At 50.3% G+C, this 57671-nt stretch carries 43 protein-coding genes and 1 tRNA gene (2 of these 44 running past the window's edge); 22 read left to right on the top strand and 22 right to left on the bottom strand.

The annotated features are described in order from the left end of the window. A protein-coding gene (locus tag Enr17x_RS24565; protein ID WP_145312319.1) for an IS4 family transposase crosses the window boundary here: on the bottom strand, positions 1 to 1354 show its 5' portion. 125 nt of this gene lie to the left of the window's left edge; only the first 1354 of its 1479 coding nucleotides appear in the window; the start codon lies at positions 1352 to 1354; its stop codon lies beyond the left edge, outside the window. Between the two features lie 49 nt (positions 1355 to 1403). On the opposite strand from Enr17x_RS24565, the gene Enr17x_RS24560 reads away from it, so the two are divergent. Then, complete coding sequence (locus Enr17x_RS24560) at positions 1404 to 2174, top strand: hypothetical protein (RefSeq protein WP_145312316.1); 771 nt, start codon at positions 1404 to 1406, stop codon at positions 2172 to 2174. Between the two features lie 131 nt (positions 2175 to 2305). On the opposite strand, the gene Enr17x_RS24555 is transcribed toward Enr17x_RS24560, so the two are convergent. From Enr17x_RS24555 to Enr17x_RS24540, 4 genes are all read right to left on the bottom strand, one after another. Next, positions 2306 to 2755 carry a hypothetical protein gene (locus tag Enr17x_RS24555; RefSeq protein WP_145312314.1) on the bottom strand — a complete coding sequence of 150 codons (450 nt, stop codon included), beginning with the start codon at positions 2753 to 2755 and terminating at the stop codon, positions 2306 to 2308. 979 nt (positions 2756 to 3734) lie between these two features. Beyond that, a tRNA-Ser gene (locus Enr17x_RS24550) sits at positions 3735 to 3823 on the bottom strand. Positions 3824 to 4139: 316 nt separating this feature from the next. Then, positions 4140 to 4991, bottom strand: coding sequence for a dTDP-4-dehydrorhamnose reductase (rfbD, locus tag Enr17x_RS24545; protein ID WP_145312312.1), 852 nt, complete (start codon positions 4989 to 4991; stop codon positions 4140 to 4142). Between the two features lie 33 nt (positions 4992 to 5024). Beyond that, complete coding sequence (locus Enr17x_RS24540) at positions 5025 to 5519, bottom strand: GNAT family N-acetyltransferase (RefSeq protein ID WP_145312310.1); 495 nt, start codon at positions 5517 to 5519, stop codon at positions 5025 to 5027. A 165-nt stretch (positions 5520 to 5684) separates the two neighbouring features. Between Enr17x_RS24540 and Enr17x_RS24535 the strand changes: the two genes are divergently transcribed. From Enr17x_RS24535 to Enr17x_RS24525, 3 genes are all read left to right on the top strand, one after another. Continuing rightward, positions 5685 to 6254 (top strand): Uma2 family endonuclease, encoded by a 570-nt coding sequence (locus tag Enr17x_RS24535; protein ID WP_145312308.1) that lies wholly within the window; start codon positions 5685 to 5687, stop codon positions 6252 to 6254. Positions 6255 to 6375: 121 nt separating this feature from the next. Then, positions 6376 to 7776, top strand: a complete 1401-nt coding sequence (gene sthA, locus Enr17x_RS24530; protein WP_145312307.1) for a Si-specific NAD(P)(+) transhydrogenase — start codon at positions 6376 to 6378, stop codon at positions 7774 to 7776. 37 nt (positions 7777 to 7813) lie between these two features. Further along, positions 7814 to 9268 (top strand): sulfatase, encoded by a 1455-nt coding sequence (locus Enr17x_RS24525; protein WP_145312305.1) that lies wholly within the window; start codon positions 7814 to 7816, stop codon positions 9266 to 9268. 9 nt (positions 9269 to 9277) lie between these two features. On the opposite strand, the gene Enr17x_RS24520 is transcribed toward Enr17x_RS24525, so the two are convergent. Continuing rightward, the gene (locus tag Enr17x_RS24520) at positions 9278 to 13387 is read right to left on the bottom strand and encodes an SUMF1/EgtB/PvdO family nonheme iron enzyme (protein ID WP_145312303.1); all 4110 of its coding nucleotides are present in this window, start codon (positions 13385 to 13387) and stop codon (positions 9278 to 9280) included. A gap of 260 nt (positions 13388 to 13647) precedes the next feature. After that, positions 13648 to 15633 (bottom strand): redoxin domain-containing protein, encoded by a 1986-nt coding sequence (locus Enr17x_RS24515; RefSeq protein ID WP_145312301.1) that lies wholly within the window; start codon positions 15631 to 15633, stop codon positions 13648 to 13650. A 276-nt stretch (positions 15634 to 15909) separates the two neighbouring features. Between Enr17x_RS24515 and acpS the strand changes: the two genes are divergently transcribed. Next, positions 15910 to 16296: a holo-ACP synthase gene (acpS, locus tag Enr17x_RS24510; RefSeq protein WP_145312299.1), complete on the top strand. Its 387-nt coding sequence runs from the start codon at positions 15910 to 15912 to the stop codon at positions 16294 to 16296. Positions 16297 to 16332: 36 nt separating this feature from the next. On the opposite strand, the gene Enr17x_RS24505 is transcribed toward acpS, so the two are convergent. Both Enr17x_RS24505 and ftsH read right to left on the bottom strand, forming a co-directional pair. Then, positions 16333 to 16923, bottom strand: a complete 591-nt coding sequence (locus tag Enr17x_RS24505) for an LOG family protein (RefSeq protein ID WP_145312298.1) — start codon at positions 16921 to 16923, stop codon at positions 16333 to 16335. Next, the gene (gene ftsH, locus Enr17x_RS24500; RefSeq protein WP_145314150.1) at positions 16920 to 18977 is read right to left on the bottom strand and encodes an ATP-dependent zinc metalloprotease FtsH; all 2058 of its coding nucleotides are present in this window, start codon (positions 18975 to 18977) and stop codon (positions 16920 to 16922) included. The genes Enr17x_RS24505 and ftsH overlap by 4 nt, the downstream gene beginning before the upstream one ends. A 408-nt stretch (positions 18978 to 19385) precedes the next feature. Here ftsH and dxr point away from each other — a divergent pair, with 408 nt between their 5' ends. The 3 genes from dxr to Enr17x_RS24485 all read left to right on the top strand — a co-directional run bounded on the left by dxr (position 19386) and on the right by Enr17x_RS24485 (position 23100). Next, a complete protein-coding gene (gene dxr / locus Enr17x_RS24495) occupies positions 19386 to 20531 on the top strand; it encodes a 1-deoxy-D-xylulose-5-phosphate reductoisomerase (RefSeq protein WP_232100844.1) in 1146 nt (381 codons plus the stop codon). Next, positions 20522 to 22531 carry a site-2 protease family protein gene (locus tag Enr17x_RS24490; protein WP_198000774.1) on the top strand — a complete coding sequence of 670 codons (2010 nt, stop codon included), beginning with the start codon at positions 20522 to 20524 and terminating at the stop codon, positions 22529 to 22531. The genes dxr and Enr17x_RS24490 overlap by 10 nt, the downstream gene beginning before the upstream one ends. Before the next feature lie 131 nt (positions 22532 to 22662). Next, positions 22663 to 23100, top strand: a complete 438-nt coding sequence (locus Enr17x_RS24485) for a hypothetical protein (RefSeq protein WP_145312295.1) — start codon at positions 22663 to 22665, stop codon at positions 23098 to 23100. A gap of 18 nt (positions 23101 to 23118) precedes the next feature. Here the strand turns inward: Enr17x_RS24485 and Enr17x_RS24480 are convergent, their stop codons facing one another. Then, positions 23119 to 24636 (bottom strand): hypothetical protein, encoded by a 1518-nt coding sequence (locus Enr17x_RS24480; RefSeq protein WP_232100843.1) that lies wholly within the window; start codon positions 24634 to 24636, stop codon positions 23119 to 23121. Positions 24637 to 25379: 743 nt separating this feature from the next. Between Enr17x_RS24480 and Enr17x_RS24475 the strand changes: the two genes are divergently transcribed. From Enr17x_RS24475 to Enr17x_RS24425, 11 genes are all read left to right on the top strand, one after another. After that, positions 25380 to 26453: a prepilin peptidase gene (locus Enr17x_RS24475; protein WP_198000773.1), complete on the top strand. Its 1074-nt coding sequence runs from the start codon at positions 25380 to 25382 to the stop codon at positions 26451 to 26453. Next, complete coding sequence (locus Enr17x_RS24470; RefSeq protein ID WP_145312293.1) at positions 26428 to 27675, top strand: class I SAM-dependent methyltransferase; 1248 nt, start codon at positions 26428 to 26430, stop codon at positions 27673 to 27675. The genes Enr17x_RS24475 and Enr17x_RS24470 overlap by 26 nt, the downstream gene beginning before the upstream one ends. Continuing rightward, positions 27672 to 28544, top strand: a complete 873-nt coding sequence (locus Enr17x_RS24465; protein WP_145312292.1) for a hypothetical protein — start codon at positions 27672 to 27674, stop codon at positions 28542 to 28544. The genes Enr17x_RS24470 and Enr17x_RS24465 overlap by 4 nt, the downstream gene beginning before the upstream one ends. A 237-nt stretch (positions 28545 to 28781) precedes the next feature. Then, positions 28782 to 31874, top strand: a complete 3093-nt coding sequence (locus Enr17x_RS24460) for a DUF1553 domain-containing protein (protein WP_145312291.1) — start codon at positions 28782 to 28784, stop codon at positions 31872 to 31874. 58 nt (positions 31875 to 31932) lie between these two features. Then, positions 31933 to 33360, top strand: a complete 1428-nt coding sequence (locus tag Enr17x_RS24455; protein WP_145312290.1) for a DUF1501 domain-containing protein — start codon at positions 31933 to 31935, stop codon at positions 33358 to 33360. A gap of 187 nt (positions 33361 to 33547) precedes the next feature. Beyond that, positions 33548 to 35671: a flagellar biosynthesis protein FlhA gene (gene flhA / locus Enr17x_RS24450; RefSeq protein WP_232100842.1), complete on the top strand. Its 2124-nt coding sequence runs from the start codon at positions 33548 to 33550 to the stop codon at positions 35669 to 35671. 104 nt (positions 35672 to 35775) lie between these two features. Next, on the top strand, positions 35776 to 37242 hold the full coding sequence (gene flhF, locus Enr17x_RS24445; protein ID WP_145312289.1) for a flagellar biosynthesis protein FlhF: 1467 nt from the start codon (positions 35776 to 35778) through the stop codon (positions 37240 to 37242). Beyond that, the gene (locus tag Enr17x_RS24440) at positions 37215 to 38198 is read left to right on the top strand and encodes a P-loop NTPase (RefSeq protein WP_145312288.1); all 984 of its coding nucleotides are present in this window, start codon (positions 37215 to 37217) and stop codon (positions 38196 to 38198) included. The genes flhF and Enr17x_RS24440 overlap by 28 nt, the downstream gene beginning before the upstream one ends. A gap of 374 nt (positions 38199 to 38572) precedes the next feature. Then, the gene (locus Enr17x_RS24435; RefSeq protein WP_145312287.1) at positions 38573 to 38794 is read left to right on the top strand and encodes a hypothetical protein; all 222 of its coding nucleotides are present in this window, start codon (positions 38573 to 38575) and stop codon (positions 38792 to 38794) included. 77 nt (positions 38795 to 38871) lie between these two features. After that, the gene (locus tag Enr17x_RS24430; RefSeq protein WP_145220736.1) at positions 38872 to 39648 is read left to right on the top strand and encodes a FliA/WhiG family RNA polymerase sigma factor; all 777 of its coding nucleotides are present in this window, start codon (positions 38872 to 38874) and stop codon (positions 39646 to 39648) included. 466 nt (positions 39649 to 40114) lie between these two features. Continuing rightward, complete coding sequence (locus tag Enr17x_RS24425) at positions 40115 to 41317, top strand: BaiN/RdsA family NAD(P)/FAD-dependent oxidoreductase (protein WP_145312286.1); 1203 nt, start codon at positions 40115 to 40117, stop codon at positions 41315 to 41317. Between the two features lie 263 nt (positions 41318 to 41580). On the opposite strand, the gene Enr17x_RS24420 is transcribed toward Enr17x_RS24425, so the two are convergent. From Enr17x_RS24420 to Enr17x_RS24410, 3 genes are all read right to left on the bottom strand, one after another. After that, positions 41581 to 42534 carry a DNA/RNA non-specific endonuclease gene (locus Enr17x_RS24420; protein WP_145312285.1) on the bottom strand — a complete coding sequence of 318 codons (954 nt, stop codon included), beginning with the start codon at positions 42532 to 42534 and terminating at the stop codon, positions 41581 to 41583. Positions 42535 to 43347: 813 nt separating this feature from the next. Further along, complete coding sequence (locus Enr17x_RS24415; protein WP_145312284.1) at positions 43348 to 43902, bottom strand: hypothetical protein; 555 nt, start codon at positions 43900 to 43902, stop codon at positions 43348 to 43350. Between the two features lie 96 nt (positions 43903 to 43998). After that, positions 43999 to 44856, bottom strand: coding sequence for a hypothetical protein (locus tag Enr17x_RS24410; RefSeq protein ID WP_145312283.1), 858 nt, complete (start codon positions 44854 to 44856; stop codon positions 43999 to 44001). A gap of 2185 nt (positions 44857 to 47041) precedes the next feature. On the opposite strand from Enr17x_RS24410, the gene Enr17x_RS24405 reads away from it, so the two are divergent. Beyond that, positions 47042 to 48001, top strand: coding sequence for an AAA family ATPase (locus tag Enr17x_RS24405; RefSeq protein ID WP_232100841.1), 960 nt, complete (start codon positions 47042 to 47044; stop codon positions 47999 to 48001). After that, entirely contained in the window at positions 47998 to 49308 is a 1311-nt protein-coding gene (locus tag Enr17x_RS24400) for a DUF58 domain-containing protein (protein ID WP_145312281.1), read from the top strand. Before Enr17x_RS24405 ends, Enr17x_RS24400 begins: the two co-directional genes overlap by 4 nt. On the opposite strand, the gene Enr17x_RS24395 is transcribed toward Enr17x_RS24400, so the two are convergent. Next, entirely contained in the window at positions 49305 to 49805 is a 501-nt protein-coding gene (locus tag Enr17x_RS24395) for a YybH family protein (protein WP_145312280.1), read from the bottom strand. The genes Enr17x_RS24400 and Enr17x_RS24395 overlap by 4 nt on opposite strands. Before the next feature lie 400 nt (positions 49806 to 50205). On the opposite strand from Enr17x_RS24395, the gene Enr17x_RS24390 reads away from it, so the two are divergent. Further along, on the top strand, positions 50206 to 50781 hold the full coding sequence (locus tag Enr17x_RS24390) for an FHA domain-containing protein (RefSeq protein WP_145312279.1): 576 nt from the start codon (positions 50206 to 50208) through the stop codon (positions 50779 to 50781). 24 nt (positions 50782 to 50805) lie between these two features. Here the strand turns inward: Enr17x_RS24390 and Enr17x_RS24385 are convergent, their stop codons facing one another. From Enr17x_RS24385 to Enr17x_RS24350, 8 genes are all read right to left on the bottom strand, one after another. After that, positions 50806 to 52917: a YfhO family protein gene (locus tag Enr17x_RS24385; protein WP_145312278.1), complete on the bottom strand. Its 2112-nt coding sequence runs from the start codon at positions 52915 to 52917 to the stop codon at positions 50806 to 50808. Between the two features lie 98 nt (positions 52918 to 53015). Beyond that, positions 53016 to 54233, bottom strand: coding sequence for a beta/alpha barrel domain-containing protein (locus Enr17x_RS24380; RefSeq protein WP_145312277.1), 1218 nt, complete (start codon positions 54231 to 54233; stop codon positions 53016 to 53018). A gap of 75 nt (positions 54234 to 54308) precedes the next feature. Beyond that, positions 54309 to 55235 carry a malate dehydrogenase gene (locus tag Enr17x_RS24375; protein WP_145312276.1) on the bottom strand — a complete coding sequence of 309 codons (927 nt, stop codon included), beginning with the start codon at positions 55233 to 55235 and terminating at the stop codon, positions 54309 to 54311. Positions 55236 to 55297: 62 nt separating this feature from the next. Beyond that, positions 55298 to 56188: a class II aldolase/adducin family protein gene (locus tag Enr17x_RS24370; RefSeq protein ID WP_145312275.1), complete on the bottom strand. Its 891-nt coding sequence runs from the start codon at positions 56186 to 56188 to the stop codon at positions 55298 to 55300. 56 nt (positions 56189 to 56244) lie between these two features. Beyond that, a complete protein-coding gene (locus Enr17x_RS24365) occupies positions 56245 to 56526 on the bottom strand; it encodes a EutN/CcmL family microcompartment protein (RefSeq protein ID WP_145312274.1) in 282 nt (93 codons plus the stop codon). 22 nt (positions 56527 to 56548) lie between these two features. Then, entirely contained in the window at positions 56549 to 57223 is a 675-nt protein-coding gene (locus Enr17x_RS24360; protein WP_232100840.1) for a hypothetical protein, read from the bottom strand. A gap of 26 nt (positions 57224 to 57249) precedes the next feature. Continuing rightward, positions 57250 to 57510, bottom strand: a complete 261-nt coding sequence (locus tag Enr17x_RS24355) for a EutN/CcmL family microcompartment protein (RefSeq protein ID WP_145312272.1) — start codon at positions 57508 to 57510, stop codon at positions 57250 to 57252. A gap of 73 nt (positions 57511 to 57583) precedes the next feature. Continuing rightward, positions 57584 to 57671: the end of an aldehyde dehydrogenase EutE gene (locus Enr17x_RS24350; protein WP_145312271.1), read on the bottom strand. Its footprint extends 1343 nt past the window's final position; only the last 88 of its 1431 coding nucleotides appear in the window; its start codon lies beyond the right edge, outside the window; the stop codon is at positions 57584 to 57586.

Here is a 57671-nt window from a genome sequence, read left to right as displayed (position 1 = left end):
TGCTGGGGACCTGTTGTCCGAGTGCAACCAACTCATCCGTGAGCTTCGTGACGGCTCCCAACAACCAACTGGCAGCCAGCATCTGTTGCGTGGTGGCAAACGAGAGGGAACGCGGATCACGGTCTGTTGAGAGACTGCTTTGCAGCATTTTTAACCGAATCAGATTATACGCCAGCAGGCACGACCAGAGTTCGGTGAGCACCATGTCCGGAGACTTCGCACGCAGAATATCCATCCCCAGCGAACACTTGATGCTGCGAATATCCAGTTCGATCAGCCAGCGGCTCTGATACACGGCGGCGATCCAGCGCGCCGGGTATGCTTTCCGATCTGTGATGCTGGTGGCAATCGTAAACGTTTTGGCGCGATACCCCGGCTGACTGATCTGCACATCGACCAGACGCAGAGTGAGCGTCAGCGGTTGTTGCCAGAATTCCTGACGGGTCATCCAGGCAGGACGTTGCAATGGTCGTGACCAGGTCACCAGTCGCTCCCGTTTGCTCAGCCGCCGCGCGTTCTGGGGATGATCGTCACGCAGGTGATGATTCTTCATCAGAATCTGCACGCCCCGCGCACGGCACGCACTCACCAGCCAGTACGTGCAGTAATACGAGTCTGCCACCAGGGTATCTCCCGGTCGGAGTGCATCGCGCATTTGCCAGAACAGGGCCGTTTCGCCACTGCCTTTTCCGCTGTAAGGCCCGCTCACTAGATCCACCAGCAGTCCGGTTGTCATCGAGATCAGAGAAACGCAGCGTAGAACGGGGAACCCGAGCCCCGGTTTCTGAGTCGGGTTCTGTGGATAGGCACGCTGATTCTCAGGAGTATCGGCGGCCGTGATGGTGAAGCCGTCAACCAGCAGAATGCGACCGCCGGTGCTCCGTGATTTCACATCAGCGATGCTGGAAGGACTGAGGCGTGCCGCCGACTGCTCTCTGGTCTGGACACGATTCTGATCACAGGCCGCTTCCGCATCAGCGGCAATTTGTTGGACAATGTCTCGAATGACGATAAACGGGATTTTGAGTCGCGCCCGACAATAAGCACTGGTATTCGTACTGCAAACCCGTCGGCCCAGCGCGGCACACAGGCTGGCAACACGGATCACGGCCGCTTTACAGCTGCGTTGCTCGCCGGAAAAGAAGACCTGAGAAATTAAGGCCCAGAGCGTGATTGCGGGTGTGTAAACGTCATCCTCGCCGGAACCAAAATTGATTTCGTGTTCATCAAAGGTTTGTTGCCAGCGCTGGTCATCAATCACATCAGATAGCGGAAGCGAAGCATTTTGCATCATCGAACGTTTGAAAAGAGAAAATGATGCTGCATTCGAATGGGAAGCTGATATAAATGGCATAGAACCTTCCTTGGTCAAATGTTTTACCCACACCAACCCAAGGAAGGTCTTGCCAGAACGCAGCATAATGCCAGGAAAGGTTTTGCCAAACACAATTTCCAGCGAACTGGCAAAAAATCAGAAAATTAAAACCGTGACTGCGTCACCCGGGAGTCGTTGCGCAAACACAAACTCAAAAAACAGCGGCAGTGCCATTCGAGTCCTGACCCCTTTTAATGTCCATTATAAAGAGAGATTTATTATGACTATGTTTTTTAAGAAAAAATTCATAAAAATGCTGGCAATTCTTCTTGCTCCATTTTCCTGTCTGACTCTCGTGATTGTTTTAAATATGCTCAATCCGATGGCTTTGGCTTTTCTAATTGATTTCGATGTAGAGAATAAGACGGATGAATTAATATTTGTGACTCCAATCGGTTCAAAAGCACCAAATGGTGCGCGGCATCAACTGCCTTACTCAATTTCATCTTCATTTTATTTCCAAATACCTTCTGAAATTGATTATCCGATTGAAGCAGGAGTCTTAAAACGATTTATATACGATTATGATGATATTCAATTCTCAGAAATACTTGTCCGAAGAGCAGAGGAACGCTACCGAGTTCTCTCAATACCACCAAAGCTTCAGTCTGATGGATTTTATCCGCCCAAGAATAATCAAATCGAAATTAAAAAAATCGACGCACTCCCTTTTGCAAAAAAGCAACATTTACTTGCTTTAAAAGAAAATCGAATGACTACATGGACAATCGAAATCCTGGCCGCGATTGGTCTTTTATCACCCATCTTTTTTGTTATAGCCTCACAGATGAAGTCCTGATATTTTAAGTGACGGATGAATAAAGGGGGCCCCCCTTTTACTGTCCCACAGGGCGTTCGCCTGGTTGTTCGTGAGGTAAAAAGAACCGCGGCGAACGCCATGCGGCTGATTCAAAATGTAAGTATCTGACCTTAAATCTTACTCACTGAAACAAATTCAAATTCACCTAACTTTCTAAACACTTCCAAATTATCTAGTTTGTTGAACAAAGAAGTTTCGATGGTAGTCCCATCACTTATAGGTGACACAAGAATATAGTCATTGCGAAAACAAATTTTAATGGCAAATGGATTAAACTCTGACTTCTGAGTAATACATTCAATATCCAAAATATCCTCGGATACAATGTTGCCAAAAATGCTTTCATGAGTCGCATTAAAAACTTCGTTTTGCAGTGGGCTATCAATCTGATCTTTCATCCAACCTTCAATGCGTTGCAGAAATTTGCACCATTCGAAGATTTTGTCAAAACATGTTTCGGAAACGATCGGTGTCCAACAGTCATCTTTGTCGATTTGAATGTGAAATACACTTTTATGCTCATCAACGATCAAGCCAATTGAGATGTCAACATCTGACATTTTGGCCTCCCCAATTGGTGGCCAAACAACGATGAAAAGATGACTGACCTTCTTGCCAATCAATTTTTTGAAATTGTGGATCGCTATCATGGTTTTACTGCCTTTTGATACCAGGCATTTGACGTTTTCTCGATTACTGTATTGCAAAAAAACGGGCAATGCCGTTCACTCCTGCCCCCTTCAGAAGGATAAAGAGGGGCTGGACTCTATAATCAGAGAGGGTAAGTGCTCAGGCTCCGATAAATGAGATTTCATTCTATCATGAAATATCAGTGAAGTTATAGGACGGTTTCGGAAGCAGGGCTTTTACAGGTGAGATTGATTCACGCGTGGTGCAGTGTGTTCATCTGGGGTGGTGCCGGTGATGTCTGGTAGGATTCGATTGCCGGGGATTCATTCTGGTACACAGTTTTTGAAACGGCGGTTCGGGCCGTGCCGCTCACCTTTGGTAGTGAGAGCTGGTGCCATGGGAACTTTTCTTTGGTTCGAATTTCGCGAGGCGGGCGGCCACATAGGGCCGCACCCTACTTTGGGAGGACTTCATGTTTGTCAAAACGATCATTGCGAACGGCGTGGGTGGGTCAAGTCGGGCTTGCTTGTTTTCTCTGGGAACGTCATTTGATCCCCTGGGGTGGCTTTGTGAACTCTTGGGATTGCGGAATGAAGTTCTGCGATGGCGTTTGATAAATGAGGTGCATGGAAGCAGTGTTTGGGAAAATGTGGCTGAGGCAAGCGGATTTTATGGTGCTGGTTTTCGCAGTGGAGGAGGAATCTCAACTGAACCTGTGGTGCTCACTCGCGCGCGCGACGTTATATCCGCATGATCATGTTCGGGTTCCCCTGGGAGTCAAGTTAAATGTGATCAGCCTGGGGGGCAGATGTGTGGTGTGGTGCCGCCAGTGGTAGAGTTGCCGGCGCATAAAAAAGTCGTTGTAAACGCCCGAATGGGATGCGTTTACAACGACAATTCGTTTAAAAGCGGAGAGAACGGGATTCGAACCCGTGGAACCGTTTACACGGCTCACCGGTTTAGCAAACCGGCGCATTCGGCCTCTCTGCCATCTCTCCTGGCTTTATCGACCGTTGATGTAACGGGAGCGATAAGCACTCTTTATGCTATTTTTTTCACAGAATGTCAACGATTGAAGCCTTGAATCTAACAAGACTTCGGTAAATCGACACAACTGCAAAGGGGAGTGTATCAAACCAAAATCGGTGCTGCAATGGTTTGATCGGTCGGAAGTGGGAAAGCCAGCCAGTGAACGGGAAAAAACTGGCATCTCAGTGAAAATCGATAGATCCCGCAACGTGGGAGCGGTGTCGTCGCTAGATTCGTCTGTCGATATAAGTGATTGATTTCAGGATACTTATTGAGATTCGAATGTCACGATTCCAGATACGTTGCAAGAGCCTGCTTCCAGTGAGGGAGTGAGTAGCCGGTGACTTGTTCCAGTTTGGAACAGTCGAGCACACTATAACGCGGTCGCTCGGCGGCGGCGGGGTATTCTTCCGACGAAATGGGCTTTACCTGCACGTCGATCCCGGTCAAATCAAAGATCGTTTGTGCGAATTCGTACCAGGTGGTCTGTCCCCCATTGGTCGCATGATACAGGCCGAACTGGTTCGTGGTGATCAGCCGGGTGATTGCGGTCGAGAGGTCGCGTGTGGAAGTCGGCGTACAATGCTGATCATTGACAACAGAAAGTTCATCACGTTCTCTACCAAGCCGTAACATCGTTTCCACAAAATTTCCGTTTCCGGTTTTACCGGCCTTTCCATAGAGACCACACGTACGCACGATGAAATGTTGGGGGCAGATCGCCTGGACCAAACTCTCTCCTTCCAGTTTGCTGCGTCCATAGGCGTTAATCGGACCCGGTGCGTCGGTCTCCTTGTACGGGGAGCGTCGGTCGGCTTCCTGCCCAAACACGTAATCGGTACTGACATGCAGCAGCTTGATGTTCCGATGCCGGCAATAGTGCGCCAGGAACTCTGGTCCCGATGCATTGATGGCGAATGCGTTTTTCAGATCGGTTTCTGCGAGATCAACTTTGTTATAAGCGGCGGTGTTGATGATCAGTTCCGGAGCCCCTTCATCAAGGACGGAGAAGCTGTTGGGGTCTTCGATGGCGATCGACTGGTGAGTCAGGCCGGTGAGTCGATGGCTCGCTGCAGCGAGACTCGTCATCAGATCCTGTCCCAACTGCCCCTTTGATCCAATGATGGTGATTTGCATCGCGTTCTCTTCGTTGGTTCAAAAGATCTGGACTTACAGACTCTCTTCTGTATCAGAGGGGGACAGTGGTGCGACGAAGTGAACCTGTTTCACAATTTCTTTGAACCCCAATGAAGTATAAAGGTGGTTGCCAACTGCATTCTGTTCCAGAGTTTCGATTTTCGCAAGGGAAAGCTTGAGCTGACGAAAGTGGTCCAGTGCATATTCCAGCAGTTTGCGGCCCATGCCCTGCCCTCGGCATTCGGGAATAAATGCCATATTGGGGATATAGCCGATTCCCGCTTCCGGGTCGTGCCAGGTGGAGATATATCCCACAATTTTCTCTTCGACTTCCGCGATGAAAATTCCCTCTGGTTCACGTATGGCGTCGGCTTCCACATGCCGGGCTTTGCGCCATTTCCAGTCATGGTGATTGATGGTACCGAATTCACGTTCGATGCCTTCATCAATGGAGACGCCTTGAAAGGCTTCGACGGTGATTTCTTTCAGGGTATTCAAATCCTGTGGCTGATAGGGACGAATTTTCATGACAGTAAATCAAAGGAGATTGTTAAAGTGAAACTTCAGGTAAGACTGACGAGAGAGCGGCCTGTATGCTATGATGTTTGAAGGAAAATTGAAAGGTGATCAGGACTTGTCAGAAACCAGTCGCATTTTCTGAATAACATAAGCGTAATCTGATGGAAAAAGTGAATGCCCGAATCGCAAACCTATACTGCGGAACAATTTTTGGATGCCCGGATTGAGTTACCGGATGCAGGCCGCTGGACAGAACTGGAGCAGGGAAAAATTATTACTCTTGAGCCACCCGATGTTGAACATGGCACAATTGTATTGAATTTTTCGAAGGTACTGTCTGTCTATTTACACAAGGTCGATCAGGGATACGCCTGTTTCGATCTGGGATTGCTTGTGGAACGGAACCCGGATACGGTTCGTTTTCCTGCTGTCAGTCTCTTTAAAGGAGGGAAACGCTTTGAAGAGACCGATAAAGCGATTTCCGAACAAATACCGGCTGTGATCATCGAAGTGGCGTCGACGATTGACCGGCGACGATTGATGAAAACACATGTGACCGAGTATGTGAATTGGGGCGTCGAATTAATCTGGGTGATTGATCCTCAAGAGAAAGAAGTGCTCGAGTATCTGCCCGGTCAGGGGAGTCAGGTGATTGATATCAGCGGAAAAATCAATGGTGGTGAAGTACTACCTGACTTTTCGATGACAGTAGAAGACCTGTTTGCAGAACCGGTCTGGTGGTAAAGATCCTTGTCGGCTCTATTATTTTATTTCGTTTATTCAATTTAATTTAATCTATCGTTGTTGAAATCTGGCTGCTCGCCTCAGCGATATCTTAATACGAATTATCAAGGAAAGTTTCAGGATGTCAGAAGCACATTTTGATGTGGCTGTGATTGGGACCGGCCCCGGGGGTGAAGGGGCTGCGATGCAAGCCATCAAGCAGGGTAAATCGGTGATCTCCATCGAGAAATTCTATGAGATTGGCGGTAGCTGCACGCATAAAGGGACCATTCCCAGTAAGGCACTGCGGTATTCAATTCTGAGAATGTCCGAGATCAATAATTACATGCGCCAGATGGGACGCTCCGGAATGATTCTGGATCTGGAATTTCCGGAACTGCGAAAGACCGCCGCTTCGGTGATTCAAAAACAAGTCGGCATGCGGCGTACGTTTTATGAACGAAATGGTGTTGAGCTGGTTGAAGGAGAGGCGCGGTTTTTGGATCCGCATCGGATTCACATCGACACCCCCAATGGACTGACAGAAGAAGTGACATTCGATTATGCCGTGATTGCCACCGGGTCGCGTCCTTATCGACCCGATAACATTGATTTCAGCCATCCTCGGATTTTCTGTAGTGATACGATTCTGGATCTGAGTTTCACGCCGCGCTCGATCAGCGTTTATGGTGCCGGGGTGATTGGCTGTGAATATGCCTCCATGCTGCGGACGATGGGCATGAAAGTGAATCTGGTTAATACCCGCAGTTCCCTGCTCGATTTTCTGGATGATGAAATCAGTGATGCATTGAGTTATCATATGCGCGAGAGCGGTGTATTACTGCGGCACTGTGAGCATTATGAATCGATCGATGGCACCGACGACGGTGTGATCATCTCGCTTCAATCCGGGAAGAAACTGAAGACGGATATCCTGCTGTTTGCAGCGGGTCGCGCCGGGAACTCGGAAAATCTGGGTCTGGAGAACCTGGATATTCAACCCGATTCCCGTGGGCAGCTTGAGGTGAATGATGATTTCCAGACCTCGCAGCCGCATATTTATGCCGTGGGAGATATCATCGGTTATCCATCACTGGCGAGTGCCGCTTATGTGCAGGGACGCTACGCCGCCAGTCATCTGGATAACGGAGAATGCGAGCGGGCGTTGATTCGCGATATCCCGACGGGCATTTATACGAGTCCTGAAATCAGTTCTTTGGGTAAGACCGAACGGGAATTAACCGAAGCCAAAATTCCGTACGAAGTCGGGCATTCGATGTTCAAACATCTGGCCCGTGCGCAGATCATGAATCGTCCCGTCGGGATGCTGAAGCTGTTGTTTCATCGCGAGACGCTGGAAATTCTGGGGATTCATTGCTTTGGTCCGAATGCTTCGGAAATTATTCACATTGGTCAGGCAATTATGTCTCAGCCCGGCTCGGCGAATACGCTGCTGTATTTCATCAATACGACTTTCAATTATCCCACGATGGCAGAAGCCTATCGCGTGGCTGCGCTGAACGGGTATAATCGTCTGTTCTAGGGTTGTATTTCCAATCTATTTATCAGGGGAACAGGAAATGAGTCGCTCGCTCCTTTCGATCTTGTTGTTGGCGTTCATCGTATTTACTGGTGGAACGAGTTTATTCGCTGCGGAGACCAAGCAGCCGAATGTCCTGTTTATTGCCGTTGATGATTTAAACGACTGGATCAGTTGCCTGGGTGGGCATCCAGATTGTAAGACGCCCAACATCGATCGTCTGGCGTCGCGAGGCGTGTTGTTTTCGAACGCTCATTGTGCAGCACCGGCCTGTAATCCTTCGCGGGCTGCTTTGATGACGGGCATTCGCCCTTCGAATTCCGGCGTGTATTTGAATTCGCAACCCTGGCGACCCGTGATGCCCGATGTGGTGACGCTGCCTCAACATTTCAGCAAACACGGCTATCAGTCGGTGGGATCGGGAAAGATCTTTCACGGTCGTTATAACGATCCTGATTCGTGGGATGATTATCTGAAGCAGACCGGCGATCCGAAGCCGACGCCCGCAGTCTTGAACGATCCGCACAGTCGCGCCGGTACGATCATCTGGGGCGTGCTGGATGTGGAAGACCGGGAGATGAGTGATTATAAGATGGCCAACTACGCCATCAATTATCTGGGCCAGAAACATGAGAAACCCTTCTTCCTGGCGTGTGGCATTTATCGGCCGCACATGCCCTGGCAGGTGCCTCGTAAGTATTATGACATGTATCCGCTTGACAAAATTCAGTTACCCAAAGTGCTGGAAAATGATCTGGATGATATTCCCAAGGCGGGCGTGCGGATGGCAAGACCGCAAGGAGATCATGCGAAGATTCTGAAAACGGATAACTGGCGTTATTCGGTTCAAGCGTATCTGGCCAGTATCGCTTTTGCAGATGTGCAGGTGGGGCGCGTGCTGGATGCACTCGATGTCAGCCCGTATGCAGACAATACGATTGTGGTTTTGTGGGGCGATCATGGCTGGCACCTGGGTGAGAAACATCACTGGCGCAAGTTCTCGCTCTGGGAAGAAGCGACGCGGGCGCCGTTGATGATGGTTGTGCCTGGTATAACGAAAGCCGGTTCACGCTGTCAGCAGGCGGTCGATTTTATGAACATTTACCCGACGCTGTGTGAGCTGTGTACGCTGCCGATTGGAAAACATCTGGATGGCGTGAGTATGGTGCCTTTGATGAAAGACCCGGAGAAGACATGGGACCGCCCGGCGTTGACGACACACGGTCGATTGAATCATGCGGTTCGCAGTAACCAGTATCGCTTGATTCGCTATAAGGACGGCAGCGAGGAGTTGTATGACCATGCGAACGATCCGATGGAATGGAAGAATCTGGCGGACGATCCCAACTATAAGACGGTAAAGCGGCAACTCGCTCAGTGGTTCCCTGAAAAAAACGCCCCCGATGCACCGCACGATCAATCGCTTGGCAAGAAGAAAAAGAAGAATCAGCGCGGCGGTGGAAAACGGAACAAGAAAGCGAAAGCCGTGAAATAATCGGTTGATTTACGGTTCAATTTCCAGAACCACTCGAAACCCGACATTATGTGCGGACCTGGAGGGGGCAAGTTTCGAGCGGGAGGCGGCGCGGGCGTGCTGAGGAAAGAAAGACCAGCATCCCCCGCGCAGGACGCGGTCAGATCCGGTCTCTGGTCCCCGGGGGTCAGAGACGACTTTTCCCTTGAGGGTATTGTAGTACTCATCCCCCATCCAGTCACTGCACCATTCCATGACATTGCCGTGCATATCGTAAATCGACCAGAAATTGGGTTTGAAACTTCCTACCGGAGCAGTAAAGGCAAAGTTGTCCTCGGCTGAGATGCCTTTCAGATTTGCATAGTTGACTTGAAACTGCTGGTTGGCGGTTTTGTCCCAGATATTTCCAAACGGTGCCATCGCTTCCGGATCATTGCCGTAGTAAAACAGGCTGGTTGTTCCGGCCCGACATGTGTACTCCCATTCTGCTTCGGTCGGCAAGCGATATGTTGCTTTCTCTCGCTGGCTGAGCCATTTGCAAAAACTGACGGCATCGTTCCAGCTGACATTGACAACAGGGTGAAAATTACTTTTGGACCAGCCTGTTTTTGCCCAGTTAAAATCTGCGATCCCGGTTCTGAATTTTTGTGAATAATCGTCCCAGCCTGCACCTCCTCTGCCACTTCGTTCGAGATCTGTTTTATAACCGGTCATGTTGATAAATTGTTTAAAATCATCGATTGTGACCTCATGCATTCCCATGTAGAAAGGCTTTTCGATTTGAACTTCGTGCTGAGGACGCTCGTTTTCGAAATAGGATGGATTGGAGTCGAACTGTTGGGCGATTTCTGCTGCGGATTTGCCGCTGCCCATTATAAATTTTCCAGCAGGAATCAAGGCGAAGTGCATCTCCAGAGAATTAATGATTTTGACTTTTCTATCCAGCGTTTTTGCGATAGCGGTTTGCTGTATTTGTGCGGTCGAGTTTTGTGTCGATTGTTCTGCGAGTACCGGGGACGCCGGCTGAATGACTTCTCCCGGCATGACAATTCTGAACTTATGGACGCGTCCTGAACGGCAGCCGACAAGCAACGTTCTATTATCAGGACCAATGTCGATCTTATTCGCATAATCGTCGAAGTGATAAGTTGCAAGCAGCTTGCCTTTGAGCGGGTCCCACAGTCTGATTGTGTGATCCGGTGCATAAGAGGCTGCGAAAGTTCCATCGGGTGATATTGCCAGACATTGAATAATACTAGTATGCCCTTTAAGTGAGTGAACCCGCTTTCGATTAATGAGATCCCAAAACTGTATCGCACGTTGTTTGTCAACATAGGCGCTGGTCAAAGCGTATTTCCCGTCGTGAGATAATGCCAGACAACGTATCAAGCCGATCTGGTCCTGATAGGTGTGAAGCAGTTTTCCCGTTTCCAGATCCCAGACTTTTAATTCATTTTTACTTCCTGAGAACAGCTGTCTGTTATCTGCTGACACAGCCAGACAGGCAATTCTTTTTTCATGGCCTTCCAGAACGTGGATCTGTTTACGGTTGGCAAGATCCCAGACATAGATTTCATTCCATTTCGTCCGGTTATCTTGTGATTCCGTAATACCATATGAACCATCTGGCGAGACTGCTAAGTTAGAAAAGACTTGATCGGCGTTAAACTTATGGGTCATCGTGCCGGTCGTTAGATCCCAGCCCGTGAACAGTGAGCCAGAACCTGAGATCGCAAACCGTTGATCGGGTAAATAAGAGATCCAGGTATTGTGGTGTAATGTTTCTTTGAAGTTATTTTGTAATTCACCTTTTTGTAGATCCCACACCTTCAATTCGGTATCTGAGCCTGACAGGGCCTGTTTCCCGTCAGGTGAGATGGCCATGCCATTGACTGGTCTAAGATGAGTTTCCGGGAAAGGGACTGGATAATTATTTTCCAGGTTCCATAATTTCAGAGTCTTATCTAGCGAGCCTGAAATGAAATGTTTCCCATCGGGTAAAAAAATAACACTGTTGATTCGATCGGAATGTCCTTTGAACTTTCGGATTTGTTTTCCTGATACCAAGTCGTACAAGATCAGGCTGTTGGGATACATTCCGGCAATGACTTGCATTCTATCTTGAGAAACCGCAAGGCAGGTAAGACTTTCAATTCGGTCGCATTCGAGGTTCATAATCTGTCTACCGGTCGTAAGTTCCCAGACTTTAGGTTGACCACCGCCTGAAACGAGAATAGTAGCACTAGGTGTCACCGTAAATTCCCTGAATGAGCCATGGCCAGATTTAAGCTCTCGAATTCCTTTGCCGGTCTCAAAGTTACTCAGTATCAGGCTTTCATCAGACGAAGAGAGTATGGTCTTCCCGTCTTGTGAGATCACGACAGAAGTGACTCCCTGTTTGTGTCTGCTGTTGGTTCGAATCAGTTTCCCTGATTTCAGGTCCCAAAGCTTCAAGCTCTTGTCAGAATCTCCTGAAATGACATGTTTTCCATCGGGCGAAACTGCAAGGCAAGTAACGCTTTCAGGGTGTCCCTGGAGAGTGTGAATTAATTTTCCGGTTTCGAATTCCCAGACTTTGAGCGTTTTGTCATCTGAACCGGACACAATGTATTTACCATCGGGAGTGACCGCGACACAAGTTGTGCTATTGGTATGTCCTTTGAGGCTGCGTATCAATTCGCCGGTTGAAAGATCCCAGATTCTTAATAATTTGTCATTTTTCTCTGAAACAGCATATTGCCCATCGGGTGTAACTGCCAGGCAATTTCCGAATCCTGATGCTTTGTCGATCGTTCGGACCAATGGCCCACCCGCCTGATGGAAGGTAGGCCATTCGGATCGGATCTGAATTTTCTCATTTGGCAGTGTCTGGAAAACTGCCAGTTCAGGTTCCTGATGAGATTGGAGCCTTAGTTGTAATTGTTCGCGCAGGGCTTCGGGGTGATCGTGCAGAATATGCCGGGATAAATCGAGAGCGGATGCGACTGCTTGAACAGCAGGATCATTTACCTTCCGGTACTCAGCGATTAAATCGTCGAGATTCACTTCTGTGAGTCGTTGCTCAATCCATTGCGGGTTTAAGTATTCTGGTTCCGCCTGAACCGGTATTTTCAGAGTTTGAGTCAGTTCATTGGGGAAGTGATCCAGTTTGCGTTCCCAGGATTCGTTTTTTCTGGTCAATTTAACCAGAAACTTTCCGGTTTGCTGCTGCGGTGTCAGTTTGACTTTTAATTCTCCCTGACCGTTGGCATCCGTTATGAATGTTCCCAGTTTAATTCGTCCCTCTTTTTTGAGCCCCGGTTGATACAGCAGGTCAACCGTGACGTCCGGCAGTTGTTGTCCTGGTTTTTTGTTGAATGTATCTGCGCGCACTGTGAAGCGGCCTGCAAATTCTTCAGCCGGCGGAGGCAGCGGTGCGTCAGGTTTTGGGGGAGCGGGCTTGGGATCTTCTGGTTGTTTTAGCGGTTTTGGAACAGGCTTGTTCGCTTTGGCTACCAGTGCCGGATTTTGGGGAGTTTGTGGTTTTGGAGACTCGCTGGTTGCTGCTGGCGCTGGTGGTTGTTTAGCAACGCTGGTGGGTTGCGCGGAATCGGTTCCCATAAATTGCATGCCGAGCAGGATTGCGACCGCTAAAAAGACAGCAATTCCCACCGCCGCTGCTGGATAACTGATCTCGAATCCAGCCAGTTTGATTTTGGATGCCCGTTTTGATTTTTCCAATGTTGAAACAGCAGACTGTGAATCCACCTGGATTGGTCGGGGACTTTCCTGAGACGAGGGCGACGTTGGCGCTGCTGTTTTGGGTTGAGGGCTTGTCGATTGCGTGGGCGCTTCCGGGGCTGTCACCTCCGGGGGAGACATTCCCAGTTTGGCCTTCAGCTTTTTATCATATTTGGCTTTGTGAGGGGGAGACATCAGGTAAGCGGCAACTTTTTCGATGTCTTTCAGTAGCCTCTGCGACTTTTGTAATTCTTCGCCAAAGGCATTTTGCTGGATAAAGGCAATGGCGTTCTCGGCGGCAGCTTTGATGACTTCGGGATCTTCTTCAAACAACTCCAATCCCAGCAGGCGGTAGAAATGGGGAGGCTGATCTTGAGGCGGAATTCCAAGCCATCTTTGGTAGGGGTCAAACTTTGTCATTACTCGATTAATCGATAATACAGGTGGGGATTAAGAGCTGTTTCCATAGTTGAGTCTGGTGATGCGCGGCCTGACTGCGTTCGTACTATATTATGGCCGTTCAGATGCATGATCAATACAAATATATATTATTATTCATTTGGTCTACTGAAAGGGGAAAGCATGCCAGAAATGAAGGCAGAAAGAATAAAAGCCACTGTCAGAAGATTTCACTCGTCTGACAGTGGCTTTCGCTTGAAACGAAAATATACGAAGTACTGCTATTCTTTTTTCTTGCCGCGAGTTTTTTCGATCATGGTGGCGAGTTCGTCGACGGTGACGACTGCGTCCTTGTTCTGGTCGGCCTTGAAGAACAAGGGGAGTTCCGTCAGTGGTACTTCGGTCTGTTCCAGTTTGCCGTTCGCATTTTTATCACGACGGCGGACGAGTCGGAAGGCGACTGTTTTGAACTGGTTCTCTTCCTGCGCTTCTTCTATGGGGATCGCGACATTGAAGTAGCCGATCATCATTTCATGCCAGGTCTGATCACCCCAGGGGACGGCTTCGTTGGGGTTGGGGTTTGAAGGGTTGCTGTCAGAGTTATTGTAGTGCGCGACACAGTGAATGTAGTCGCCGATTTCGATGGGAATAGGTTTTTCGATCCCATAAGCTGTCTGCCAGTTGAAATCGAAGGCGGGGACATCAATTAGAATTTCGCCTGGCTTATCCGGCGTTTTTCTCAATTCGTAGCGGAACGATTTCCCCCGCACGTGCATATGCGGCATGTAGCTCAACAGTAGGCCTTTGCGATCATTGGGGGGCGAAGTCGCTTCGATTTTGAAGTTGTCGTCATTGGCGGCGATTTTAAACCGGCGGCGGACAAAGTCTTCGTTGATGACCTGCGCCGTTACGACCTGATGCGTCACCTTAGATTCCTCGGTGAAGACCAGGCCGAGTTTACTGCGATCCTGTTGTTCGGTGCCGATGGGGGTGTAATGCATCTGAAAGACCAGCTTGGAGCCGGCGGGAATTTTCTTGGCCATTCCCGGGTGCATCATGACTTCGCGTGAACCGGGAACGTAACCGACGAGGAATTGATCGCCTTCTCCGAAGACGCGAACCCGTTTTCCCTGAGGCGGGCGAGCGAAGACCAGAATATGATGCACGACGGCCCGGTTGCCGGGCAGTGCTTCGGCACCGGTGATCCACTTGTCCTCTTTGAAGCCGGGATCGACTGTGAAATACTGATACTTGACGCCTCGCTTACCGGCTTGTGCGGGAACGGTAAATGGTTTGTCATCCATATAGAAAACGGCGTCTGGTTTTTGAGGCAGCTTCCAGCCAGTGACAAATGTTTTCGGTGCGGGCAGATCTTTGGGATCTCCTTCCGGTGCGCCGTTTTCGACCCACTGGTAAATGAGTTCTTTTTCTGCTTTGGTCAGACTGCGGTCGTTGGCAAATTTGCCGTGGGCCGGGTCGGCGTGCCAGGGAGGCATGCGTTGATCGCGGACGACTTCGGCGATCGTTTCCGCCCAGCCAGCGACTTCCTGGTATTCAGTCAGTTCGAACGGTGCGATTTCTCCCTTTCGATGGCATTCGACGCAATGTTTTTGAAACAGGCGGGAGATCTGATTGGAATAGGTGATCGTGCTGTTGGGATCAGGCTCGCGGATGCGGCCGATGAAACAGCCAACCGGTTTTGTGGAAGCAACGCTGACTGGTTTCTGTGCGAGTAACTCTGTGATGGCGACTTTGAGATCTTCCCGGTTGGGTTCATCCCTGATGTAGCCAACGCCATATTGATCATCCACACGACCGTGGTAGCGGATTTTTCGTTCCTGGTCGAGAAGAAAGACTTCAGGAGTTCGTACAGCGCCGATTTGATCGGCGACATGATTGCCGGCATCTTTGAGGACTGGAAATTGAATATCATGTTTGCGTGCGTAAGCGGCGATCTCCGTCAGCGAGTCCTGCTGATTGGACATGACGGCATAAAAGGCAACGCCCTGCTCTGAAAATTCGTCTGATAATTTCTGGAGACGGCCGCCGTACAGTTTGGCCAGCGGGCATTCGGTTCCCAGAAAGGCGATGACCATCAACTTTTTGTCTTGCTGGTCATTCAGTTGCACGGTTTTCCCACGAAAATCTTTGAGGCTGAAATTCTCGATCTTTTTTCCGATGAGAGAATCCGTTGATGCAGCAAATACCGAAGAGGTAAACAGACAGACCGACAGGAATCCCGGGATTAGATAATAGAAGCGTTGCATTCGACCTTGAACTCCCCTCTCAACTCATATTTAATGATGGGCGCTGATTCTGTTTAAAACACCATTTCCTTATCGAACCCGGAATCGGGTTGAAGGTTGCGTCGCGTTTTTCAGAGTGGTTTGATTTCTTCGCAGAACAACCGAAATTGAACGGACGATTCTGCTCAAGCCGCTCTAGAGGTAAATACCCCGCCGGAATTGATTCTGTTTCAGAAATCAGAGAAAGATTTGAAATCGCCTTCATTATACATGCGATCAGAAGCAAGGTAAATATCAGTGATAGTCGGATTGGGAACAGATATCGTCGAGATCTCACGCATCGGTCAAATGATTGAGCGGCATGGAGATACGTTTCTGAATCGTGTGTTTACAGAGAGTGAAAACGAGTATTGCGGCTCTAAAAAGAACAAGGAGCAGCATTATGCCGGTCGCTGGGCCGCCAAGGAAGCGGTGATGAAGACGTTAGGAACCGGCTTTATCAAAGGAATCGGTTGGAAAGAAATCGAAGTCATCAATTTAAAAAGCGGTAAGCCGACTATTGTGATTTCCGGTGGAGTAGAGAGTTACGCCGGAGAAATGGGGATTGAAGAGATTCTGATTACCATATCTCACAGTCGCGAATTTGCGACAGCAACGGCGATCGCACTGGGCAACGCCGGGTAATCCGAGCACTGGAAGCCGTGGATTAAATCTGGCTGGTTAAATCTGATCGGGGTTCAGGATTTTTTCGATGGTCGGCAGTTCGTGCCGTTCGAGATGATCGAGCAATGTGGATGGGCTGTCGTCGGCGATGATCAGGTCCCGGTATTTGGGTTTGATGAATTCCGTTTCGATGCAATGTTCGACCATGTTCAACAGCGGATCGTAAAAGCCGGCTGTATTCAGCAAGCCGACCGGTTTGGAATAAATTCCCAGCTGCACCCAGGAGACGACTTCGAACAGTTCTTCCAATGTTCCAAAGCCGCCCGGCATGGCGATGAAGGCGTCGGAGCATTCCGACATTTTTGCTTTGCGGGTGTGCATATCTTCGACGACATACATTTCTTTGACGCCGGGGTGCACGAGTTCTCTCGTTGCCAGCTGTCGCGGAATGACGCCGATGACCTTTCCCCCGGATTCCAGTACCGCGTCGGCGATGATGCCCATCAATCCGACACTGCCACCTCCATACACGAGCGCGATGTTGCGTTGCGCCATGAGACGACCCAGTTCAATGGCAGACTGCTGGTACTGCTGATCGCTTCCCGCTTTGGAACCGCAAAAGACGCAGAGGCTTTTGAGTTTGCTCATGCTCCTGTTCCGTCAGCTGGCTGATCGTTATCGGCTGGAGGTTCTTCTTTTTCCTGATCGCTGGTTTTGCTTTCAGAAGTGCTTCCTTTAAAGGTGCCCGGTTTGATTTGCGGGCCCCGTTGATGCTCTTTCAGAATGGCCTGGAGTTGGTCCATGTCCATTACTTCGCATTCGAGCAAATCTCTGGTGAGATGTTCCAGCAGTTCGCGGCGTTCATCCAGCACTTCGTAAGCAATTTTTGAGCATTGATCGATGATCCGTCTGATTTCCAGATCGATTTCCCGCAATGTATTTTCGCTGTGAACCCCTTCACCCGAATTTTGTGAGTCGCCCAGGAATGGGGAACGTCTGGTTTCGCTGTAATGCACGCGGCCTAGTTTCTGACTCATACCGAATTCGGTGACCATGCGTCGTGCCAGGTCGGTGGCCCGCTGCAAGTCGTTCTGGGCACCGGTTGAGGTTTCCTGGTAAATGATTTCTTCGGCGGCGATACCACCCAGCAGTACGCAAATCCGGCTTTCCAGTTCACTTTGTGTGACCAGTTGCTTTTCTTCTTCAGGACGCTGCAGCGTGTAGCCGAGTGCACCTAAGCCACGGGGCACGATCGAAATTTTGTGCACAGGGTCGACATTGGGTAGCGAACAGGCCACCAGAGCGTGTCCGCATTCGTGATAGGCGACGCGGCTTTTTTCGTCTTCATGAATCAGTCGGGTCGATTTTTCCAGACCTGCGACGACGCGTTCAACGCCTTCTTCACATTCCAGCATGGAGACGGCGTCTTTATTATTTCGTGCGGCGAGCAGAGCTGCTTCGTTGATTAGATTGGCCAGATCCGCTCCCACGAAACCGGGGGTGATCTTGGCGATGTGTTGCAGGTTGACCGATTCGTCCATTTTGACTTTGGCGCTGTGCACTTTAAGAATCGCTTCTCGGCCGCGGACATCGGGACGGTCAACGAGTACGTGACGGTCGAATCGACCGGGACGCATTAACGCCGGGTCTAATGTTTCCGGACGGTTGGTGGCGCCCATCACAATCACGCTCTGATCGGAACCAAATCCGTCCATTTCCACCAGGAGTGCATTGAGTGTCTGTTCGCGCTCATCATGACCGCCGGGCATGCCGCTGCCTCGCGTCTTTCCGAGTGCGTCGAGTTCGTCGATGAAAATAATGGCCGGCGATCGCTGGGCCGCTTGCTGGAACATATCCCGCACGCGGGCAGCACCCACGCCGACAAACATTTCCACGAAGTCAGAACCAGATAGACCATAGAAGGGCACACCTGCTTCGCCGGCAACGGCCTTGGCGAGCATGGTTTTTCCGGTTCCCGGAGGACCGACGAGCAAAACCCCTTTGGGAATGCGGCCGCCGAGTGCCTGGTATTTGGCGGGTGTTTTCAAGAACTCCACGACTTCGCGGAGTTCTTCGACGGCTTCTTCGATGCCTGCGACATCACTGAAGGTGACTTCGATATCCTCTTGTGCGTACATCTTCCCTCGGCTGCGTCCGAATGACATAGGCGAGCCTGCGCCTCCCATGCGGCGGAAGAGGTAAATCACAAAAATCAACAGCACGATCGGGAAAAACAAAACGGCGATCAGCGATTCCCATTCAGAGGGGCGGCTTTCGGAATCAACCACGATATCTTTTGATTCCAGCTTCGATTGCAGTTGTGCGCGGGTTTCGGAGGGAATTCCCCAGACCGGGATGTAATATTTCTTGGTGGTTTCCGGCAAGGTGCCTTTTTCAGGAGATTCCGGTTTGGGCTGATCCTGAAAGACGATGTAGTCTGTGCCGAATTTCAGTTCGTGCACGTTGGTCTTGTTATATTTTCCGTCATTGAGACCTTTGACGAAATCGCCGAATTTGATTTTGTCGCCGCGTGTATTGTTCGAGAAAATTGATAGCGTGATGACCAGAATCAACCCGCCTACAATCAGGTACCAGAGCGCGTTGCTCTTGGGCCCCTTGGGTTCAGGACGTCGACCATCACCTTTGGGAGAGTTCTCAGGCGGTGAAGGACGTTCTTTTCGATTTGGTTGATTCGAATCCATGTTTGGCATGTGGAATAATCTTTTCAGAGGAGTGCGCTATGCTGACTGGTTCAGTCGAAGCCGTCAGGGTCCATAGGTTCATATGTTTGAGTCGTCGATCAAATCCGTTTTAGAGCAGAAGTGATTCCAGCAGAAGTATTTCATCTTAGCTTTATGGTTAATGTATGTCGTTTCAGCAAAGGGGTCAATCAAACGTTTCCCGAGAAATCCCCGTTCTGAATAAAAGGTGCCCGGAAAAGGACCTGCTACAGTGGGAATGCCTCTTGCCATGTTTAATTATTACGCCTAAAATGCGGATTCGTTGGTGGTTAGGGCAAAAAACTGAACCGAGGCATGTCTTTTTTCCGCTCTTAAGTGAATCGATAGCACAGTCAATTATACCGACTGAGGATGAGAAAACAGGGTCGAATGAAGCGAATAGCCGTTCTCGGGTCTACGGGTTCGATTGGTACCAGTACACTTGATGTGATTGCCGCCCATCCCCAGGAAATGCAACTCACTGCAATTACCGCACATAACAGCTGGGAACAGCTGGCGCAGCAGTCAAAGCAGTTTCATCCCCGCTGGTCTGTGTTGAGCAATGAAGGATTGAAATCGACCGCCAGCCCCGATGCGTTTTCTGATTCCACGGAACTGCTGTTTGGGGAAGATCAGATCGAACGCGTGGCGTCTTCTGAGGAAGTAGATATCGTCATTTGCGGAATTGTCGGGGCTGCCGGCTTGAAAGGAGCCTGGGCGGCGATAGAAGCGGGGAAAACGGTCGGCATTGCCAATAAAGAGACATTAGTCGTTGCAGGGCCACTAATTATGGATCTGGCGGCGAAAAACAATGCGATCTTATTGCCTGTCGACAGTGAACACAATGCAATCTTTCAGGCGCTGCAGGCGGGGCATCCCCAGGAAGTAAAACGTGTGATTTTAACAGCCAGCGGAGGTCCCTTTCGGGGTGCGACACTTTCAGAACTGAAAGATGTTACGCCCGAAAGTGCATTGGCCCATCCGACGTGGGAGATGGGCCCCAAAATTACCATCGATTCTGCCACGATGATGAACAAGGCGCTCGAGATTATTGAAGCCAAATGGCTGTTTAACCTGTCTGCAGATCAAATTTCGGTGGTCGTTCATCCGCAGTCCATTGTGCATTCGATGGTGGAATTTGTGGATGGATCGGTGGTGGCACAGCTCTCGCCTCCCGATATGAGGCTTCCCATTCAGTACGCACTTACGTATCCTGATAGGATAGCGGGCCTGAATACTCCGATGGACTGGAGTCGGTCTTTTGAATTAACCTTTGAACCACCTGACCTGGAAGCGTTCCCTGCGTTGCGACTTGGATTTGAAGTTGCCGAAAAGGGGGGGACGTGCGGTGCGGTATTAAATGCGGCGAATGAAGCCGCCGTTGAGCGATTTTTGGCAGGGGAATTTCGTTTTTGTGATATCGCGACCTCCTGTCAACAAGTATTAGAATCACATCAATTCGATCCTGACCCTGATCTGGAAGAACTGTTTCTTCTGGATGGCTGGGCTCGCAAGGAGATAAAAAAGTGGAAGTAGTGTTGTCCGGTCTATTGTTAGGAACCCTCGTTGGCAAAATTACCAACATCGCCCTGGTTGCATTAGGGCTGGGGCTGGTAATTTTCTTTCACGAACTGGGGCACTTCGCTGTTGCCAAGTGGTGTGATGTGAAAGTCGAACGGTTCAGTATTGGTTTCGGGCCGATCATTTACAGCTTCAAATATGGTGAGACCGAGTATGCGCTCTCGATCATTCCCTTTGGTGGCTACGTCAAAATGCTGGGGCAGGATGATGTCGATCCCAGCCAGCTGACCAGTGAAGAAATTGCCCTCGATCCCCGTTCGTATTCTGCGAAGCCCGTGTATCAGAGAATGGGAATCATTTCGGCGGGAGTGATCATGAATATCATCACCGGGATGTTGTTCTTCGCCCTCGCGTTTCGTATGGGAGTCGCCTCGATGCCCAGCGTGGTCGGGGCAGCAATTCCGGGAATGCCTGCCTGGCAAGCGGGAATTCAGCCTGGTGATGTGATCGAAAAAATTGACGGCGAAAAAGCCTCTTCCTATATGGATATCATTCGCAGCAGTGCTTTCAGTGATGGTGATATCACAATGGAAGGCACACATCTGAATGGTGAAACATTTGAAGTCACCATTACGCCTGATCGTACGGGCACGCGGCCGCAAATTGGTCTGATTCCCGCTAACAGTTTGAAGATTCCAACCTATCAGGATCCGGGAGCCAGTGTGACCAGCAAAGGCTCAGCAGCTGCGAAAGCCGAACCGAGTTTCCTGCAGGGAGACACGTTTCGAACCATCGATGGGAAACCGATCGCAAATTATGCAGAGCTGCAACGTGCGTTTGCTTCCAAAAGCAATCAGACAGTAAAGGCCGGAGTCAATCGAAAGGGAACGCCGGCTACGGAAATCGTAGAAATCACGGTGGGAAATAATCCCTTTCACAGCCTGGGGCTCTGGATGGATATTGGTCAGATAGAATCCATCCAGGATGGTTCTCCCGCGGCCCGCGCTGGTTTGAAAGTCGGCGACAAGATTACGCATATTGATGGGAAAGATGTCGGGAAAGCGTTGAATCCCTTGCGTTTGCCTAATTATTTTTCAGACAAAGCAGGCGAAACCGTTGCGATGGTTGTCAAACGTCAGCAAGATGCAGCGAATCCGACGGAAGTCAATCTGAATGTGGTTCCGCTGGACAATCCCGCGTGGTTGGAACATCCCATTTATGCGAATACACCATTATCGGTAGGTTCACTGGGGATTGCGTTCCACGTAATTCCCACTGTGCTCAAAGTGGAAGAGGGAAGCCCGGCTGCCAAAGCGGGAATTAAACCGGATGAGCGGATAAAAAAAATCAAGATCATGCTGCCGGAAAATCAAACTTCAGCAGACTGGAACGGGATGCCGGAAGTCAGCTATGAATTTGATGACAAAAATGTGAACTGGGCCAATGCGTTCTGGGAAATCCAGGCGCGTCCAGGCTGGCCTGTGGAATTGACCGTCAGTAATAAACGTCAATTGCGCGAGGTCAAAATGACTCCCTGGGTCAATCCGAATCAGGAACCGGGAGAACAATGGTCTCTTCCGATACGGGGCATCAAAATGGAAATGTTGCGGGAAACTCAACAGGCTCAAGATATGGGACAGGCGCTGGGAATGGGAGTCGCCTACACAACGAACTCCGCGAAAGATATTTATCTGACGTTGAAAAGCCTCGTCACGGGCCGTGTTTCTCCCCTGGAATTAAGTGGGCCGGTGAAGATTGCTTCCGTAGCTTATGAAGTGGCGCATCAGGGGTATTCCGAACTGTTATTATTCCTCGGTTTTCTGAGTGTGAATCTGGCCGTGTTGAACTTCCTGCCGATTCCGGTGCTGGACGGCGGCCACATGGTCTTTCTCTGCTGGGAAGGAATCACACGAAAGCGACCCAACGAACAGGTTCTCGCTGCTGCCACTTATGTCGGCATGATTTTTGTTTTGGGTTTGATGCTCTTCGTGTTGTATCTGGACATTTTCCTGTAAGCGAACCGAAAATTTATTTTGATGTACGGAAAGAAATTTGTTATCCTGAGATGAGACTCAGCATTTCCTGTTTGTTCCAAGAACAGCAAGTCATATCTCAAATCAGGTGCAGTACATCGGAGAACTCATAGATGACAGCAGGTCGATCCCCTCATGGTTCGGGAGATCAGGCGGCGGCCTGGTTAGCCACAGTATTCACACTGGTGGGGGGATTGTTCGCCTGTGTGTTCGTGGTCGTCAGTAGCGGAGAACCACCGGGCAGACCGATGATCATCGCGATTGGCGTGATCACGGTGCTGCTGCTAGTGCTCTGGCTGTTACGCGATAAGCCGCCCGAAGCGCATCAGGATTCGCTTCGTTTGTGGCACTGGTGGAAAAAGAAAGACGCCGAGACTTGCGAATACAAGCCTCGGCCTCGAAAACGTTCCAGTCATGTTAACTATGGAAATAATCAACCGCCAACGCTGGAGTCAATCCGTGAGACGGTTGATGACCAGCGGACCTGGGTGCCATCCATTCGGAATATTCAGGAAACGAATGGGGATTCCACTGATTCCCAGGGTGAATAAGCGTCTGGTCTCTCTGTCTTAGCGGAAACGTGAGAACCGGCGACGGCGTGACTGTCGTGGTGGCTGCTGGTTAGACTGATTGCTGTTGCGGTATTGTGACTGGTACTGATTATTGTATTGAGTCGCATTCTGCTGTTGTTGCAGAAATCGCTTTGAGTAACCAACGATCGGTTCTGACGGTTCTGGTTCATCAAAGTCTCTGTTCTTTGCCAGTTCCTCAAGCTCGTCAGCGTAGGTCGGACGAGTCCGCTCACGGTAGATGACCAGAGAGTCGATGGCATGATACATGCCGCCCGGTTCCAGAGGCTGGGTCTTGTATTGAATCAGGTCATTGGCAATCCGGGCAACGGCACTTCTGACCCAGGGCTCGTTCAAACGCTTTTGTGGCAAGGCTTCCATAATGAATTCGAGCGTGTGTCCGGTTGTTGATACCCGTTTGTTGACATCGCTGGCATATTCAGGGCCTTCAAAATATTTAGACGAGAATGAACCGTCACGATTCTGCATCGAACGGGCATACTCGATGTATTGACGCACTCGCATGCTCGCTTCCAGCCAGGTGCCACGAAGATGTTTCTGATCTTTCGCGTAGCTGTTGACCGCACTGGCTAATGCGAACAGACCATGTGTGCCTCCGCAGGCTGACTTGGTGGGTTCTGACTGCATCTGGACTTGAACCAGTTTTTCGATGCTCCACTCTTCACTTCGGTTGCTGGTCCATTCGGTATCCCAAGGTAAGTAGCGTGAGAATGCCCAGAGAGTCCAGGTGATTTCTTCTTCAGTATTCACTTCTGCTTTGGCATTACGAATCATGTCGGCGATGGTGATGATCTTTTCGCCCGTGTTGAATTTATGATCAAGGGGAATGCCGGCCATTCCGTAAAAGGCGAGAAATTGATTGGGGTGACCTTCAAAGGCATAGGGCTCGGTGAAGGGATGTCCTTTTCCGCCGTTATCTGTCGTAATAAACCAGGGACGGCCGCGAAAGCTGGGACCGGTTGAAACCCAGTCGATGGCGCGAATCCGTTTGTCATTCTGATACAGAGCATATTCCCAGCGGAGGGCCAGAATGCCATGAGCGATCTGCCAGGGAGTATGTACGTTGGTGCGTAACATTCTGCGATGTGACACTTCGATGGCATCGTCGACCAGTTTATCGAGTGGGTCGACAATTTTGGGAACTTCCGGTGCTTTTGGCTTTTCCATGGAAGGAGTTGTTTTTTTCGCGATCCCCGGGAACGGTTTTGGTTCGGGGACTGCGTCTGTTTTTGATTTCTTGTCGGTTTTGTCGTCTGCGACGAGCTTTGGTTTTTGCGCTTCGACACTGAGGTCGGGTTTGCGGGCAACCAGTGGTTCGTCCACTTCTGTATTAGTCGTGGTGACCTGTCGTATTTTTGACGGCTGATCGCTGATTTCCGGAACGAGCAATCGGGGCCCTGGTGCTGCGTGAACATCACAGGCAGTCTGCAGGACGGTTGTGAATACGATTAATGTTGAACATTTAATCCAAAGGTGGGGCGTCATCCTTGAATTCATTTCTGTATTCTTTCCAATATCGACAAGTTGTATTTTGAGTATTGCAGGAAACGACATTGAGCGTTTGAGCTTCCTGCAAGAATCTGGATGGTCACTCTGTGTTCAGTAGGAAGTAAGAAGCCTCCCCCCTCAAGATGGAGAACGGATTCCACATCTGATCAGGTTTCGATTTATGACTCCATTGAATCTGGCTGCTACTTACTTCTGAGAGACTCTTTCGCATACGAGTAGATGGATATTTGAGAGACTTGTTTCGTATCCGAAGGAGTTGAGGTCCTCATATTCTTAATATTGAGATGTATGAATTATCGGTAGATCTAATTGATTGTGTTGACCGGGGATTCGGAGAAAGCTGCAACTCGTCGCACTTTGAGAAAAGGGGGGTACCAGTTACGTAAGATGGTACATGTATTTTTGTTTGTCATAAAAAACTGATGTTTCGAATTCGTCTGATTGGAATTGTACTCGGCATTTTTCGGGACTGCCGGAATGGGGGAATTGTGCAAATTGTCGAAATCCATTACTTTTTGATGAAGTGAATAGCGCGTTTTTAATGACTGGCGCGTCCGGATGACCCTTTTTCAATTGTGAAGACATCGTGGGTCGATCAGGTAACAAGAACTCAGTATTGTGAAACAGATGAAACAATAGATCGACGCTGTACCATGCATCCGATGTTAGTGTATTCCTCAAGTATCAACTTGTGGGTCCTGGAGGTTTTTACTGCAGTCTGGTGCTTCGTGATGGGATCAGTGATTGGCAGCTTCTTGAATGTGGTCATCTATCGCATGCCGCTGGGGTTGAATATTTCCAAACCCAAATCGCGATGTCCGATCTGTGAGACTCCCATTCGAACACGTGATAATCTGCCGATTGTAGGCTGGATTCTGCTGCGGGGAAAATGCCGGACTTGCCAGGCGCCGATCTCCGTGCGGTATCCGATCGTGGAAGCGATCGTCGGTTGTTTTTTTCTATTAATGTATTTCTCGCTCGTCTATTCGGGTGGACGGTTTCTGCCTTACCGGATTCCGAACAAGTTCTGGGGGGCTTACCAGATTCTGGAAGGGCATACCTGGGACCTGATTGCCCTTGGTCTCTATTATAATTATCTGTTCATTGTGGTACTGGCAGGCGCTTATATTCACTTTGATCAACAGAAGATTCCCCTGAGATTGCTGATGTGGTGCTTTCTGATTGGTTTTTCGACAGGAGTCTTTCTGCCGGAACTCCACCCGGTACCCGCGATGGTCACGGTGGCATCGGAGCCATCTGCCACCGACGGCATTCTCAGTGAATTGCGTTACCATGGTTCACTTCATTGGGGCTTTCAGAGTACCACTTTGATTACGCTCTGGTGGGGATTATTTTACGGAGGAATTGTGGGCTTTCTGTATAGTTGGCCGCTGGTGGTTCAAAAAGAAAAACAGAGTATGCTGTTTCAATCGGGAACGAGCTGCCTGCTCATTCTGACAGGTTTGTACTTAGGCTGGCAGCAGGTTGTGACCGTCGGTTTCCTGTCAGCATTTTTACTGGCCTGTTATGAATTTGTCCGTCGCAACAGGAGTGTGGATCATCAGCCGATCCCCGCATCTGCTTTTATTGTCCTCGTCTTAGCACTACAACTGTTACTGGGAAGATATTTAACGCTGTTGCCGGGCGAGACGTCGATCACCATGTATCTGCTCGTCGTCGGTTGTCAGATTATTGTGATTCCAATACTGACCGGTCTGGCACAGTCGATCTATCGCAAACGAGAAACGCAAAGCCTTTTACAGGATCCGATTTCAGTTGATGAAACCTCAACCCTCACAGAATGAATCCACATTACCTGTTGAGGTCGCACAGGCACTCAATCAAGGAACTTGTATTCAGTTGGTTTTGAGTAAGCCAGTTGAAAAGCGCACGTTTGCCTGGAAAAAGGTGACGTTGCGGCCTGTGAGTATCAAAGACAAACTTCATTTTCAAGCAGCACTTTCCCAAGGCCAGCAGGAAGTTCATGAGAATCTGCAGCCCGATGAGGCCGTTCAGCGCGTTACAGAGCTCTGGGCGGATCAGTTTCGGGAAGGCTATCTATATACACAGGAAGCCGATTTTCATTTTCAAAAAACAAAACAGGGAACCGTCCGTCTGAAAAAGCAGGCTCCCAGCAAAGCCAGACCTCTCCAGGCTGAACCGCATAACCGCAGCAAGCAGTACCTGATTCCAGAAGGGACTCCCTGTGCGTTTCTTGAAGCGATCGGCGTGATGTCGTCTGCCGGCAAGGTGAAGTCGGCACAGTATCGCAAGTTTCGTCAAATCAACCGTTACCTGGAGTTCATAAACGACATTGTTTCCGGTTTGCCAGCGACAGGGGAACTGCGGATTGTCGATTTCGGGTGTGGTAAAAGTTATCTCACATTCGCGACGCACTATTTCTTTACTGAAGTGCTGCAGCGCGAAGTGCAGATTACCGGACTCGATCTGAAGCGAACCGTGGTTGAGCATTGTCAAAGTATCGCCGACCGGTTGCAGTGCCGGGGGCTTTCGTTTCAGACCGGAGATATTTCTCAGTTTGATGCGTCGACTATAAAATGTGACCTTTCGATTTCACTGCATGCCTGTGATACCGCTACCGATGCGGCTTTGGCGTCTGCGATTCAATCAGAGGCGTCGGTGATTATGGCGGTTCCCTGTTGTCAGCACGAAATTTTTCAGCAGATCACCAGTCAACCGCTGGCAGGATTGCTGCAACATGGGATTCTAAAAGAAAAAACAGCAGCTTTGGTGACCGATGCCTTACGGGCACTGGTGTTGGAAATTTGCGGATATCGCGCACAAGTTATAGAATTCATCGATACGGAGCATACGCCGAAAAATTTATTGATCAAAGCGGTAAAACGGCAGTCAGCATTAAATTCGAGTGATTTTCGCGAGATCGTGCAGCAGTATGAATCACTCAAGAGTCAATTTGGAATTCAATCGTTTTACCTGGAACGCGCATTGGGGGCAGGGTTTCAGGAATTGTGTGACGCGTCACAGCAAAATGGAGTCGACGAATGATGCCGGATGAGCTGGAATATAAAACGCGCAATCTCAAACGAATCCACCCCGGGTTTGGTCTGGTTGTTTTTATCACGCTGGTTTCCGGTTTGTTGATCTATAAGATTCAAAGCCGGGATTCTCAAGGTCTGAAGTCAGAACCGCAGTCCACTCAAACAGTCAGTCACAATCCGAACGCACTTCCAGAAACAGAGAACGCGAGACATCATTCTGAAGAGAGTCTTCCTGATCGAGAGATCCCGGATACATCGTTATCACAGGCAACACCGCAGACTGAAATTGTGATGACACAAACGGCAAATCGGCAACCGTTGCTGCCTGATGTCGGCACGCTCAAAAAAGGTGAGCTGGAATCGACGAGTTGGCAAAATCCGTTTTACCGCTTGCTCTGGAAAAATAAAGGCTGGCAGTTTACCGATGAGGGAATGGTTTCTACACCCCAGCAGATTTCGGCAGCGACGTTTGTGCGGCCTTATCAGAAAATCAGTGTCAGTTTTGCCGTGGAAGTGGAACAGAATCTTCCCGCGTTTGAATTGCAGCTCTTGACCAGAGATCCTGAACATCTGGAAAAAGTTTTGGTGACGAGTTCGGTTCACTTTCAACAGGATTCGGTTAGTGTGTCTGCAGAGTTGAATGAGGCAACGAAAGAGCTGAAACGTACCAAACTGCATCTGGAAAAGAGTCCCAAGTCGAAACGGATTCGCATTCGTTTCGTGGGCACGGGGAATCGATTTGTGATCAGTGTCGGTCGACGCCGCGTGCTGACCTGTACGCAGCCTGCCCAGCAATCGGGGAAAGAATGTTATCTGAGTTTTCTGGCGGAGGCAGATCCCGTCAAGATTACGGCGTTACGGATTGAAGGCGAGTAAGCTGTTCACGTACAAACAACTTCTGAAAGCTGTTAATCAATCGGTTTTCCCGCTGTACATGCAACAAAAACTTGCAATCTGCTGATTCTGCTGGTACGCTGATCATTAATCTCTTTAAATAACGCGCGACCTTCCATGCTTCTCCAGCAAACCGGCTTTCTGCATCGTAAACCAGGGTGGGAACGAGCTTGATCTCTGATCACAGAAACGCGGTTTAATAATGATTCAGGTTTACCAATGCGGAATTTGTTAAGACATGTGACAACCGCTGTTTTCATCCTGCTTGTATTCGTGCAGATCGGATGGGCTGCCGAGAAACCAGCACAGGTCGATTTTGAAAAACAGATCCGCCCTTTGCTGAAGCAGCACTGCTACGACTGTCACTCTCAAGACGCCGAAGAGTCGGGACTGCGGCTGGACTATGGTGCGAACATTCTCAAAGGGGGAGACCGGGGTCCGGCGGTGATTCCCGGTAAGAGTGCCGAGAGTCCTCTGTTTCTGAGTCTGTCGGGACAGGGAAAAATTCCCCGGATGCCTCACGAGCAGGAGCCGTTAAAGCCGGCCGAAATTTTGTTGATTCAACAATGGATCGATCAGGGCGGCCAAATTCCTGAAGCGGAACGAACACTGAAAGCGACGCAGAAACAATCGGACCATTGGTCATTCCAACCAATCCAGCGGCCGAAAGTGCCTGAGGTCAAACAGCAGGCGTGGGTCAGGAATCCGATCGACGCTTTTATTCTGAGTCGGTTAGAGCAGAACAAACTCAAACCCTCTGCAGAAGCCGATCGCAGCACATTGATTCGTCGTTTAAGCCTCGATTTAACAGGGCTGACTCCTTCTGTAGAAGAGGTGCAGCAATTCCTGGCAGATACGAAACCGGGGGCCTATGAGCGGCTCGTTGATCGGCTGCTGGCGTCTCCCCATTATGGTGAGCGTTGGGCGCGGCACTGGCTGGATGTGGCTCGCTACGCTGACTCCAACGGTTTCACCATCGATGGCCCGCGTTCGATCTGGAAATACCGGGACTGGGTGATCGACGCCATCAATGCGAACATGCCCTTTGATCAATTTGTGAAAGAACAGCTGGCGGGCGACTTATTGCCGAACCCGACGACCGAACAATTAATCGCGACCGGCTTTCATCGGAATACCTTGATCAACCAGGAAGGGGGCACGAACCCGGAACAGTTTCGTGTCGAAGCAGTCGTCGATCGGGTGAATACAACGGGGGCCGCATTCCTGGGACTGACAGTCGGCTGTGCGCAATGCCACAAGCATAAATACGATCCGATTACGCAGCGGGACTTCTATCAACTGTATGCGATCTTCAACAGTACGGCTGATATCAACAGTGCGCCCCCTACCTTAGCACTGCCGACCGATGAACAAAAAGCGAAGCAGGCCGATCTGAAACAAGAGATTACAAAGATCCAGAAACAACTGGCAGAACGCAAAAAACAACTGGAACCGAAATTTCAGACGTGGCAACTGGATCTGAAGCAGGCTCTGAAAGATTCCGAGAAGCAATGGACGATTCTGAAATCAGAGACTGCGAAATCCGAGAATGGAGCGACGATCACGGTATTGGAAGATGATTCACTGCTGGTCGGTGGCAAGATTCCCAACAACGATATCTATGTCGTCGAAACGGCGGCGGTTCCCTCGGGAATAACGGGAGTGCGGCTGGAAGTACTCACTCATGAGAGCCTTCCGAAAATGGGTCCCGGCTGGGCCGGCAATGGGAACTTTGTCTTGGATGAAGTCGCTGTTGAAGTCGCTCGAAAGACAAAACAGGGCTGGTCGAAGTTTGCACCGGTGAAGTTGGCGAAAGCGACCGCCGACCATTCGCAAGTGAAGTTTCCCGCTCAAAACCTGGTCGACGGTGATTTGAAAACCGGGTGGGCGATCAACGTGAAAAAAGGCAAGATGAATGTGAATCGCCATGCGATACTGCATTTAAACGAAGCGCTCAGCTCTGACGGGCCACAGAAGTTGCGAGTGACATTAACCCAGACTCGTGATTCCAGATACAATGTCGGTCGTTTCCGTTTCGCGACGACGACCGTTAGCCCTGGCGTGTTGAATTTTGATACAGAGCTCCTTGCTCAGCTAAAACAACCGGAAGAAAAATGGGATGCAAAACTTAAGGCGAAGATAGCCGATGAGTTTCATAAGTCGGATGCAAAATGGTCGAAACTGAACCAGCGGTTGACAAAGCAGAAAGCAGAACAGACGAAATTGAATAAAGCCATCGTGACCACGATGGTCATGAAGGAGCTGCCAAAACCACGCGAAACGTTTATTCTTCTACGTGGTAATTTTCTGGCACCCGGCGCGCCTGTCAGTCCCGGAGTTCCTGATGTCTTACCGCCGATGCCCGAAGGTGTAAAGACGCCGACGCGCCTGGATTTTGCCAACTGGTTGACCAGCCCTGAACAACCACTGACGGCCCGGGTGACCGTCAATCGTTACTGGCAACGTTTCTTTGGGAAAGGGCTCGTCGAGACAGAAAACGATTTCGGCACACAGGGAACAGAACCCACGCATCCCGAATTGCTGGACTGGTTGGCGGCAGAGTTTATACACAATGGCTGGGACATGAAACAACTGCATCGGTTGATTGTGACCTCAGCCGCCTATCGTCAGTCGTCGGACTTTGACCCTGCCAATCAATCACAGGACCCGCGCAATCTGCTGCTCTCCCGACAGAATCGGTTTCGACTGGAAGCGGAATCGATCCGGGATGTGTTTCTTGCCAGCAGCGGTCTGTTGACGCGAAAGATTGGCGGCCCGAGCGTTTATCCGCCTCAACCTGAGGGGATTTATGTTCTGACACAAAACAAAAAAGCCTGGCCAGAAGAGAAAGGCGAAGATCGATACCGCCGCGGCATGTATACGTATTTCTGGCGTTCGAGTCCGTATCCGATGTTGCCGACCTTCGATGCCCCCAACAGTAATACCACGTGCACTCGCCGCGTTCGTTCGAATACCCCCCTGCAGGCGTTAACACTGGCCAACGATCATTCTCTATTTGAATTGATTCAGGGGTTTGCCGTGCGAATTCTCACAGACGGCCCCGACTATGATGAAGGTCGAATGAGACAGGCATTCCAGATTTGTCTGTCCCGGTCTCCCTCTGATCATGAGCTGGATGTGCTGACCCGTTACTTAAACGAACAGCGGGCGCATTTTAAGGAATCACCGAAAGAAGCGGCTCAGGTGGCTTCAGATAAGATACCCAAAGAAATCGATGTCGCGGAAGCCGCCAGTTGGACGGCGGTCGCCCGTGTCTTGATGAATCTGGATGAATTTATTACACGCGAATAACACATTTTCTCATGCTGGATATTGTGTTTGAACAACATGGCATTCAAGGAGACAGCGGATGAGTTTTGACGACCTCGTATTACGCGAACAGACACGACGCCACTTTTTTGAGAATTGTGCCGTGGGAGCCGGTGCAATGGGGTTGGCTGCGTTGCTGCAGAATGAGCAACGGGCACAAGCGGGGCCTGCTGCGCTGGGGAAAACGCATCATCCCCCCAAAGCCAAAAATGTGATCTATCTGTTCATGGCGGGAGGGCCGAGCCAGCTGGAACTGTTTGACTTCAAACCCAAACTCCAGGAACTGGAAGGCAAAGTCATTCCCGAATCGTATGTCGAAGGCAAGCAGTTTGCCTTTCTGAAAAAAGACGCCAAGCTGCTGGGCACGCGCCGCAAATTCAAAAAGCATGGCGCTGCGGGAACGGAACTCTCGGATGCGATTCCGCATCTGGCGAGTGTGGCCGATGATATTACGGTTCTGAAAAGTATGAAAACGGATGTGTTCAATCATGGACCGGCCAAGCTGTTTATGAATACGGGCACGCAGCAGTTCGGGCGTCCCAGTATGGGGGCCTGGGTGACTTATGGGATTGGCAGTGAATCACAAAATCTGCCCGGCTTTGTCGTGCTGCAGTCGGGGCCCCGCGGCCCGCGAGGCGGGGCACCACTTTGGGGCAGCGGATTTCTGCCGACGACGTATCAGGGCGTTCCTTTTCTTAACGGCGCTGATCCCATCTTGAATTTGTCGAGCCCAAAGGGAATTGATCAGAAACGTCAGTCAGAATTTATCGATACCGTGAACGAACTCAATGCGCTGCGGCTGGAGAAAACAAGAGACCCGGAAATTTCGACACGCATTTCCGCTTACGAAATGGCGTATCGCATGCAGTCCAGCGCCCCCGAGTTGATGGATCTGTCCGGCGAGACCAAAGAGACTCTCGATTTGTATGGCGTCGACCCGGCCAAGCCCTCTTATGCTCGTAACTGTTTGCTGGCACGCAGGTTAATCGAAAAAGGTTGCCGCTTTGTCCAATTGTATCACACTGACTGGGACCATCACGGCAACAAAGGGACCGACCTGGGCGAATCACTGGATGCTCGTTGTCTCGAAACCGATCAAGCCTCAGCAGCGCTGGTCAAAGATTTGAAACAACGCGGGCTGTTAGATGATACGCTGGTGATCTGGGGAGGCGAATTCGGACGGACTCCTCAAGGAGAACCCCGCGATCTGATCGGCCGCGATCATCATATCGATGCGTTCACAATGTGGGTCGCTGGTGGCGGTTCCAAACCCGGTGTCACAATAGGAGAGACTGACGAGTTGGGATATTACTCGGTCGAAGATACGGTTCACGTCCGCGACTTTCATGCGACTGTGTTACATCTGCTCGGCATTGATCATCATGAGCTTTCCTATTTTTACCAGGGTCTCGATTTCCGCTTAACGGGTGTGGAAGAAGCCCATCTGGTTCAGAAAATGCTGGCTTAAAACAGGGGTCTCGGCTGATACTGAAAAAAACTTGAACGAAATATTAAGAAATCCTCTGGACAGAATTTGAAGATTTCATTATCACTCGCCTCTCTCTCATCCATCTCAAAATCAAATCAAATCACTTCCTTACTGTTCTGTAATTCCTACACACTAATCCAATTTACTGTTTATCACGGAGGCATGGATGCCACCGGAGTCTAACACCGGTCTATCCGGATCGATGATGCGCCATACCGGGCTGATTTTCCCACTAGTCATAGTGAGCTCAGTTCTGGTAATCATTGCGCCGTTGCCTCCGTTCGTGATGGACTTCCTGTTGTCCTGCAATATTACCGTTTCCGTCGTCATTCTGATGACCACCATTTATGTCACACGCCCGCTGGAGTTCAGCGTATTCCCTGCGATTTTATTGGGAACCACACTGGCACGGCTGGTGCTCAACGTGGCTTCCACCCGTTTGATTTTAACCCGTGGTGCAGCCGACGGAACAGCTGCTGCCGGGGGCGTGATTGAAGCCTTCGGTCAGTTTGTTGCCGGCGGTCAATTGGTCGTCGGCCTGATTATCTTCGTGATTCTGGTCACGATTCAGTTCATGGTGATCACCAAAGGTGCGACCCGGATCAGTGAAGTGGCCGCCCGTTTTGCACTCGATAGTATGCCCGGTAAGCAGATGGCAATCGACGCCGACTTGAATGCCGGTTTGATCAGTTCGGAAGAAGCGAAAGAACGTCGTAAAGAAGTCACCGAACAAGCCGACTTCTATGGCTCGATGGATGGTGCCAGTAAGTTCGTTCGCGGCGATTCCATTGCCAGTATTATCATCACGTTGATCAACGTCGTCGGTGGTCTGTACGTCGGAATGGTCGATCATGGCATGGAACTCGGCAAAGCGGCAACCGTGTTTACCACACTCACGATCGGAGATGGTCTGGTCACACAGGTTCCCGGCTTCCTGATTTCACTGGCAGCCGGCTTGATTGTGACGCGAACTTCAGTCGACAGTAACCTGCCTCGTGATGTGGTCAAGCAATTCTCCGGTCACCCGGAAGCCTTGTTCCTGGCTTCGACGTTTCTGTTTGCTCTGGCGTTTACCGGCTTACCCGCGGGACCGATGCTGGCATTGGCAGTGGGATGTGCGATTACAGGAACCCTGAGAAGAAAAGGCCAACAGGCAGCGGAAGTGGTCAAACAAAAAGAAGAAACACAACAGCAGGAACAGCCCCGTCCCGAACCCAAGCCCGAAGATCATCTGTTTGTTGATCCGCTGGAGTTGGAGCTGGGCGTCGGACTACTGCGTATGGCAGACCCGGCGACCGGCGGCGATTTATTAGATCGGGTCACACGCATCCGACACAAAATTGCCCAGGAATTGGGCATCATTCTGCCGAAGGTACGCATCAGAGATAACATTCGGCTGGGACAACGCGACTATCAGATTAAAATTCGCGATGTGGCTGTCGCCTGGGGTGCAATTTATCCCGACGGGTTACTGGCCATTGATACGGGGGCTACCAGCGGCGACATCCCTGGAATCGATACCGTCGAACCGGCCTTTGGTCGGCCCGCGAAATGGATTGAACTGGGACAGAAAGAACGCGCCGAGCTGATGGGCTTCAATGTGGTGGAACCTTCAGCCGTGGTGATTACCCATCTGACCGAAGTCGTTCGCGAACACAGCAGCGAATTACTGACCCGCGAGCAGGTGCATGCCCTCATCGAAAACCTCAAGGAATCGTCTCCCAAAGTGGTCGAAGAACTGATTCCCGATGTGCTGAAAATATCACAAGTGCAGCACGTACTTTCGAATTTACTGCGTGAACGTGTGCCGATTCGCGATCTGGAAACCATTTTACAGTCACTCGGCGATTATGCAGATCGCACCAAAGAACCCATGATTTTAACGGAATATGTCCGCAATGGTTTGGCCCGTAGCATCTGCCAGCAATATCGCGACAGCAAACGCCTGTTAAGAGTCGTCACCCTGGATCCCGAACTCGAAGATGTGCTGATGTCGGGCATTGATTACAACGAACATGGGCTGGTTATCAAACTGGCTCCCCAGACCGGTGAACTGATCACGCAGGCAATTGCCAATCAGATTGAGCCGCTGGTCGCTTCAGGCGGGCATCCGATTGTGATCTGCAATCCGCAAATCAGAGCCGGCTTGAAACAGATTACCTCCCCCTTATTACCACGACTGGTGGTATTGAGCTTAAACGAAATCACTCGCGATACGGACGTCGAAGCAGTCGGCCAGATTTCGGCCGGTCATTTGAATCCGGAAGCAATGGCGGCGAGGGCAGCATGAGAAACACAGATACAAAACAAAAGACAAAGACGCTTCAAGACTGAAGCTTGAATGAACAGATACAACAATACAAACGGAAACGTGAAATAGAGGAAACGTGAAACATGTCAGATGTTCGCACTTTCAAAGCCGCATCGATGCAGGAAGCACTGAACCTGGTCCGCCAGGAAATGGGCAGTGACGCCGTCATCCTGCAGACCAAGCAGGTTCCCGGCCGTAAAGGTCTCTTGCCCTGGTCCAAGCCAAAAGAAGAATTCGAAATCACAGCCGGCCTGGATATCAAAACACGTACCCCGGCCGCCGTCCAGACACCAGCGCGTCCCGCGTCCACTCTGCGGCATCGTGCTTCTAATTTGCAGCCAACGAATGCGAATGCCTATGCGGAATCGGATGCACCTGCGGCTCCCGCCCGGCAAAGTGCCGCCCCTCCCCGACGAGCTGATTTACCAGAGCGCCAGCCCGAGTACTCCGCTGCACCGGCTCCTCCACGAGTTCGGAGTCGTTTTGATCAAAGAGCATCTGAGAGCATTCCGCGACAGAGTTCACCAGAGCAGAAATCCTATGACCCGACGGAAGAGTTCGCAGAAAAACTTAACGCGATTCAAGAAATGCTGGAATCTTTAGATCGCCGCACCCGGTCACAACGATCCACGGATGTCCCGACCGAGTTGTTCCAGATTTATACAAGCCTGATTGATGCCGAAGTCGATGAATCCATCGCGCATGAACTGATTTCAAAACTCAAAGAAAATGCGACTCCCGAACAACTCAAAGACGCGAATGCCAGCAAAGCACTGCTGGCGGCGTTAATCGAATCTCAACTCTCCTGTACCACGCCGATTCGGGCGGTTCCCGGTCAACGTAAAGTGGTCGCTCTCGTCGGACCGACCGGAGTAGGAAAAACTACCACGATTGCCAAACTGGCTGCGAACTTCCGCTTACGCGATAACGTGAAAATGGGGCTGGTCACCGTCGACACGTATCGTATTGCCGCCGTCGAACAGTTACGCACGTATGCGGAAATTATTGATTTGCCTATGAAAGTGGTGAGCACTCCCCGCGAGATGCAGCAGGCGTTAGATGAAATGGTGGGCCTGGATCTGATTCTCGTCGATACCGCGGGCCGCAGTCCTAGTGATGATTTGAAAATTCAGGAACTCGAACAATTGTTTCAGGAAGTTCCCATTGATGAAGTTTCTCTGGTCATGAGTATGACCTCCAGTGTGAAAAGTCTGGAAGCAATCGCCAAACGATTTCAGGTTGCTCGACCCACGTCGATGATTCTGACCAAGCTGGACGAAGCGCCCGTGATGGGCAGCCTCTTGACCTTAAGTCAGAATGTTCAATTACCCGTCCGGTATCTGACGACCGGACAGGATGTTCCCGATGATATCGAGCCGGCGAATGCCACCCGGATGGCGCTTGATTTTGGGAGAAGATCAACTGCGTTAAAGCTGAGACGGATCGGACTTAATTATCAGGAATTCAAAAGTTACTCACAGGCGTTTTGTTCCAAACGAAATTTAGAGAAAAGGGAAGCCAGATGGCTCCAGTTGTCAATGAAATCTTAGTGAATCAGGCGGAAGTCATTTCGACTGATTCAACGACTGAGAATCTTCAGCCGTCACTCGCATCGCGAGGAGACCAGGCCAAGGTTCTGCGTGGTTTGATGGAACAACGACAGCCGGGAATCATTGAGAAAGACAAGTCCACACGCTGCCGGACACTCGCGGTCTGCAGTGGTAAAGGGGGCGTGGGAAAATCGGTCATCTCTTTGAATCTGGCGTTGGCACTGGCACAGTCCGGAGCATCGGTTTGCCTGATGGACGTGAATCTGGCGCTCGGAAATATCGATTTACTGAGTCGTTTAAACGGCTATTGGAACCTGTCACACGTTGTCAGTGGTGCCCGTTCGCTGAAAGAAATTCAGTTACAGGGACCATTGGGAGTCAACGTGGTGACCGGCGCCAGCGGCTTGACCGATTTAGCAGACTGCTCGGAAGCGGTTCGCAAAGATGTGCTGGGGCAGATGCAGGAACTGGAAGCCACACACGATTATCTGATTTTAGATAACGGAACCGGCATTCATCGCAGTATCCGGCAGTTTGTGACGACGGCCGACGATGTGTTGATTGTGACGACTCCCGAACCAACGGCGATTGCCGACGCCTATGCGACGATTAAATCACTATCGGCAATTCAGACATTAGAAATACAGACACTGGTCAATCAATGCACTTCAACAGACCAGGGAGAAAACGTATTTCAGCAACTCAAGAAAACAACAGAATTATTTTTACATACCGGCTTAAGTCAGGCTGGTCAGATTCCGCATGATATGCATGTCGTTCAGTCAGTTTATGACCGGGAACCTTTTGTATTAAGTCACCCGGATTGTCCCGCGTCGGAGGCAATTTATAAACTGGCCGATCATCTGATTGACCTGAATAAAGTCAAAGAACCGAAACACAAACAAGAGTCTTACTTTCCGCGGCTTTGGAAGCGCTTGCTTGGTGAAGCCGCATAACACTCAGGAAATACGGTAAGAAATCACAGGAAATTCTCTCTCTCATCTCTCTCTATTCCTGTTCTTACCCACTTTTGAGTCACGTCACTTTACGAAACCCTTAACAACTGATTTTTAACTGGGCGTGCAGACATTCGTCTGTGTTGTCGCGGTTCAACTACTGGTAAATGCTGAGGTTAAAGCAATACCAGAGGATCGCGTTACGCATGCAGGAACGATGAAATGTTAGGTTTTAACGATTAATTAAATTGTAGGAGAAAGGTTAAATTTTCTGGAGCAGGACGCCGATATAAAAAGATAGACGAGCGAAGGTCCCTTCGGAGTGAAGTGAAATTCATTCCGGACATTTTTCAAACTCTATCCGGGAATATTCTGTGGCCCTGCATTATGCATTTCGATTATCGCTAATCGCTTTTGCGACTGAATCAGTACGAGGGATTCTCTCTCATACTGATTTCATTGGCGCGACTCAATCCGCATTAGTAGCTGCAGTCATATTTTTTGGTCTCGGTCTGGTGCTCGGGGAAGTTGCCACTCGACTGGTTGAAGAATCAGCGCGAGCAAGTTTTGAAAAATGGAAAAATAATCTTGATTAATTATATAACGTTTTAGCAGTCATACTTTTCATCTCTAACCCATTTGAAACGGCTGTATGTTGATCACGGAGGAGTAAATGGCCATCAAAGCCAGTGAAGAAATCGCAGAAATCTGGAAGGTATTCAAGCAGGATCAATCCAACCAGGCTTTGCGTAACAAGCTCATAGAGCAATACGTTCCCCTGGTTCGTTATAATGCAGAACGGGTGTGGGCCAAACTACCCGAAGGCGTGGATTTGAACGACCTGATTTCAGCTGGTGTGTTCGGTCTGATGGATGCCATTAATGCATTCGATCTGGAACGGGGCGTCAAGTTTGAAACCTATTGCGTGCCCCGTATTCGTGGTGCCATGCTGGACGAACTGCGTACGATGGACTGGGTGCCGCGTCTGGTTCGCAGCAAAGCCAGTAAGCTGGAAGCCGCCCGCAAAGCAGCCGAAGCAGAACACGGCAGACCTCCAGCAGACGAAGAAATTGCCCGCAAAATGCAATTGTCGCGCAAAGAGTTTGATAAACTCAAAAACGAAGCCAACGCCGTCGGGCTGGTCAGTCTGAATAAGAAGTGGTACGAAACGGATAGTTACAAAGACGTCCGGGAAGTCGATATTCTGGAAGACGCCAAAGGCGAAGATCCGACCAAGAGCATCCAGAAGCGGGATCTGATGCGACTGGTCACCAAAGGCCTGAACCGCAACGAGCGTCTGATTATCATTTTGTACTATTACGAAGAACTGACGATGAAAGAGATCGGCACCACCCTGGGCCTCTCCGAATCACGCGTCAGCCAGATGCACTCCAGCATCGTCAACCGTTTGAAAGAGCAGTTAGGTCGACGACGTCCCGAATTCGCTTAAGCAAGCCTGCTCCATAAAAAGACAACCAAAAACGGCCTCCCACCATCGGGAGGCCTTTTTTTGTGGGATGGATGAAGTCGTGTTTCTTTATCCGTTTGAAACGTGATATTACAGTTCACAGAATCAGCTCTGTAATATCAAACCGCGTAGTCGATAGGGTGACCTCGCCCTGGTTTTCTGAACAATGACCGCAGAAACAGACACAAGCCGCAAGGCGTTAGCCCCAATTAACGTCTTAGGTATGGGCCATTCGAATTGAGAAGCGCGACCCGGGTAAGGGATGTCTGTTCCGTATCACACGTCCCGCAAAACAACGATTCAACATGAAAGCCCGAAACAGCAAAGCCGCACGAGTGAAATCGGCGGGTTGAACTGCTAGACTCACTCTCTTCAGTTAATGGGTATGACCAGTTGTCGTTGGTCAAAAAGTGAGCGATTTCACCCGGTTGAGTAGAGGCGAGGAACATTGAAAGTCATTGTGATCGGTGGCGGTGCAGCGGGATTCTTCGGGGCGATCGCGGCTGCGGAAAACGGTCACGAGGTGACGATTCTCGAAGCCGCCTCTTCCGTCCTGGCGAAAGTCCGCATCTCGGGCGGCGGTCGCTGCAACGTAACGCACAGCTGCTTTGAGCCGCGCGACCTGGTCAACAGTTATCCCCGAGGCGGGAAAGCGCTGCGTGGTCCCTTCACCCGGTTTCAACCGTCCGACACGATCGCGTGGTTTGAGTCGCGGGGCGTCCGCACCAAAACTGAAGCCGACGGCCGCATGTTTCCCACCACCGATGATTCCGCCACCATTGTCAATTGTCTGCAAACAGCGGCGGAGGACGCGGGCGTGGAGATTCGTCTGCGGGCCAACGTCGCCGGGATTCAGAAAAGCGACTCAAGCTTCAACGTCACTTTGCAAACAGGTGAATCCATTCACGCAGACCGAATTCTCCTGGCGACCGGCGGCAGTCGTGCCGGTTTCGAATTGACGAGTAGCCTCGGACATCAAATCGTTCCGCCAGTGCCCTCGTTGTTCACGTTCAAAGTGAATGATTCACGGATCAAAGACTTGCCGGGCGTGGCAGTGGAACAGGTGGAGTGTCAGTTAGTCACCAGCACGAAGACGTTCAGTCAATCAGGGCCGATCCTCGTGACGCATTGGGGCCTCAGTGGACCGGCGGTGTTGAAACTCTCCGCGTGGGCGGCCCGGGAACTCTTCGATGCCAATTACAACGCCCTGCTCCGCATCAACTGGCTGGCGGGATCCAGTGCTGACCAGGTGCGCGAACAACTGAATTCCTTCAAGATCTCGCAGGCGAAGAAGACCATCGACTCGGCCTGTCCCTGGCAGTTACCCAAACGGTTATGGAAATCACTCGTCGATCACCGTCTCGGCCCGCAATCGGTGCGCTGGGCCGAACTCTCCAAAAAGGGATCGCAGGCCCTCGTCAAAGAACTGACGGCCGGTGAATTCCAGGTCACGGGCAAAGGAGTTTTCAAAGAAGAATTCGTGACCTGCGGCGGCGTCGACCTGAACGAAGTCGATTTCCGCACGATGGAGAGCCGCGTCTGCCCGGGCCTCTATTTTGCCGGCGAAATCCTGAACATCGATGGTATCACAGGCGGCTTCAACTTCCAAAACGCCTGGACCACAGCCTGGATCGCCGGCAATGCGATGTAAGGAAAAAAAGAAGAGGACCAGCCGATAGGACTATCGGTCCCACACTATAGAACTATAAAAACGAGCGACCACTAGCCGCAGGGCGTTAACCCCGGTAATTAAACGGTAGCAGGAAAAAACTAACTTTCATTCTGATGAAACCGATCGGCTTTCCTGTAATCAACAATAGTCGTTATGGGGCATGATGTGTTCTTCGGAGATTTCGGCTGGTAGGTAACGAAGTGCCTGTTCAGATCCGTCTTTACCAATCAACACTAACTCATTTAAAGCACAATATCCCGCTTCGACGTGATCGCCGCAGTTCCAGGTGATGTGGCCTCAATCAATAGATCCTCGTCAAGCCCCGGAATGGTAACTGACGAGCTGCTGAGAGGCATAACCATATGCCTCCGTACTATTTCACGTGACCGCGAGATTGACCTGGCGCGCTGAGGCGTCTGGCGGTGGAATAACAGAGGATCGAATCGTCTCAATGCTGGGAAAGTCAGTCCTGTCAGCACTTCGATGGTGGTCAATCGCACCTGCTCAAGTACTGGCGCAAAAGGCAGCGGTTCTTCACTGTCATAATCGCGTTGCCACACAAGAAAACCAGCCGAACGCATCGTACCAGTCAACTCGATGGAAATCACTTTCCAGAATCCAGCAGGAATGCGGATTGGGTCTTCCTCGGGGCCGTTTTTGTGTTCTGGATCGTCCTCGGTAAACACGGGTCCGGTAAAAACACAGGCGCGAGGGCCGTCATTTTCGACCCGTTCCAGCATCCAGTCTTCGATTTTACCCCAAGCATCATCGTGCAAGTTTTCGTGTTGAGGGGCAATGTTTGACCACAAGTCGCTCTCGCGTTCGGCAATCCGAGCTTCCGCTTCGTCACCCCAGGACAGACTTTTGCGTCGCGCCAAATGGCCCTGATCCCAGGGATTAGGACCAAATCCGTGATCCTCGCTCTCGCGATAGCCACGGTTGCGATCAACTTGCAGCGACTTGGGTTGAATTATCGGATCGTTCTTGAAATTGCGACGAGTATACTGGGCCGACGGCAGCGTGGTGCCATCAATGTTGTGAGCCGAAACAAACGCGAAACCACGTTCCTCGTTAAACAACAGCGAATGGCGCGAGTGGTGAATGTAGTCTCCTTCAAACGCCAATGCCATCACCCGTTCGTTAGGAGTGGGAAGAGAAATGACATGACCGGCAATAAACTCGGGATCGTAGGGCATAAACGCCTCCAAGTGTGGATGTCCAGTTAAACCAGGCGGAGTTGTTACGGGTTGACCTCAGATTCCTTCTGAATTGCCGCTCCAGTTCAAGCTATTGTTAGCTGGACTTTCCTCGTCTCGTTGATTTCAGTTAACGGTAATGACAGGTGTATCAACTTTATCAAATGTAAATTGGACGTCGTTCCTTTCCTCTTTTATCGCTACAAGGATTTCGATTCGATCTTATTTTTTCTTACGAGACTGTTCACGCGATAGCTCTGTCTAACTAACTTTGAATGAACCTGCACGGATTCGTATTGATGCGACGCTGATATGAAAAAAACGCTGACATCAATGATTTATATTTCGTTATAGTGCCAGCGTGATGTCAATGATAATTGGAGTAAATAACTTTTCAAAGTACAAAACCTTTGATCATAAACAATTCCAGTAAGTCGTTGCTGAGAAGGTGAAAGTGAAAAGCCGGAACTGACCGATGGCGTGAGAATTTCCGTTAGGGGCATGCATGGATGATTAGGGCCGAGCCCCCACGGTAATATTCCAGCCGGGAAAGGCCGACAGCGCCGTGACCTGCTCCTCGATCTCTTCAGGACGAATACCGATTTTATTTGCAGCCTCTTCGATCTGTTCGCGCGGTATAGGAAAAAGTGGATCACGATATGGAAAAAATCCTACAGCGATTATTCTTAATCTACCCTCTTTTATTTTACCGAGTAGAGAGTCACCTATTACTCGGTGACGACGAGAGATCGTCTATTTGTAAACCCGATCTTCGCCGCTTTCGTTCATATGTTTATTGGCAGTTGCTTGGAGTCAGTTGTCCTTACGTAAGTAGATATCTACGGCTCCAGCGTTGTCACTGTAGTTACCGTTGGTATCATTGACCCAGACGGTTACAGGCAACGTATTTGACGGCAAGTTAATCACAGTGGGGCTACTCGAACTTGTCGAATTGACATTCCAATAGCTATTTCCTTGGTAGATAACGACGCCGAATTTATGCGCATTGGGAAATCTCCACCCGCTGCCGCCCGCTCCTCCATCGCCTTGTACGTTCCTGATTTTTCGACCACCGCGAGCGAACCACCAAGAAACATCCCGGGCGTATACACTGATCTTTGTGGTACCGTTTGTGCCGTTCAATGTTGTCGGTATGTTGACACCACAGTTATTATACCAACCGAAGCCAGCGGTTTTCGCGGTACGGTCTTCGGGTTCCTGTGCATCAGTGGGGATGCCACCGGGAAGTGACTCAATGTAACCGTCTGGTGCAGTGTTTTTTTTTGCGACGTCCTCTGCTTTCTTGTCTTGTGCAGTAGAGATCGAAGTGAGGCAAAGGATTGTAGCAAGTACAGCGTAACGTGACATTGTAGTCTCCTTGAGTGAGAAGCATTAACGGCTAAGGACCAGGGTAATCGGGCGAGCGCGAGCACCTGCTCCGATTCACGCAACGGTTAGGCAAATTCATCGAATGCGGGTCTCTGATGGAATGCAGTGGTAAAACCCACAAAAGATGTTGTATGGACCGCGGTCACATGTCCGAGGATCAGAGATTGTGCGGCCGGAATTGTCTCGATTAGTAGCGGGAGTGCCACCGGGCTTATGGGACCACATCGTATTATTGTCGCGGCGATACCAGTGATAATCGAGGAATCCTGGTGTCGTCGACACGACAAGAGCGATGATGTGGCCTTGAGCAGGTGTTATATCAGGATTTGAAATTGGCCGCTGCCCGTCACGTTGTGAAGCAGCACCAGTTCCTGAGCAGCTCGGAGGGTATGGTCCTTCTTGTCCACTGCCACGCCCAGGCTGCGCGAACGTATTTGTGATTTTGTCGTTTGAATAGTTGTAGCAGTTGTTGTTTCGACGAATGAATGGGTCATTATTCCATTTGCCAGGATCGTAAGGCGGAACGGCGAACAATTCGATATCACGAAGTGTGTTTGCCGCTCCGCCTTTCACGTTTTTTTGAATTTCCTGTTGAATATATGTCACTTCTTCGCCGTCGAGTTGTAGTCCAGCGGTGCCGACCAAGAACTCTTCAATTTCACTGTTCCCATCGACGAAGTTCTGGGCATCTGTTTGATCTGTTTCAAGCACGCCATCGAATACTCTCGCGATTGAAAGTGGCGTGGATTCAGCTACGGAGCTGATTTGGATTCCCCGATAGCCGAGGTGCCCAGCAGCCGCTGGTGATTTCAGATGTGTCGGTTCATGATCTTTCTGAAGTAGTTCGCGTAGTTTTTGTGCTTCGGTCTTCGACAATTCCCACGTGGGGTTCGGTCGGCCAGAATACATGTCGATAGTAACGACAACGGACATGGTGGTTCCTTTCAAATGAGACAGGGATGGCCAGTGAATTGTGTACAAAGGGTCATGTTTTCCTGAATCTATCAGGATTATGTATAGTGTCAACTGAAAAAGTGAAACTAACGTCCACAAAAAATATTTATGTAAGATCGATTAGGTCAATCGGCGTTGATTCTATCCTCTCTATTAGGATCACGTAGCATCTCATCATCCCCGCCAGCATTTTTAAATTCGTCTATTTACAAGTGCTGATTAGATATAGTCCGCCGCGTTCGGTAGCAATTTGGAGACACCGCACTTTTTGCTTAGAAAAGACATTCCTTCAGATTCGGCCTCGTCACGAAACGTTACTATATACCGGCCAGTAGTTTCTTGAGCATCGTCTGGAATCGAAAAAGTTGGTTTGTCAGTCATGATATAGGTCTTCTTTAAATATGCGATTAATTGACTATAGACATGTAACAAGACTCTAAGAGAGCACACAGTGTTGCAACGATTCAAATAGGAAATCGCAGTCTAATTCCGACTCACTACCCAACCTGATATTAATGGGTAAAACCCACAGCCCAGTATTTAGCATCAGTGTAGGTAAGCTTTGAGAAGAACGCTTTTGACAGCATATGACTTTGTAGTTCGTTTAATTTATCGCGAATCTCATCGCAAACGGTAGAGAAGTTATCGATGGTTGACCACACCTGTTTTGCCTCAGATCGTTCTTTCGGTCTTTGAATTAGGTAAGTATGGATGGTATTTGATGTGCGAACACTTTTTCGTATTTCCATATGATACTACCTTATCTTTTCTGACTTAGAGCAGATGATCTAGACCTATATGGAAACCGCGGAACAAACATGCGACTGATCACAAAAATAGTTTATTTTTCTTAATACTAACGCGAATTGTAGTCTGGCTTTTCGTATTCGTTGCTATTGATGCCACATTGAAGAAAGATTCGCAAAGAGTTTATTTCGTACGTTTTGTGTCATTCGAGGTGAATGTTTTCAAAAAATCGAATCGTTGAAATAGGCAGCTCTGTCATCTTTCTATTCGGATCGGGTCTCACTGCTAAATCCCGTTCCGATCTGACAAGACCACAGCTGTATCCTTATCTCAACGTTCTCAGGTGTTATGGGATAGAACATTTGCAAGTGGGTTCTATATCGCTTGCGCGATCAAGTGGCATCCATGAGGAAGTCTCTGCCAAGATCGTAGTGAGAAGAACGCGGGCCAACGTGTGTTACTGCAGGGGCAGCGTTTGGATCATAAAAGGGGACAGACTTCGAAAAGCCCTTTCTTCATCACTTGCGATTGTGTGTTTCAGTGCCGTATGTTTATCTGTGTGGGTGCGGTGTTATCTGGTAGGATTTGTTTTATGTGAGGGATTGTTTTTCCTGGTGGATCAAACCGGGGCTAACGCTCTGCGGCTAATGGTGGGGTGGGTTGGCCATTGCTTGATCACTGTTGGCAAGCCAACAGTGCCACGCGGAATTTTATTGTCAGGGATGATGGGATGTTGATTCGTTTGTTTCACTGGGACTTCCTGCTTGGTGTGCTCGGGTTGCCATAGTCAGGGGGCATGCTTTGCTTGATCTGGTTCCATTCACACTTTTCTTTTGGAGAGAACGTCGCCAGGCGGGCGGCCGCACCCTACTTTTTTCTGGTATGAAATCGTGACTATTTTCAGGAAGGGCGTGGGGCGGTCAAGGGGGGAGCGAAACGAAATGGTTGGCGAAGGAGTGCAGATGTGTGTTGGAGCTGTGGCGGGACTGGTTGGCAGGGGCGGTTGTGTGTCGATGTGTGTCGACCCGCATAACTTTTGGAGGATTCCATTTGAATAATCGGTCTAAAACAAGCGGTTTTTTGCAGGTGCGGTTAAAACCGGTTTCACTTTTTCACCTGAACCTGTGGTGCTCACGCGCGCGACGCGCAACTGGGATGATGGCGAAACGCGGGAAGGCGTCAAGTGGATTTTATTCAGTCCCGACTCAATCTGGTCAGGTGAACTTGAAGAGTTGAAGTAGCCGGTTGGGGATCAGCCAATTTGAAAAAAACGGTCAGTTCTTGACTGAGTTGCTCGAAATTCGAACCGGATTGGATTTAGAATAACGGCTCAGGGAACATCAGTTCCGGATCGACGATTTCCGAATCGTGTTTGATTTACATACTTCAGCTAGACAGTCAGGGTTACGGTTCATTCATGGATGTTTCTCAAATCGAAGATTACTATCAACGCTCGCTGGCCGAGGTGGGAAAAGTTCTCATGGGTCAGGAAGATCTGGTAGAAGGAGTATTGATCGCTTTATTCTGTGAAGGAAATGTGTTGATCGAAGGTGTGCCCGGCTTAGGGAAAACGCTGTTGGTGAATGCGCTCAGCCATGTACTGTCGAGCGAGTTTCGCCGGATTCAATTTACACCCGACCTGATGCCGTCGGATATCACAGGGCATTCCGTGTACGACATGCACGAGAAATCGTTCACGTTCAACCAGGGGCCTTTATTTACCAATCTGTTATTGGCGGATGAAGTGAACCGGGCTCCCGCCAAAACACAATCGGCGCTGTTGGAAGCGATGCAGGAACATCAGGTTTCGGTTGATGGCAAAACCTATCCACTGCAGCGTCCCTTTTTGACGATTGCGACACAGAATCCACTGGAGCAGGAAGGAACGTATCCCCTGCCGGAAGCGCAGCTGGACCGGTTCATGTTCAAGTTGATGGTCGATTATCCGACACAGGATCAGGAAAACGAAATTCTCAAGCTGTACGCCGCCGGCAAGGATAACCGCGATCTGAGTAGTTTCGGCATGGAGTCTGTTTTGAATACAGAGATCATTCTACAGATTCAAAAACGGGCCACTGAAATCATTGTCGAACCTTCGATCATTCAATACATCACATCCATTGTTTCGCGGACTCGTAGCTGGCATACGATTGAGGTGGGGGCGAGTCCGCGTGCGAGTGTGAATTTGCTGATTGGTTCGCGTGTGATGGCGGCGTGCCAGGGACGTGACTTTGTGGTTCCCGATGATGTCAAAGAGTTGGCGCTGCCGATTCTGCGCCATCGGATTCGCCTGCATCCTGAAGCCGAGATTGAAGGCATGAATGTGGATGACGTGATTCGTGAAATTCTGGAAAGTGTCGAGGCACCTCGCCAATGATGCCGCGACTCCCATTACTGTTTCTATTCGCAGCCGCGATGGTCCCTTTTGCATTGGGAACCGTCTGGGCTGAAGCAGGGCAAATCGGCATCCTGATTTGTCTGGGAGTCTTTCTGCTGTCGCTGGTAGATTTGGTCATCACCCCTTCTCTGCTGGCGATTGAAGTGCACCGCGATGTGAATGAAGTGCTCAGTGTCGGCACGCCGAACAGCGTCAAACTCTGGTTTACGAATCGTGGTCCGGTTCCGCTGTTGATTCACGTGCATGATGAGCCGCCGTTGCCCTGTCATTATTCTGATCTCCCATTTGATATCAAGCTGATCCCGAACAAGCATCATTACAGTATTTATCATGTGGAGCCGTTGCATCGGGGGAAAAACCGGTTTCGCCGGGTCTTTCTACAGATGAAAAGTCGGCTCGGTTTGTGGACCGTTTATGACGAGCGGGATATTCACCAGGAAGTGCGCATCTACCCGGATATCAAAGCCGTGCATGGCGTTGAACTACTGGCCCGCCGCAATCGCCTGGCCGAGACGGGGATTCGGCTCTCGCGTTTAAAAGGACGCGGAACAGAATTCGATCGACTGCGCGAGTATCGACGGGGCGATGAATTTCGCAGCATCGACTGGAAAGCAACATCGCGGCACCAGGAGTTAATCAGTCGCGAGTACGTCGTCGAAAAAAATCAGAACATCATCATTCTGATTGACTGTGGTCGCTCGATGTGCAACGAAGCGGAAGGCGTGACGCACTTTGACCGGGCCTTGAACGCGGCGATTTTACTGAGCTACATCGCGCTGCGACAGGGGGACACGGTTTCGCTGATGGCCTGTTCGAGCAAGGTTGAACGCTGGGTGCCTCCGATTCGGGGAGCCGGTTCGATTCAGAAACTGATCCGACAGGTTTACGATCTGGAGCCGGTTTATGAAGCCTCCGATTATCAGTTGATGTCCGAACAACTTCAGCTGCGTTATCGCAAGCGTTCGCTGGTGGTCGTCTTGACGCATGCTTTGGATGAAGTGCATTTGAGTCATCTCAGCGATTCACTGCGAATGATGCGCTGGCCGCATCTGGTGCTGTCGGCATTTTTGCGAAACGTGCCGTTACAGAATCGAATGAATGCGATCCCCGAAACGGACCGTGAAGCTTTTCAGGTTGCGGCTGCCGCGGATATTGTGGCAACGCAAACCACACAAATCGCATCACTGCAAAAGTCCGGCCTGCTGGTGCTGGACACGCTGCCGGAAAATCTGTCGGTGAATCTCATCAGCCGCTATTTAGACATCAAAGCCCGGCAGTTGCTTTAGTTTGACGATGACTTTGTTAGAAAGGGTAGCAGGTCAGTATGGTGGCCGATCATTTTCCATGTTCCGTTTTCTTTTCGAAACGTACTTGTCGCGCGGATTTTGACTTTGAATTCTTTTCCATCCGGCCCGATGTTGTGTCCGACTTCATAGTTCGTGAGGATGGCCAGTTTTTCTCCGGTGATGATTCGCATCTCGGTAGGCTCAACTTTACCGCCTAGTTTCAGGGCGGCTGTTTTTTCCCATTCGGCTGAGATTGATTTCCAGCCGTGCAGAAGGCTGCCGTCCGGTCCCATGAATGTGATATCATCCTGGTGCGACCAGACTTCTTTCATGCAAGCCACTTCACCTGTAAACAACTGATTGAGTGCGGTGTAAAACTGCTGCGCGGCTGCACACACATCTGCTTCATCCTGCTCGTTTGCAGAGGCAGACTTCTGGCAATACAAACTGATGACCGTAAATGCGATAATCACGATAGAACTGAGTACTGGTTTCATTTCTGATTTTGCTTTCGAGTGCTGATGAAAAGCGAAGGGACCGAGACTTGCGAGTGCTTCTTCAAAACAACTCGTGGATGTACTAAAGTTCGGTTTGTACGGATCGTACCGGTTATGAGAGAGAGTGTCCATGCCGAAGATAGCGAGGGGTGAGTTACGAGAGAGAGGGTTATCTCACTCAAACCAGGGGGAATTGCAACGTGATGGTCGAGTGCATATCCTGTTGTAGCCGATATTTATAGATAATTCATAGAGTCTAAAGCCCCGTAATCTATGCGGGTTTGTCTCTGGATTTCCTTGACTCTTCTCTGACCACTGACTTTTTTCTTTTACTTGCTACAGGGCCAGCCGTATAATGAAATTTCATTAAGTTTGCTAACGTTTCGTACTGGAGTCCTCTATGGCAGTCTGTCTAGTCCCTGTGAATCAAGGTCGCCCGATCGTGCTTGATAAGGCGATCATTCTAGTTGGACGCCATCCAGATTGCGATATCGTCATTACAGACAGCCCCAAAATATCCCGTAAACATTGCTGCCTGGCGATTGTTAATGACCGTCCGGTGGTCCGTGATCTGGGAAGCATGAACGGGGTTTACGTCAACGGAAAGCAAATCGATCAGCAGGCCTGGCTGAAGCTGAATGATGAGTTGAAGATCGGGAACGTCGCCTATCACCTGCAAAATATCGGCGCTGATTCCAAGCAGAAAAACGATTCGGCTGACAACACCCCTGGCGGAGACGATGCTCCTACCAAAGCACCTTCGGTCCAGCACTTTAAAAAGCCGACAAAAGACGTTGATATCTCACAGCAGTTTCCGGTTGCCATTTCAGACAGCGGGCAAAATGTGAATGTCAACGAAATGCTCTCCAGCGATGAACTGGAAAATCCTGAAGACGAAGACGACGAAGAAAATTATTCGAGTAATAACTTCGAAGGCTCCAGCTCTGGATCACACATTGAGTTTATCTCGACCTGATCGGTATCCAGTTTACTTCTAAACTCAGTCCGGCTTTACTTCCATCGTCCGGCTTTTCATCTGCGAGAGAATCGGATTCCAAAATCGGAAGTGCGCTGTCGTCATGATAATTAACAGCGTGACACAACTGATAATCCCGCCGATCAAAAACCAGCCTGATTGATAAGTCCAGATCACTTCGTGTTTCCCCGCGGGCACTTTCACGCCACGATACATGCCCTCGATCAATTCCCCCTCTGCCGGCTGACCATCCACATAGACTTTCCAGCCAGGGTAATACAGGTCGGTCAGGATCAAAGTGTCTTCAGTTGGCGTGTCGGCTTCAATGACAATTTCATTCGCGCGATAGGTTTTAATCGTTGCTGACTGATTGGCTTCCGGATGTGTCCAGGCGATGCGGCCACGGGAACCTTCCAGTTCGTAGAAGTAAAGCGGTTCATCAAAGCGGCCCCAGGCCGGATTAATCACCGCATCGAAATCGCTCCAGACTGGTTTGACGGGCCATCGATTCAGGTCCAGTTTATGCTGGCTGAGGATATGCGTGACGCCGGCTTTGCGGAGCCATTCGATCTGTTCGGGAGTCGCTGGTTCTTTGAATGGCAGCGGCGCGGGCATGGTCAGCTTGGGATCGAAATACTGCTCTGGACCGATGCCCAGATACACGGGGGTAGATGACACGCCGATCAGTGTAGGCAGGTTGGCTCCCGGTGCAAACAGTCGCACGGGTTTGCCATATTCGTTGACGATTTTTCTTAAGGCACTCTTTTCGACCTGATTGATCGGCGGATTGGGGATGATGGCAGCGTACGTTACATAACGGCTGACAACCCAGAAGTCGGCAATCGTAAACAGGCAGACGAGTGAGACAACCGCCAGTTGAATTGTCTTGTTCCAGTTTTGAACGAGCCGCTCCAGGCAGACACCGGCGATGACAGCGATGGCGAACGTGGTCACGATGCCATAACGCCCCGGCCCCGTGAAGAAACTGAAGCCGGGCAAATGTTTCGTCAGCGGCAGGAACCAGCCGGGTGTATAGAGCAATGCCAGGAAGCCGATGATTGCTAAAAGCACGAGTCTGCGATCGCCGGTCCAGGCCTTTTGGAATGTTCCATAAATCAGCAACAGCACGGCCGCGATGCCGAAATAAAGGTGGGCTTCCACCTGATTGGTCGCATCAGAACCGGGGGCCAGGCCAGCATCAAGATTGACTTCATACGGATACCAGGCCCAGGGAGCAACGACCTGCGACAGATACCAGACAGGAATATGACCGTAGCCGGGCTGGTGGGAACGCTCGCCGACTTCAGCCCGCTGGCTTAACTGTTTCAATTCCCACGTTGGTCCCAGTTGTACGGCTGAAAGACCATAGGCGGCGATCAACGCCAGCAGCAACAGGATCACTGTGGAGCGTCGACGCGGTTTGAGTTGTTCGGTGGCGTCATCGCGGCTGAACCAGATCCGGGCCGGGATGTAGACCAGTAGCATGAGCTGTGTAATGAACGCGAGATTAAAATGACCGGGCAAAATCTGCATCGCGAGTGCGAAGCAGAGCAGAATCGGATAGCGCCAAAGCCGGGTCTGAAAAAACGATTCCACGCACCAGAGCGTTAGTGGCAGCCAGGCGCCGCCGATAATGGCCCATTCGAGACAGATTCGCGAAGGAAACCAGCCATAGGTATAAACAAGTCCCGCAAACAGGCCCGCTATCAGCGAATAGCCGAGTCGCCTGACATACATAGCGGTAAACACAAACGCCAGGATGTAGTGCAGGATCTGGACGAAGTTATAAGCGGCGTTCACGGGGAGAAAGCGGTAGGCGAAATAGTTGAACGGATAAAAGGCACCCGTCTGGCTTTCGGCAACGAGCGGGACTCCGTGCCCGATGTTCGAATTCCAGAGCGGAAATTCGCCCGCGTGGAGCCGATCAGCGAAGAACGATTTTTGCGGAAAGAAGTAGGTGTAAAGGTCACCTCCAATTAAGCCGCCGCCCGACCAGAGGCCGCCCCAGAAGATCCAGGTGAGCCCAATCGCGGCGATTAGAATGAGACCGGTAAACCAGAGAGCACTTTGCGAGGAAGACGTTTCCGACTGAGATGAATCGGTTTTCTGCTTGCTCTTCTTTGAGGACTTGCTCAAGCGACTGGACCTTGTGTTGACAAATTGAAAGGCGATTGAATATCAAACGTGTATTCTAAGCCGCCCGAGCTGATGTCTCAACACACAGGACGCGGAACTTATTCACCAAACATGCGGTTCAGGCGATTCTGGTGGTAGGCCAGTCGCTGTTCCGAATTCATCGAAGCAAAATCGGGAGCCCCGTTACCACTGGTTGGGGGCTGAGACGAAGTTGTTTTGCCGGATGATTTCGCTGCCGGTTTCCCGTTTGCTTTCTTTGTGGGGAAGCTGAATGTTTTCCCATCTTCGCCGCCATAGCTCATTACGGCGGTTTGATAAGTCAGATCGACTTCCAGTTCGCGATGCGGTTTGATCCCCAGTTCCTGCAGTACGCCGTGATAGGCTTGGACGGCTTCGACCGGTTGGATTTTGTCTTCGACCAGAAACCGCAGGAATTGGATGAACGCCAGCTGGTGCTCGGCCTGATTGATCTTGCGACCGAACAGCGCCACGCGGGCACCATATTTTTTTGCATCATAGATTAACTGGAAGGCATCGAGAGTCGTTCCCGCGGAACCACCCAGAATGCCGACGATCAAATGCGGATCGTAGGCGACGAGTTCTTCCATGGCCCGAGGTCCATGATAAACCATCTTCAGAAACGTAGGCCGTCCGGCTGAAGTGACGCCGGCCAAAGTCCGGGCGATCAGGTCGTTAATGAATCCGGGAGCGACGTCGGAGGCGACAGCGTTGCTGGTGTTGGGATCAAAAATTTCCAGGAAGTGACGGAACTTTTTACGTTCGGCTTCTTCGCGGAATTCTTTATAGCGTTCTAAGGTTTCGAGATCATCTTCGAGATTATTATTGAACGTCACCGAATACAGGCCGAGGTCAGCGCCGTAGGCCCGTTCTTCCGGTTTGCAGTCGAGATGTCCGCATTGAATATGATCCAGGCTGGCCGAGCGAAACGGCTTCGCCGCCGGGATATGAATCTTTCCGCCGCGAGGCACATGTACGTCGGTCGTATCGTTGGCGCGAGCGGCGGGGGTAATCGGCGAATTGTCGAACAGGCGTTCTTCAATCGTCAGTTTTTCGCTGGTACTGGCGGACATCAAAACGATGTCGACCACTTCCTGCTGGATGACTTCACGGATCTGTTGTCGGTATTCAGCCAGCGTTTTGTATTTGAGTTCCTGGTCGTGCCGCTCAGGCGACAGGCCGGGAGCGCCAATGCCGAAGGCCATATCCGCATCCTTGGCATCGGCGATGATAAACTCTTTCGAGCCGCTGGGATCAGCGTGGATCGATTGAATTTTTCGATCAAGTGATTTTTCCATCAGACAATCATTTCAAAACAAAACGCAATAGAAGCTGAACGCAATTAAAAATTATCGACTGCAGACCGATTGAGATCAGCCGAGGACTTTATCGACGGTTTCCCGAAGGACTTTGCCTGACTGAGTCAACGCCATTTGTTCTTTCGGCCAGAGTTCGATCTCCAGATGCTGCATCACACCGGAGCGACCCATGACGGTGGGTACGGAGATGCAGACATCCCGCAGACCGAAGGCCCCATTCTGGAGTGAAGAAACAGGCAGGATTCGACGCTGGTCCAGGGCGATACAGTGCACGACATCAGCAATGCTGACACCAACCGCGAAACCGGCTCCCCCTTTTTTCTTGATGACTTCGGCTCCGCTGCCACGGGTTTTCTTTTCGACTTCCGCAATCAGAGACGGATTGGCGCCGGGGAATTTGTCCAGCGGCAGACCGCCGATTTGAGCTGCAGACCAGATAGGAACCATGCTGTCTCCGTGCTCACCGAGAATCAGAGTCGAAACTTGAGTCGGTGGCACATCCAGACGGGCCGCCAGCATGCTGCGAAGACGAGTCGTATCCAGGACAGTACCGAGACCAATCACCTGTTGTGGTGGGAGTCCGAGTTCTTTCATCGCCAGATAAGTCAATACATCGACCGGATTGGAGACGACGAAGACAATCGCTCCTGGTTTTGTACCAACGCGTTTGACGTCTGCCAGAATGCCTTTGAACAATTCAACATTGCGGTTGATCAAATCCAGGCGGCTTTCATCGGGTTTGCGTCGCAGACCGGCAGTGATCACGATCACGTCGCTGTCTTTGACCAGTTCGGTTCCGCCGGCGTAAATTTTCTGGTCGGCGGTTAAAGAGCTGCCGTGCAACAAGTCGAGGGCCTGGCCTTCCACCAGATCCTGATTGACGTCCACCAGAGCGATTTCCCGGACGATGCCTCCGGCCTGTAATGCGAAGGCGGCACAGGAACCTACGAGTCCGCCACCGCCGATAATACTGACATTCATAATCAAATCTTTTCTATATGATGATGTAATGTGTGTTTGTGAAAATATTCAGCTGAGAAGAATTATTTACCCAGTGCTGACATGACCTGTTCGGTGATCGCTTTGACCAACTGCTCAGAGTTACCGCCGTTTGAAGTCGGAGTGGCTTCGGTCGATGGCTTCTGCAGGTATCCCGGGTAGCTGGGAGCAGGTTCAAATGATTTCTGCTGCGGAATTCCTTCTTTGTAACCATCACGGAAGGCGCTGTTGCCACACAAATCACAGTCTTCCACGTGGAAGCGGGGATCATCGAAACCGAGTTTCTTCTTGAGGTCAAGCAGTTCACGGGTTTCTGTTTCCGTGAAGTAACTGACGCGTCCGAGTTGCTTGGACAACAACAGGATTTTACAGTACGCATCCAGAATTTCCGTTTTCCAGTAAGCGTCTTCCAGAGATTTACCGAAGGTGACGGTGCCGTGTCCGGTCAGGATGATGGTGTTCGTGCCCCCTTTGAGGAACGGTACCACGGTGTCAGCGAATTTCTGTCCGCCCGGTGTTTCGTAAGGCGCCATGGGAACTTCACCCATGAAGACTTCGACTTCGGGCAGTACGCACTGTGGAATCGGCTCGCGGGCAACAGCGAAGGCGGTTGCATGCGGCGGGTGACAGTGAACGACGGCTTTGACATCGGGGCGTTCTTTCATGATCGCCAGGTGCAAGAGGATTTCACTGGTTCGTTTACGGGTACCGGCAATCTGGTTTCCGTCGAGGTCAACGGCACAGATGTCTTCGGGTTTCATGAAGCCTTTGCAGATCATGGTGGGTGAGCAGAGGACTTCGTTTTCGCCGACACGAATCGAGATATTTCCGTCGTTGGCCGCTGCAAATCCTTTGTTGTATACGCGACGTCCGATTTCGCAGATCTCTTCTTTCAGATTCCGGTCGTGAATTCCACTGTTCCATTGATTTGACATTGTTTTGACTCCAAAGGATAAATTTAAAAAGGTGTTTTCAATTAGTGTGATTCGATTTAGTAAACTTCGACCTGATCCAGAATCGCTGACACATAGGCGTCAATCGGTTTTACATCAGGGTGAAAAGGAGCGGCTGCTTCTGCTCCTTCACTGACTGCAATCTGGCAGCCCGGTGTTGCACCCAGCTCGTCGTAAATAATGAATGGTTCCGTTTTCTTTTTTTTCCTGCTGTTGAGCTCATCGCTCTTTAAGGGAATCGCAATCACCCACCGGGCAGCATCCAGACTGGGATGCTTGCGTGAAAGCGTCACTTTTCCGATGACTTCTGCGATTTTCATAATTCATTTCCTCATGCAGGGACTAACCTGCGTTGACAAAGACCTTCATCAGGTTTCTTAGTTCCATGAACGATTTCTGTTCCGGGTTCACACAAATCAGATTCGGGCTCATTTGTGTGATGACGGTTCGTAAATGGTTCACATCCTGAATGGCGGCCGCAGAAACTCTATCGTTTCGGTTAGCCAGACAGGCTGCTTTTTCTGCCGTGGAGGCAAACAGGATGACTCCTGCCGCATCGGCACGACATAAACTGCTGATTGCATCCTTGACGGATTCTTCCAGTGAAGAACTCAGCTCTTGTGACCAGCGTGCGCCGGTCTGTTGTTCGATGGTTGTCAGCGCGTTTTCAACAGCCATTGAGTTGGAAAGCACAATCGCCCGCCAGGGAGTCCCCTGCCCTGATTTCGGAGCAGCAGACGACGTGGCGCGATGCACGCTGATTTGAAATTCTCGCAGATAATCTTTGGCAGACGGCGTCAACAGTGATCCCGCGGCGATGCCGACCGAGGAATGCCCCTTGGCCTTTTCTGCCAGCAGATCTGCGGTGATGACTTTTTCTGATAAAGTTATGGAAGCGCCAGTCGGTGTGACAGGTGGTACGCTGCCCGTTGTTTGTCCGCCCTGCCCCTGTTGGGAGAGGGTCGACAAAACATTGGCGACTACCTGATTGACTAACTCTTCTGAAAACTGCATCACGTTTTGTTTTATTTTTCTATGTTCAATTATTCTTGATCAATGACACCCATGGTGGCCCAGCGAATGGGGGTATTGTTGGTTCCCACCATTTCCCGGACTGCGGCACCATCTGACGTGAGCAGGACAGTATCACCCTTGCCGCACCCCAGTTCGTCGATGACCAGCTCAGGAAATCCTTCTGCGTTGCCTTGGATATCGAGTGTTTGCACCAGCAATAGTCGCCAGCCGGCAAGACTGGGATGTTTTGCCGTTGCGGTTGCTCGTCCTATGACTCGTCCTGTCAACATATGAATTTCATTCCTGAGGCGGTAATCTGCTGTTTTGTGAAGAGAACTACGGTCCTGTCCACGTTCTGTTTTATTAAATGACTCTGAAATGTCCTACAGTTGTAGAACGACGGAAGCGTGTGAATGTCATCGGATTGGTGACTCCTTCTCCGGTCGGCGTC

This window comes from Gimesia fumaroli (assembly GCF_007754425.1).
GTDB lineage: Bacteria > Planctomycetota > Planctomycetia > Planctomycetales > Planctomycetaceae > Gimesia > Gimesia fumaroli.
This window is presented reverse-complemented; position numbering and strand designations above follow the sequence as displayed.

What these genes read in the sequence shown, in the direction of transcription:
- Enr17x_RS24555 (WP_145312314.1), bottom strand. Translation starts at nt 2,755, where the DNA reads ATGTCAGATGTTGACATCTCAATTGGCTTGATCGTTGATGAGCATAAA.
- rfbD (WP_145312312.1), bottom strand. Translation starts at nt 4,991, where the DNA reads ATGCAAATCACCATCATTGGATCAAAGGGGCAGTTGGGACAGGATCTG.
- Enr17x_RS24540 (WP_145312310.1), bottom strand. Translation starts at nt 5,519, where the DNA reads ATGAAAATTCGTCCCTATCAGCCACAGGATTTGAATACCCTGAAAGAA.
- Enr17x_RS24535 (WP_145312308.1), top strand. Translation starts at nt 5,685, where the DNA reads ATGCCCGAATCGCAAACCTATACTGCGGAACAATTTTTGGATGCCCGG.
- sthA (WP_145312307.1), top strand. Translation starts at nt 6,376, where the DNA reads ATGTCAGAAGCACATTTTGATGTGGCTGTGATTGGGACCGGCCCCGGG.
- Enr17x_RS24525 (WP_145312305.1), top strand. Translation starts at nt 7,814, where the DNA reads ATGAGTCGCTCGCTCCTTTCGATCTTGTTGTTGGCGTTCATCGTATTT.
- Enr17x_RS24520 (WP_145312303.1), bottom strand. Translation starts at nt 13,387, where the DNA reads ATGACAAAGTTTGACCCCTACCAAAGATGGCTTGGAATTCCGCCTCAA.
- Enr17x_RS24515 (WP_145312301.1), bottom strand. Translation starts at nt 15,633, where the DNA reads ATGCAACGCTTCTATTATCTAATCCCGGGATTCCTGTCGGTCTGTCTG.
- Enr17x_RS24505 (WP_145312298.1), bottom strand. Translation starts at nt 16,923, where the DNA reads ATGAGCAAACTCAAAAGCCTCTGCGTCTTTTGCGGTTCCAAAGCGGGA.
- ftsH (WP_145314150.1), bottom strand. Translation starts at nt 18,977, where the DNA reads ATGGATTCGAATCAACCAAATCGAAAAGAACGTCCTTCACCGCCTGAG.
- dxr (WP_232100844.1), top strand. Translation starts at nt 19,386, where the DNA reads ATGAAGCGAATAGCCGTTCTCGGGTCTACGGGTTCGATTGGTACCAGT.
- Enr17x_RS24485 (WP_145312295.1), top strand. Translation starts at nt 22,663, where the DNA reads ATGACAGCAGGTCGATCCCCTCATGGTTCGGGAGATCAGGCGGCGGCC.
- Enr17x_RS24480 (WP_232100843.1), bottom strand. Translation starts at nt 24,636, where the DNA reads ATGAATTCAAGGATGACGCCCCACCTTTGGATTAAATGTTCAACATTA.
- Enr17x_RS24475 (WP_198000773.1), top strand. Translation starts at nt 25,380, where the DNA reads ATGGGATCAGTGATTGGCAGCTTCTTGAATGTGGTCATCTATCGCATG.
- Enr17x_RS24470 (WP_145312293.1), top strand. Translation starts at nt 26,428, where the DNA reads ATGAAACCTCAACCCTCACAGAATGAATCCACATTACCTGTTGAGGTC.
- Enr17x_RS24465 (WP_145312292.1), top strand. Translation starts at nt 27,672, where the DNA reads ATGATGCCGGATGAGCTGGAATATAAAACGCGCAATCTCAAACGAATC.
- Enr17x_RS24460 (WP_145312291.1), top strand. Translation starts at nt 28,782, where the DNA reads ATGCGGAATTTGTTAAGACATGTGACAACCGCTGTTTTCATCCTGCTT.
- Enr17x_RS24455 (WP_145312290.1), top strand. Translation starts at nt 31,933, where the DNA reads ATGAGTTTTGACGACCTCGTATTACGCGAACAGACACGACGCCACTTT.
- flhA (WP_232100842.1), top strand. Translation starts at nt 33,548, where the DNA reads ATGCCACCGGAGTCTAACACCGGTCTATCCGGATCGATGATGCGCCAT.
- flhF (WP_145312289.1), top strand. Translation starts at nt 35,776, where the DNA reads ATGTCAGATGTTCGCACTTTCAAAGCCGCATCGATGCAGGAAGCACTG.
- Enr17x_RS24440 (WP_145312288.1), top strand. Translation starts at nt 37,215, where the DNA reads ATGGCTCCAGTTGTCAATGAAATCTTAGTGAATCAGGCGGAAGTCATT.
- Enr17x_RS24430 (WP_145220736.1), top strand. Translation starts at nt 38,872, where the DNA reads ATGGCCATCAAAGCCAGTGAAGAAATCGCAGAAATCTGGAAGGTATTC.
- Enr17x_RS24420 (WP_145312285.1), bottom strand. Translation starts at nt 42,534, where the DNA reads ATGCCCTACGATCCCGAGTTTATTGCCGGTCATGTCATTTCTCTTCCC.
- Enr17x_RS24415 (WP_145312284.1), bottom strand. Translation starts at nt 43,902, where the DNA reads ATGTCACGTTACGCTGTACTTGCTACAATCCTTTGCCTCACTTCGATC.
- Enr17x_RS24410 (WP_145312283.1), bottom strand. Translation starts at nt 44,856, where the DNA reads ATGTCCGTTGTCGTTACTATCGACATGTATTCTGGCCGACCGAACCCC.
- Enr17x_RS24405 (WP_232100841.1), top strand. Translation starts at nt 47,042, where the DNA reads ATGGATGTTTCTCAAATCGAAGATTACTATCAACGCTCGCTGGCCGAG.
- Enr17x_RS24400 (WP_145312281.1), top strand. Translation starts at nt 47,998, where the DNA reads ATGATGCCGCGACTCCCATTACTGTTTCTATTCGCAGCCGCGATGGTC.
- Enr17x_RS24395 (WP_145312280.1), bottom strand. Translation starts at nt 49,805, where the DNA reads ATGAAACCAGTACTCAGTTCTATCGTGATTATCGCATTTACGGTCATC.
- Enr17x_RS24390 (WP_145312279.1), top strand. Translation starts at nt 50,206, where the DNA reads ATGGCAGTCTGTCTAGTCCCTGTGAATCAAGGTCGCCCGATCGTGCTT.
- Enr17x_RS24380 (WP_145312277.1), bottom strand. Translation starts at nt 54,233, where the DNA reads ATGGAAAAATCACTTGATCGAAAAATTCAATCGATCCACGCTGATCCC.
- Enr17x_RS24375 (WP_145312276.1), bottom strand. Translation starts at nt 55,235, where the DNA reads ATGAATGTCAGTATTATCGGCGGTGGCGGACTCGTAGGTTCCTGTGCC.
- Enr17x_RS24370 (WP_145312275.1), bottom strand. Translation starts at nt 56,188, where the DNA reads ATGTCAAATCAATGGAACAGTGGAATTCACGACCGGAATCTGAAAGAA.
- Enr17x_RS24365 (WP_145312274.1), bottom strand. Translation starts at nt 56,526, where the DNA reads ATGAAAATCGCAGAAGTCATCGGAAAAGTGACGCTTTCACGCAAGCAT.
- Enr17x_RS24355 (WP_145312272.1), bottom strand. Translation starts at nt 57,510, where the DNA reads ATGTTGACAGGACGAGTCATAGGACGAGCAACCGCAACGGCAAAACAT.